Genomic DNA, 40960 nt, shown 5'->3' on the forward strand with positions numbered 1-40960 from the left:
CATGCTATACGAACTCATCCCCACCATGCCGGAGCCTCGCCTGCTGCCACTGGTCCAGAAATTCGCCGATATGCTCGCCGACCTGCCCGTCTTCGCCGAGACTTTCGGGGCAGTGTGAAAATGAGGGGAGTCTTGAGGCTCCGGCCTCGTATCCAACCGCCGCTCCCGGTCCGCCAGCAATTCCTCCGCCCTCGCGACACTGGCCGCGAACGGGGCACAATCCTCCTGCGTCGCCACGCCCGCAATCCTTGCCCGCCGGGTCATTCATCAGCGTCGTCACCCACTCCCCCTAGCCGCCAAAGGCAGATTGCTGCTCTTCTCCATCGCGCGTGCAGCGAACGGCCAGCAAACTCGAAATCCGCAACGGCGCGATAATGTTCCCTTATCGCGCGTCAGAAACCGCTAGCGGCGAGTGCCCGTCTTGAACACCCTGTCCTCGATGGCGGTCCGGATCGCGCCAAGGATCTTGATAAGGAATGATCTCGGGCACGTCCCGCGCGTCCAGCCATTACTGGACCGTGGCGTGGGGACCAGATCATAGCCAGGCCAGACGGTGGTATTCATCTCACTGTAAACCACCCAGCACGGTTCCGGATCGAGTCCCATTGCCGCCTTGTGTTGGTCTGGGACAGACATAGCCAAAGTGTCAGCCATAGGCGGGGTATGGGTGATCGGCACCACTACGATTTCAAGAGCGGAACCGAGAACCGGGTTCCGCGGGGCCGCTACCGCGACCACCATGCACGGGCGGGCTTTGCGGGCCTCGTCGCTGCCGGAATCACGTTCGCCCGCCCATAGATAGTTGAAAGTGACGACAAGCCCTTGCGTTGGCGTTGGGAGTCCCCCTGTCGATGGGCTCATCCGATGTTCAGATGCCGGGGTTTATGGCCCTCGTGGTTTACGTCGGCGTGCCGCTCCGCCTCGGCCTCTTCCTCCATCAGCCTGTTGTGCCCATGAACGAGAGCGTCGAGCAAATGCAGGGGCATCTCCTCAAGGAGGATTGACCGTCGCGATGCTTTTGCCGCCTGAACGATCGCGTAGTCGTCTGCGGACACAAAGACCCCGACCACACGCTCATGATTTTTGACGATGACCGGCTCTTTGACGGACTTCTCGCGATAATCCGCGAAGGAACGGACAAACTTCGTTGCACTGACTTCCATGATCGCCTCATTAGTAATGTGTGTAATTTACATATTTTATGTCGTTTTGTCAATCCCGATTCCGCTCCGATCATCTCAATGCCCGTGGGCTGTTCTTCAACAACGTATAGCTTCCTCTGCCTGGCGGGCCACCCGCTCAAAGGCGATCTCGCTCATGGCTGAGTCTCGTGGGCATGATGCGCGATGTATTCCCGCAGGGCGTTGTTGATGCTTGTTTGATAGCCGTCGCCGATGCGTGTCTTGAACCAAAAGATCAAATCAGCATCGAGCCGCAACGTGATTTGCTGTTTCATCGGCCGAAAAAAAACACCGCGCTGGGCGTCACGCCAATCTCTTTGCTCAGGGACCGCCTGCGTATTGATCTGATCGTCTGGCATAGAGGCCAAAGCCTCAAGTTCGGCTTTCTGTTGCCCGGTCAATTTAGAAATCCCCTTCTTCATAGGCTTTCCTTTCATGAGCCGTCGCCTTCCGGGCGCTGATGATGCGGCCGACCTCTTCCTGTGTGGTAGGATCAGGCTCCGGCCAGGTATGAACCACGAACAGATGCACCGTGCCGACCAGCCCGACAGTTTGCCAACGATCGCCGTCCGGGTGGGGGTCTGGCCGGCTGGCCGCCATCGGGTCGTCAAAAGTCAGTTGCGCCGTCTCAAAACTCAGGCCGTGGTCGCGCTTGTTGACGCGGTTCTTTTCGACGGCCCAAGCCCACTGCACGGCGGCACTTTCTTCGTGGTAGTTACGGATATGTAGCTACAAATGAGGGGCGGTTCAAGCCCTCGAAAGCCAGGGCTGGAGCTGCGCGCGGCGCTTGGCCGTGGCATCGCGCGGAAAACGCCGCATCGACTTTTGTTGCCAATTTTAGCCGATTACGGTCAGCGGGCGGAGCGTTTAGGCGACCGCCGCAAGCTCATAATCAACGTGCAATGCGTCATAGGGGAAGATCACCCCACCGGCCTCGTCCGGCCGCAAAACGCCCGCGAGCAACAATGCCTGAACATCGCCATGGACCGCTTTCACATCGCGCCGGACCAACCGTGCAAGCCCCCTGATCGACATCGCTTCTTTCCCAGCCATCGCTTGCAGAAGTTCCTGCCGGCGTGGCGTAAGGGTCCGCCACATGAGATCAAGGTTCGGAAACGTGATGCGCGGTTCCTGCGCGACGCCGCAAAATGCGGCCGCCAGTCCCCTCCGCGCCTCGTCCAGACTGCCGACGCTGATCGTCACTGTGCGTCTTGCTGCTTCAACCATGCCTCGACATCCTTCCAAAAATCGACCTCTAGCTGGTCAAGTCCACAAAAATTATACGGCGCTTCCACCGGGCCGATATGTTTGTGATCCCCCTTCCCGACTTCATTGTCGTATCGAAGCGCGCAAACGCCGTTCGATACCAAGGCCAACCGGTATTTGAACGGGTGGCTGCTTGCCTGCACCGGTTCGGGCACCCGCCACACAACCATTTCGATGAACGCGGTGTCGGATAATGGCCGCCGGTAGTCGAAGATCGGAACCGCCCTCACCATGTTGGCCACAATACCAACACACATGGGCGTTGTCTAGCTCGCCAACACCACACGCTTGCTCCCCCTGAATAGCGGCGCGCCGCGCCTGGCCGTGGCATCGCGCGGAAACCGCCGCTCGGTCGCAACCGATGGAAAATCAGCCCTGCTTCAAGCTCACGGCACCACGCAATCACGTCTGTCTCGTCATCCTTGGCTGCCGCTGTGCAATAGCCGATCCACGGATCGGCATTGTCTCCTGACCGCTCCGCATTCCCCAGATGGTGCGCGACAGATTGAGATCGCCGGCACGAGCTTTCGCCACCATTCCATGAAAATACCCCCCTGCGCTTCCCCGGAAATACCCCGCCGGCTTGGTGGAAACGATCGCCAAGGCAATCGCCGCCTGTTCCCGGCCCATGGCCACACACGCCTCACCCCAAAGCGGTTTCGAGACCCCAAGATCGTGCCGCAGCCAGTCCGCTGCCTCCACGATTTCAGGCCAGGTCGGCGATCCTTTCGCCAGATAGGGTTTCAACCGCGGGGCCAGCCGGGCCAGCTCGTCCGGCGTAATCCGCATCACCGCGCCACTATCGGTTCTTACCGTCCGCGCGGCTCCCCCTGCTTGCCTTTGTGCCCCTGTAACCGGGCCTTCCTGCCCAATCTCCTCATTTACCTGTCTTGTAAACCATTGATATCGTTCGTGAATAAATCGTTACGGCCTCGCCGGGAGACAATAGGTAGGACATTCCCGGAGCGAATTAGGCCGAATGATGGCGAAGCGAAACGGATTGCTCACGGTTGTTGATGCCTATAAGCGTAAAGAACAAATCATGAATATCTATTTTATCCCCCTACGGGTGGCGAAGGCACTTGTTGCCGCGTAGCTGGTCGCACCGCTACGAGGGATTGGCGGGCGAGCGCGATAAGCGCCCAGACGCACGCGCGGCGGTGTCTGGCGTGCTCCCAAGGACCGCTCCGACTTTTTAGGGGTCGGCAGTCTCACTGCCGCACCTCAGCCATGTCATCGCCTCGACCAGCGCCTCGCGGTCGCGTTCTGTCTCGGCCAATGCCCGAAGCGCCTTGCGCGCGGCAACCCGGCGGGACAGGGGTATCAGCGGGTTTTCCGCATCGGCCCGAAGCGCGGCCAGGGCGGCACCCTGGTCTTGGGTCACGGCGCGCCCTGGAATGGCGTTTCCCGCACAAGCGTATGATCGCCAGGGCAGTTTAGGGGCAGGGGCGGTATTCCGCGCCGCCCGGACTGGCCTCGCTGCCGTCTGGCGCGCCACGCATGACGAAATCGGGGCTTCTGAATGGGATGGCACGGATGCCGCCGCGATCAGGTTCGCTGATCGTAAGCCGGGCGAGGCGGTGCAAGCTCGGGACCGTGAACCGCAAGCCGTCATCCCGGCCACGCGCCTCGACCGGCTGATCCGGGCAGCCGTCAGCAACCAGCATCCGGGCGAGCTTCATCGTCGCGCCGTTGCGCGAGGTCGCGGTGTAGGACTGGCCGGCAAACATCGCCTCGGCAATGTCCATGCCGGGGTTGCCCTCGCCGATGGTCATGACGATCATGTCCGCACGTCCCGCCGCCGATCGGCTGGCAGATGGTCGCCAGGATGACACCGGGCGCAGCGCCATCCCTTCGGCGCGGTCGCCTCGCACCACCATGAGCGGCCGTTGCAGTTCCGGCAATATGCGCCTGGCGTCGGCGCAATGGTGGCATCGGCCCAAGAAACGGGCATCGGGTGTGGCACCGGGGCGTCGGGATTGCCGACACCCTCGGCGATGATCGCGGCCTGTTCAGCGGCGCAATGGGCGGATTCGATTGCGCTTGCCGGATCGGTGCCCTGTTGACAGTGCTGACACTGCGGACAGAACCCGGCGGCGGATCAGCCAGGCGGTAGCGGTCAGACCATCGGGCCATCGGCCGCCGCATGGATGGCCTCGGCCGTATTCAGACCCGGCAGCCGGACCGTGCGTTGCAGGGTTCGCACATGGACCGTGTCGGGCTTCGCCTTCATGATCCAGCGGGCGAGGGTCGCGGCGGCGCGTTCGGCCTTGGTCGCGGCGGCATCACCATAGACCCGCATGGCCATCGGCATGAAGTAATCTGCAACCATGTCGATGGCGGCGGCGAGGGCGTTTTCAGAGATGGATGACGGCGGGGGCTCGTATCCATCTCGCCCGCACCACCACAGATATTCCAGCACGATCGAAAGGCGCAGCGCGATGCCGCGCGCCTTGCCATAGGCGGATCGAAGCAAGCCGCCGGCTTCCTGTTGCGCCGCCTGCATGTCTTGCCCGAACCGTTCCATCATGGTGATGGCAGGTTCCACAAGCGGCACATTGATCGGCTTCATCTCGCCCTTGTCGTCCGGGGCGAGGTCGAGCAACCGGAGCCGGTCCAGCGCCTCGATCGCCCATGCGATGCCGGGCGTGGTGCGGGACAGGCGGAACGGCGGCGGCTCCGGCCAGGACCAGATGAACCGGCCGAGCAAGCCATCATCCGGTCCGGCGAACATTTCGGCGAGCTTTTCGGGCTGGGTGCTGCCCGATACCGCCACGGCGAGGCGCGGCACGATGATCGGCTCCGGGCTTTTCACCCGCTCGACCCGATAGGGACGGCCACCGAAAGCCTCGATCCAAAACGCCCGGCCGGCGTCGTTATAGGCGGTCAGGCCGAGCAACCAGCCGGCGAGTTCATCGCGGGTGATGAGCAAGCCCTTCGGTGCGGCATAGGCGAGCAGCGTGGCAACCCGTTCGACCGTCACGTCATTCTGTCTCAGGCGCGGCGCTTGCGGTTCGGGCCGAACCAGGCAAAATCGTCATTGCCGACATGAGTGCAGAACCCGTTCCGCCCGGCATGCCTCGCGCCGGTGTCGTCTACTGTCACCCAGCCTGCCGTCACCTGACCCTGATGATGCAGCATCAGCACAAAGCGCCGCAGCTCCGGGCCGAAGTGGCCAATCACGCCCGCCGGCAGCGGCGCTACGACCATCTGGCCCTCCGGCGTCACCCACCGTTCTCGCCGATAGCGGATCGTCCGCGCCCGCAGAACCAGATCCTGAACCAGAAAGCTCTCGTAGCCCTTGAAGCGCGATCCAGCTGGCGCATCCGCCGCGATTACCCGCTCCTCGACGCTCACCCGAGGCGTGAATTTGCCGCGCCCTTTACCCCTCCGCCCCTTCGGCGATGTCCCGCGATCCATTCCGCTCGGCCGGCTCGGCGGCTTGATGTCCGGACGGCCCTTCAACCCCTTCAGGTGCGCGATCTCCTCACGCTGCTCCACAACCACGCGCTCGAGCTCCGCGACCTTGCCCAATAGCGTAGCCACAAGCCCTTCAAGCGCCTCACGCGAAAGCTTCGGAACCTCGCCGCCGCCGGCCATGCCACGACCGAATCACAAAATCCCACGTCGGCGGAATCCTAAAAATCAGCACCGCCCCGGATTTTGCCCCGGTTACGAAATCGTCAGTTAACCAATTGAAATTCATGGCCGTCTGACAGAGAGTCGAGTACGGTGGTGGCACCGGATTTCGTGCGGTTCCGGGTAGCCGTTTATCCAGGTGCTGAGCCATCCAAAACGCGGCGGTTCGTCTTGAGCGATCAGAGAATTCCACCGAGCAAGGATGTAGCGGAGGCTGTCCTCGGATACAGAAACCCAAACGCCCCAAACCAAACTCTCGGAACTGGCGGACACGGGTATTTCCAAGCAACCCCGAACATAGCGTTCAGTATCGCCAATGATGCAGATATCATCGGTGAGCTTGGCTCGGGTGGCGCGTTCGGCTTCGGAGAGTCCAAACCAACTACGCGGCGCGACAAACCCGTAGTCCATCGGGAGGGTGTCGAAAGTCCGACCGCAGCAACCGCAAGTCCATGTGTGATTCACGGCGTCCCCTTTAACCTCTCTCTGGGTCGGTTCCTGTCACACGATCATAGGCTGCCGGGTGCGGATCGCCAATCGAACTCTGGCGCTTGCCAAGATGCCGCCGCCCAGAGAGGGCCATAGCGTAGGCATAGTGCTCATCATTGTCGGGCAGGGGCCGCCAGTCCGATCTTACCCGCGGTTTCGTAGGAAGGTCATCCGTCTCCGACCCCGAGGGTAACGGGTGCGGCGGAAAAGCGGGGCGCGTCGGCCAGAAGGCGGCGCGTCTGCGACTGCTGCGGCGCGTCGAGCACCTGATCGACCGGCTCGGATTCGATGACACGCCCGCCATGCATCACCAGCACATGCTGGGCGATGCTGCGCACCAGCGCGAGATTATGGGTGATGAACAGCAACGACAGGCCATGCTCCTGCTGCAACCGGGCGAGCAGCCGGACGATCACCGCCTGCACCGAAACGTCGAGCGCCGAGGTGATCTCGTCGCAGATCAGCAGCTTTGGCCCGGTGATGAGTGCGCGGGCGATGGCGGCGCGCTGTCTCTGGCCGCCCGAGAGCTGATGCGGGTACCGGCTGGCCGCTTCTCGCGGCAGCGCGACCATGTCCAGCGCCTCGGCAACCCGGCGGCGCAGATCGCTCGCGGAAGGCGATTCGAAAGCGCGCACCGCCATGGCGATCGACTCGCCGATGCGCCGGCGCGGATTAAAGGACGAATACGGGTTCTGGAAGATATATTGGATGTGGCAACGCTGCGCGGCGCTTCGTTGCGCGGAACGATGGGCAAGCGGAGCACCGCCCAGCAGAATGTCACCGTCCCAATCATGATGCAGGCCGGCGATGATCTGGCCGAGCGTGGTCTTGCCGGAGCCGGATTCGCCGACCAGGGCCACGCAGGTCTGCGGCGAGACGCTGAACGATGCGCCATGGAGAACGACGGTGGCGCCATGACGGGCGGAGATGTTCCGCACCTCTAGCGCCGGCAACGCGGAGGCGCCCGGCACCGGCGATGACGACGGCGGGGCCGGCGCGGATCGGCCGGATGTCGGACGCAGGCAGGCCACCAGATGGTCGGTGTCGATCGCGGCAAGGGCGGGCGGTTCCGCGCGGCACGCATCGAGCGCAAGGGCGCAGCGCGGGGCGAACGCACAGCCCGCCGGCCGGCGCGCCGGCTCCGGCGCCTGACCGGCGATGCCGGCAACGGCGGTGCGGCGGTCGAGATCCGGCACCGCTTCGATCAGGGCGCGCGTATAGGGGTGGGCGGGCTGATGCAGCACGCGGCCGGTCGGGCCAAGCTCGACGACGCGCCCGGCATACATCACCGCGACACGATGGGCCAGGGTCGCCACCACCGCCAGATCATGGCTGACATAGAGCGCCGCCACCGCATGCCGGGCGCAAAGCTGGCGCACGGTCTGCAGTACATGAGCCTGGGTGGTGACATCGAGCCCGGTGGTCGGCTCGTCCATCACGATCACCGGCGGCCGCTCGGCGAACGCCATGGCGATCGCCACGCGCTGCTGCTGACCGCCGGAGAGCTGGTGCGGATAGGCGCGCAGCAGCGCCGGCGTGGGCGGCAGTTTCACATCCTCAAGCAGGGCGAGAAGATGGTCGTTGCCATTCGCGGGCGGTGTCGCGAAACATTCCGCGAGCTGGGTGCCGATCCGCAGGCCCGGATTGAGGGCGGTGCCCGGATTCTGAGGAACGTAGCGGATCAGCCCGCGGCGGCGCGCGGGGAGCTGGTCGGGCGGAATTCGCAGCAGATCCTGTCCCCGGATCAGCACGCGGCCGCCGGACAGCCGCAGGCCACGCCGATGATGGGCAAGCAAAGCGAGGCCCAGCGTTGTCTTGCCGGAACCGGATTCGCCGACCAGCCCGAGAATTTCGCCCGGCGCCAGGGAGAACGATGTCGGTTCGACCACCGTGATTGTGGTTCCGACGATGGCGACCGAGAGATCGACCGCTTCCAGCACGGCATTGCCGGGCGACGTGCCGGTCATGACCGTTCCGGCTCCGGGATATCCGGCGTCGCGTTTGTCGTGACCGGGCCGGTTTCGATGCCGTGGCCGAGTTCGGTGCGCGCCAGGGTGTCGGTCAGCAGGTTCATCCCGATGGTCAGCACCGCGATCAGCAGCACGGGTGCCAGGACCGGCCAGGGATTGCCCATCAGGCCGATCCGGTTCTCGTTGATCATCAACCCCCAATCGGCGGCGGGCGGCTGCACACCGAAGCCGAGAAAATTGAGGCCGGCGATCAGCGAGATCGAATAGGCGAAGCGCAATCCGCACTCCACCATCAGCGGGGCGACGATGTTGGGGAGTAGCTCGCGCGCCACGATCCGCCGAAACGGTGTGCCGATCGCTTCGGCGAAGCGGACGAAATCCTCCCGCGCCACGCGCAGCGTGGCGGCACGGGCGACGCGGGCAACCTGCGGCGCGTGAACCGCCGCGACCATCACGGTCAGCAGCCACAGCTTGGCGCCGATGATGCTGATGAACAGCAGCACGAGGATGATCTGCGGGAACGCCATCGCAACATCGACCAGCCGCATCACGATCTCGTCGATCAAGCCCCCGACATAGCCGGCGATGACCCCGATCACCGCACCCGTCAGCACGCCAAGCGCCGTCGCGATCCCGGCAAGCCCGAGAATCCGGTAGCCGCCCCACAGCACGCGCGACAGGACGTCCCGCCCCAGCGCATCGGTACCCAGCGGATATGCCGCCGTTGGCGGAGCGAAACTGGCACCGACGAAGCTGGTCGGCGAATGCGGTGCGACGAAGGGTCCGACCAAGGCGATGGCGACGACCAGCAGCACCAGAATGGCTCCGATCGTACCGGTTGCCGTGTTCGGCCACCAGCGCGCCAGCCGGCTCATCCCGCCGTCCTCAGCCGGGGGGTTGCGAGCACCGCGAGCAAATCGGCAACGATGTTGAGGCTCACGTAGAATCCGGCCAGCACCACGACATCGAACTGGATGACCGGAATGTCGCGGGCGAAAATCGCCTCGACCAGACCCTGCCCGATGCCGGGATAGGCGAACACGTATTCGACCAGCACCACGCCGCCCGCGAGATAGGCAAAGGTCAGCGCGATCACCTGGATCACCGGCGCGATCGCGTTCGGCAGAGCGTGCAGCATCACCAGCCGGCGCTGGCCGAGCCCTTTCAGCCGCGCCATTTCAATGTAGTCGCTTTCGAGAATCTCCGCCATGGAACCGCGCATCATTCGAAAGATATAAGGAAAAATGACCAGCATGAGGGTGAGCACCGGCAGCACCAGAATGCGCGGCCTGGCCAGCACCGAGGTTCCCGGTGGCACCAGCGAGACCGGCGGCAGCCAGTGTATCACGGTGGTTGCCAGAAGAATGACCAAAAATATGCCGACCACGAATTCCGGCAGCGCCGCCAGCGCGAGCGCGATTGTGGAGACCGAAGCGTCGAACGCGCCGTCGCGCCTTGTTGCCGCGACGATGCCGGCGAGCAGAGCCAGTGGCACGCCGAACAGCCCGGCCAGGGTCAGCAGGACCGCCGAATTGCGGATTCGCGGCGCCACCTGCGCGAGCACTTTCTCGCCGTTCACCAGGGACCGGCCGGGCCTGCCGCTCAGCACCCCGCCGAGCCACAGTTCGTATTGCACCCAGACCGGGCGATCGAGATGCAGTTTCGTTTCCAGGGACGCGAGCGCCGCCGGTGTCGCATTGCGGCCGAGCACCGCCCTGGCGGCATTGCCAGGGAGGGCTTCGGTCGCCGCAAACACCAGCACCGAGACCAGAAACAGGGTCAACACCCCGAGGGCCAGACGGCGCAGGATGAACCGTCGCAACGGATGGGCACGTACGGGCCGCATTGCCGCTCCTCTCAGCTCATCCAGGCTTCCGCGAACATGAAGTTGCCGAGCGAATAGCCGGTGCGGCTCGGCTTGAAGCCATGCACCGTGCCGCGCATCAGATCGACCTGGTCGTTGAACGACGGAATGATCAGGCCGCCCGTCTCGAAATCGATCTTCTGCATCTCGTGCATGATCTCGTAGCGCTTCGCGGCATCGAGCGTCGCCTGGGCCTGCATGTAGAGCTTGGTATAGGCCGCATCGTTCCAGTGCGTCTCGTTGAAGGGCGAGGTCTTGAGCAATTCCATGGCGACCTGGGCAAGATAGGGCTTGTAGTTCCACCAATCCTGGGAAAAATCCCATTTCAGATAATTGGGCCCGTACATCACATCGGTGGTGACCTTGCGCAGCCTGATATGAACGCCGGCCGCCTTGGCCTGTTCCGCCAGCACCTGTGCGGCGCGCACCGCGCCCTGGGCGATATGGGAGGTGACCAGCTCGATCTTCAAATCCTCCTTGCCGGCCTTGCGCAACAGATGTTTCGCATGCGCGACGTCACGCGCGCGGACCAGGGATTTATCGAAACCCCGGTCCCATGGCGAGAACACGTCGTTGCCGATCATGCCATGGCCGTTGAGCGACACATCAAGCATCTGCGGACGATCGACCAGCAATTTCAGGGCAAGCCGGACATTCGGATCGTTGAAGGGCGGCCTGTCGACCCGCATGGTGAAGGGTACCCACTGGCCCGGCTTCGACAGCATCGCCTTGATCGGGCCGCCTGGCTGGATCTGGCTCAGCAGCGACAGCGGCGCCTGCGAAAACACGTCGATCTCGCCGCCTTGAAGGGCATTGAACGCGGCCGCTTCGGTCGCAAAATCGATCGCCGTCACTTCATCGAGATAGGGCAGGCCGTGCCGCCAGTAATTGTCATTGCGCAGGAACACGCTCTGCTGCCCCGGCGTGAAGCTCTTGTACCGGAACGGGCCGGTCCCCACCGGGTTCTTTGGATCGTAGCCGACCGGAACGATACCAAAATATTCAGGCGCGGACATGCCGCCCGGAAAATCCGCATAGGGAATTTTCATCGGCACGCGCAGGGTCAGATCGTCGAGAACCTTCATGTTCGCAAGATCGATCGGCAGCAAGGCGGTGGCGCCGGGCAGCGGGTTCTTCGGATCGGCGATGTGGCGGAAGGTAAAGGCCACATCGGCGGCCGTGAGTTTCTTGCCGTTATGAAAAACGACGTCCTTCTTCAGCCGGATCGTCCATTCGCGCGCGGTTTTGTCCGGTTCCAGCGATTCGGCGAGAATATTGCCGACCACGCCGTCGCGATCCACCGAAACCAGCGGCTCGAACAGCATCATGATGCGCGGCGTGTCGAGCTGGGTCACGGTGTTGTCAGCCGCGATCGTGTCCGAGCTGCTGCCGCCGGTCATGCCAAGGCGCAGATTGCCGCCGCGCTTCGGCGCCGGCGCGGCATCGGCCACCGGGCTGGCAAGCGCCGTGGCCGCCAGGCCGACCGATCCAACCGCCGCGGTCCGCAGCAGATGTCGCCGGCTGATCTCCGGGCCGGTAGAATTGTTAGCATAAACCGAATTTTCGTTAATCACTCTCTTGGACATTTTCATCTCCCGTTGTTCAGCAGTGAATTCTCCGCAATCCCGCCCTGTTGCCGGACGTTATGGTTCGATCGCAATTCTCCATCGGCATTTTTCAGATGAACCGGCAGGTCCGCCGGTCACCGCACAACTCATGCAACCAACCCGGCCCATCGCCGCCCGCTTCTAACAGTTGATGTTATCGCCACGATCAATTCCCACACCAAACTTGTCTCGGGTTTGAGCAACATGCTATACAAAAAGCGAAAAATTTGATACGAAATCGGCAGTTCTGGCACCCGGTCGCCGAAATCCATGGCGTCCCGGTCATGAGTTCCGGCGTACGGCAGAGGCCGCCTTCCGGTTTTCCGGCCGCCGGAATTGTTAAATTTTTCTAGGATTTCTCTAACAAATTCCTTGGCCATTTCCGTCCCGCATCGCCCGGCAGCAGATGTTCCGAAATTTTCAAAAACTCGGCGGCGTCAGCGCCCAGACGATCACCGCCTCGACATCGCCGGGGTTGCGGTAGCGATGCGGGCTGGTGCTCTGGAATGCGAAACTGTCGCCCGCGTGCAGCACGAACACTCGGCCGTTCACCTCGATTTCCAGCGTGCCGGACAGCAGCAGCCCCGCCTCGTCGCCTTCGTGCGCATAAGGCTCGCCGCCGCTGCTGGCACCCGGCAGCAGCCGGCACATCAGGAGGCCGAGCTTGCCGTCCAGATTCGGCACCAGAAGCTCATCGGTCATCCCGAGATCACGATAGGCGATCTTCCGGCGGTTCGGCGCGCGCACCACGATATCGATTTCGGCGACCTCGTTGCCATCCTCCGACTGGAAGAACCAGCCGATCCGCACGCCGAGCGCGGAAGCGATTCCCTGCAACTGCCTGATCGTCGGAGTGGAAAGCCCCCGCTCCACCTGCGACAGCAGGCCGATCGACAGCCCGACCCGGTCGGCGACCTGGGCGAGCGTGAGCTTCAGGTGCTGCCGGCGGTTGCGAATCAGTGGCCCCAGCGCACGCTCGGCATCGTCGGGATCGGTTATTTCCGCTAACGCATTCATATCCTTGGCTTTCGTCCGTTTTCAGGTACGGCGCACCCGCACATCGCGCAGAATTTCCCGCGCCGCGTTGTGGCCCGGAATCCCCGATACGCCCCCGCCAGGATGCATCGACGAGCCGCAGATATACAGCCCCTTGATCGGCGTCCGGTAGTCGGCATAGCCGGAAACCGGCCGCTGGAAGAACAACTGATCGGCCGCCAGTTCGCCGTGAAAAATATGGCCCTGCGGCAGATTGACGATCCGCTCGATATCCGGCGGCACCAGCGTCTGCTCGGCGATGATGTCCGCGGAAAAGCCGGGCGCGTAATTGTCGATGGTATCGAGGACGGTCTTCTTGAAGTTCTCCTTCTCGGTGGCCCAGTCGCCGCCCTTGAGCGTGTAGGGTGCGTGGCCGCCGAACACGTTCACCACATGCTTTCCAGGCGGTGCCAGCGAATCATCCACGATGGTCGGCGTCACCAGGGTCATGAACGGTTCCTTCGAGTACCAGCCATGCTTGGCATCGTCATAGGCGCGTTCGAGATAATCGATGTCGGGCGCGATATGCGCATAGGTCGGGTAGGAGAAATTCCCGAGGGCGGCGTCGCGGCGCACCTTGTCCAGAATCCGGTACTGCGGCGGCCGTTCGCAGGCGATGTTCATCTTGAACGCGGTGGAGAAGGTCCGGTAGCCACGCACCTCGCGCAGCACGTCCGGCGGCACATCCTCGGCGTTCAGCATGTTGAGATAGAGCGTCTTCGCGCTCGCGTTGCTGACCACGACGCGCGCGCGGTAGGTATCGCCCGATTCGGTGATCACCTCCCGCGCCTGATTGCCGGTCACGCTGATCTGGCGCACCGAAGCGCCGGTGCGGATCTGCACGCCGACCGTGCGGCCGTAGCTCGCCAGCGCCTGGGTGATCGCGCCCATCCCGCCCTTGACGAAACCCCAGCCGCCCGCGCCTTCATGCTCGCCCATGACATGGTGCATGATGACGTAGGCCGAGCCAGGGGATTTCGGCCCGGCGAAGGTGCCGATCGACGCGTAATAGGCGAGCACGGCGATGATGCGGTCGTCCTCGAACCACTCACGCAGATAGTCGTAGGCGCTCATGGTGAGCAGATCGACCAGGCGATAGAGCTTGCGGCCGATGCGCCGGTAGCGCCAGAGCAGGCCAGCCGATTCCCTCAGGCCGCGCCAGCTTTTTCCCACCGGATCGACCGGGGTTTCGAACAGTAGTTTCCTGACGATTTTGGTCGCTTCCTGCAGATAGGCGTCGAAGGCGGGGTAGATTTCGGCGTCATGCGTCGAGAACTTGGCGAAGCTCGCCTGCGTCTTCGCCATGTCATCGGAAAACAGGATGTAGTCGTCGTAGGAGACCGACGAGATCATGTCCGAACATGGCAGGATTTCCAGCCCGTGCCGCTTCAGGTCGAAATCCCGGATGACGCGCGGATGCAGCAGGCTCATCAGATAGGAAAAAATCGAGGCGCGGAACCCCGGCGCGATTTCCTCCGTCACTGCCGCACCGCCGATGACATCCCGGCGTTCGAGCACCATCACCTTCATGCCGCGCCGTGCCAGATAGTTCGCGCAGACGAGCCCGTTATGCCCGGCGCCGATCACAACGGCGTCGAACGTGTTCGCCTGGTCCGCACCACTCATGGCGCGACCCGCAGATGAGCCGCTTCTGGCGTGCCCGCCAGCGCGGCGCGGGCCATATTCTGAAACGCCGCAACGGCATGCTCCCGCTGCGGCGACAGCACGCCGTGCCGGTAGATCCCCGCATTGAGGTTGCGTTGCACGCCCAGCACCATGTCGATGTCCTCGCTGACGATCTGCGCCGACCATTCGGCGCTCTCGCGGTTAGCGTCGGCGCGCTCGGGACTAACATCGGTGAAGAAATACCAGTTGACATGGCGCATCCGCCCGGCCGCCAAGGGTTCGACCGTCGCGATCGAACTACCCCATTCGTAAAGATTGAGCATCAGAAAAGGGAATTTGTAGAAATACAGTCCTTCGGTCAGACCGCCGTCTCGTTTCGGGCCATAGAGATGAAAGAACTGGTCGCTGTCATGCACGTCGATCGTATAACGGTCGATGTCGAGCGAGGCGCACAGGCCGGGATGCAGCGCACGGCAATGGTAACATTCCAGATAATTCTCGCCGTAGACTTTCCAGTCCACCTCGATCTCGCGCTCCTTCATCATGAAGAAATGCTGCTGCTCCAGCGGGTAATGCGCGGCCATCGGTACGATTGCGCCGAGCCAGTCGGCCAGCGCCGGGCCTTCGGCGGCGATGCGCACGAAAACGAGGCCGCGCCACTCCTCGACCGCGATGCCGAACAGGCTCGTCTCGCACGGATCGATCGTTTCGGCGCCTGGTCCGAAGCCGGTGGCCCGGCGCAAGCGGCCGTCGAGCCCGTAGCTCCAGGTATGATAGGGGCAGACCAGTGCACCCTTGAAGCGTCCCGCACCCTCCTTGACCAGCATCGCCGCCCGGTGCCGGCAGACATTGTGAAAGCCGCGCAGTTGCCCGGCGGCATCGCGCAGCACTAGCACGGGGAGCCCCGCTACCGTCGCGGCGACGTAGCTGCCCGGTTCGGCGAGTTGCTCTGCCCAGGTGAACAGCGCCCATTGGCGGGTGAAAATCTGCGCGCGCTCCTGCTCGAACACGGCTTGGCTGCGATAGGCGCTGGCCGGCAGGGTCGCGACCGGCGCCGGCACGGTATCCTGGACGAGAGCTTCCACGACGTTCATTCTGGCCCCCTGAACTTGCGGTTTTGATTTCATTACCATGAAATTTTTCAGGCGGCTTGGCAAGCCTAAAATTTCTTCTTCGTCAATTTTTGTGAAATTTATTGATTTTCATGGCTAATGATTCTGGCAATGCCCCGACTCAAATTTCACGATTGTGAGATTTTACCTCTGACCCTTCTCAGGCATCCCGCCGATCGAGGTCGGATTTTCGGAACGATGTGGCTTTGAACGACCCCGCGTGGCGATCCAGCATAGCCATAACGCCTAATTCAGAATTTTGTTTTTCTTGATCAGCTCATACAAGAACTGCACCTCGTCACCATAAGCGCCGCGGCCGTTGGCATTATAGAGCCGGTAGGTGCTTTGCGGGTCGATCGATTGTCACCCGGTGATGACGGTGACGATCTTGGCCGGAGAATAGGTCGACTTCGTTCCAATTTTGAGCGGAAACAGCGGCGTGTGACGATTCAGGTCCCGCAGCACCTGCTCGGTGGTGCCCACGCGCCGGGCGATGGCATAGAGGCTGTCCCCACGTTCGACGGTGACGGTCTTGACGTCCTTTTTGTCGATCACCGTCTTCTGGCCGAACTCCGCCGCGCGGTAAAGCAGATAGCCAAACCCCTGTGGCGATATTATCTCTGGCGTTGAAATTGGGCGACGCGACGGCGTTGCGCAAATTCGGCGGCACGATCAGGGCCATTCTGTCTCCGTGCCGCATCATGTCGCCCCAGCCAGGGTCGTGAGGGTTGGCTGACTGCATGGGTTGTGTGTTCCATAAATCCTGTCGCGCATACGGCCCGGTCTTAGTCCAGAGCATCGCCTTGATCAGGCGCCAGTCCAGTGAGATATAGCCGGACGCACCCCGCAGTTAGTTATTATAGTCAGATACGATGCTCTGAATGTCGCGGTCATGCACGCTCCACGACAGCGTGCGGGCCGGATCGGGCGCGTTTTGCGCGGCTATCATATCACTCTCGATCTTTCCAACATCCTCGACGGCGAACGAACGAGCAGGCTCGGATTTCGGAAAGGGCGGGATGATCATTTGATCGACTTTTTGTGGCACGTCGGACTCTGCGAAAGGGAATGATGTTATATACATTAACTTAAAGTTGTTGTCAACAGCTCAACAAGTCCCGGTTAGGGACCAAAAAGAGGCTTTCCGTACGGAAACGGTTTCCCCCCGTAGGGCAGGTCGCAATACATTAGGGTCATTGGATCGATGTGGATCGTGTCATCCATGAAACCTCTATAAGGGAACGTTTTGTATTGTTTGTAATTTTCAAAACCAACCACGACCCAATCATAATATAACCAACGTCCAGCTAGCACTTTACCATCATGCCCGGCTTCATCCGCGGGCAGATAATAATACAGCCCGATATAGGGAAACAGGCAGCCTTTGTTCACATGGTCAAGCTTGAACACGATATGATCGTAGTCCTTGAACGGCGTGTGCAGGTCCTTGGCGATGATGGTGTAGGTGGTGCGCCGGCAGGTGAAATGGTCGGCATTCCACGCGATGGTTTTGGTCCGCACGAACAACCCGCCCCAGCAACCCTCGCCCTGGCCGTAGAACACGCCGGTGAAAACCCCTTGGTACGCCCCGGCCCACGCGGCGTTCTGGCAAACCAGCATGGCTGCGACGGACAAGATCATCCACGGGCGCTGAAATTTCATCGGAAAACAATCCGAAACGGTTGGTACTGGCCAGCATAGACGCACAAGACGGCCTATTCAACCTAAAATTGAGTGAATTGCCTCCATCTCTCGCGCCCAAAACGCTCCCGCGCACAATCAGCCGGCGCGGGAGCGGGTGACCATTTCCCGCGTGTTGTCCGACAATCCCTCGGTCGCGAGAATCCGGTCGAGCGCTGCGCGCAGCTTCGCCTGCCGGGCTGCGTCGTAGCGTTTCCAGTCAGCGAACACCTCGATCATGCGCGCGGCGATGCTGCGATTGACCTTGTCCACATCGACGATCATGCGCGTCATGAAGGCATAGCCGGCGCCGCTCGCATCGTGGACCCACAATTGATTGGACCCGAACCCGCCCACCAGCGAGCGGTAGCGATTCGGGTTCTTCAGGTCGAAATCGGGATGTGATGCGAGCGACTCGACGCGGGCGATGGTGTCGGGCGCGGCACTGCGCGCCTGAATCGCGAACCATTTGTCGATCACCAGCGCCTCGCCCTGCCATTTTGCATGAAACTCGGCGAGGCCGGCGTCGCGTTCCGGCGTTGCGGTATCGGCGAGCATGGCGAGCGCCGCCAGCGCCTCGGTCATGGTGCGGCCGGCGCGCAACTGGGCAAGCGCCAACGGCATCGCCGTCTTTTTGTCCGCCGCCATCAGATAGGCGAGGGCGGTATTGCGCAACGCACGGCGACCGATGCTGGCAGGATCGATACCGAAAGTACTGCTATCATCGAGATCGCGATAGAGCATCGCGAAACGCCCGTGCAGATGCGCCCCGATCGCAGTTCGCGCCGCCTCGCGTACCACGTGGATCGACAGCGGATCGACCACCGCCATCCGGTCGGCGAGCACGGCCTTACCGGGCAGCGTCAGAATCTCGGCGGTAAGGGCGGGAGCAGCTTCGGCTTGGGCCAGCGCCGATGCCATCGCATCGAGCAGACCACGATCGGGCGAGAACGCTTCCCCGCGTTGATGCGCCGAGATCGCCTCCAGCAGCATCTGCGTGGCATATTCGTGGCCGGCCTCCCAGCGGTTGAACCCATCGGTATCGTGGGCCGCGAGGGCGGCGAGCTGGGCGCGCGAATAGCCGGAAAGCCTGATCGGCGCCGAGAAGTTTCGGAACAGCGACAGCACCGGCTCGGCGGCGACATCCTCGAAGATGAATTGCTGTTCCGCCGCATCGAGCAGAACAACCCGCGTGCCCTCGCGCGCTGCCGTCTCGCCCGCGAGCGTCGTCGTCATCTCGTCGCCGTTCGGGCCGATCAGCCCCATCGCCACCGGAATCACGAACGGCTCTTTCTGCGCCTGCCCCGGCGTCGCCTTGGTTTCCTGACGCAAGGTCAGCATGTAGCGTTTCGCCCCGCTATCGTAATGGCCTTCGAAATGCACCGAAGGGGTGCCGGCCTGCTTGTACCAGCGCATGAACCGCGCGAAATCGTATCCCGAGGCTTCGTGCATCGCGGCGACAAAATCCTCGATCGTCGCGGCGGAATTGTCGTTGCGTGCGATATAGATATCCATGCCGCGCCGGAACGCCTCGCGCCCGATGATGGTGCGGATCATCCGCACCACTTCGGCACCCTTTTCATACACCGTCGCGGTATAGAAATTGTCGATCTTGCGATAGGCGGGCGGGCGCACCGGATGGGCGAGCGGCCCGGCATCCTCGCGGAACTGAAAGCCGCGCAGCCGTTTCACCTCCTCGATGCGCGACAGGCTGGCATCGGTGGTGTCCGCGCCGTATTCCTGGTCGCGGAACACGGTCAGCCCCTCCTTCAGCGACAGCTGAAACCAGTCGCGGCAGGTGACCCGGTCGCCGGTCCAGTTGTGGAAATATTCATGAGCGATCACCCGGTCGATCCGCAGATAATCGGCATCGGTCGCGGTATCCGGCCGGGCGAGAACCAGGGCGGTGTTGAAGATGTTAAGCCCCTTGTTCTCCATCGCGCCCATGTTGAAATCGCCGACCGCCGCGATGTTGAAAATATCGAGATCGTATTCCAGTCCGAACACCTCCTCGTCCCAGCGCATCGAGCGCTTGAGGCTGGCCATCGCGTGGGCGACCTTGTCCTCGTCGCCACGCCTGACATAGATGCCCAACGCCACCTTGCGCCCCGACGCGGTAATGAACTCGTCATGCACCGACAGAAGATCGCCCGCGACCAGCGCGAACAGATAGGACGGCTTCGGGTGCGGGTCTTGCCATTTCACCCAGTGGCGGCCGTCATCGCGCGTGCCGCGATCGACCGGGTTGCCGTTGGACAGCAGCACGGGATAGCGTTTCTGTTCCGCGATCAACGTCGCCGAAAACCGCGCCATCACGTCCGGCCGGTCGGGAAAGAAGGTGATGCGGCGGAAGCCCTCCGCCTCGCACTGGGTAAAAAAATCCCCACCCGAAACATAAAGTCCCGAAAGCTCGGTGTTGCGCGCGGGCGCGATGGTGACATCGGTATCCAGCGTGAATTCATCCGGCAGATCGGGAATCGTCAGGCCATGCGCGGTAAGGCCATAAGCCTCGGCATCGAGCGCCGCTCCGTCGAGCATCACCGCATTCAGGGTCAGGTCTTCGCCATCGAGCACCAGCGGAGCGGTGGCGTCGCCATGCGCCGGATTGCGGCGGATCGACATTGTCGCGCGCACGCTTGTCGCCTCAGGGTCGAGATCGAAAATCAGATCGACGGTATCGACCAGAAACGCCGGCGGGCGGTAATCGATGAGGCGCTTCTCGGGCGCGGCTTCGGCGATCTGCACAGGATTTTCGGCCATTGTTCTGCTCCTTTGGACAAGCCGTTCTGCCGCGCCGCCGGACCGCGCGCAACTCCATGGAACGGCTGCAACGAAGCACTTGTCATAGCCATCCGACCTTGCCGAAAATTGCGATCAAACCGGCTTTTCGCTATTTTTTCTGTTCATATGGCGCCCCACGCCTTCGCCAACACCGGCGAACTTCCGAATCGAGACGCTAGCCCGCATAATGAGGCGATGGACGCAACCAGGCGCGACCTCACCCTGACAGTGCATCGGAGCATCCACGAGATCGCGGCGGATGCGTGGAACGCGCTGGCCGGCGGCAATCCGTTCGTTCGCCACGAATTCCTCGGCGTGCTTGAAGACAGCGTATCGGTCGGCGGGCGGAGCGGCTGGTATCCGCACCATGTCGTCCTCAACAACGAGGCCGGCGTGCCGGTCGCGGCGGCGCCCGCCTATGCCAAGACCCATTCCTACGGCGAATACGTGTTCGATCATGCCTGGGCGAACGCGCTGGAGCACACCGGCGTGCGGTATTATCCGAAATTGCAGGTCGCGGTGCCGTTCAGCCCGGTGCCCGGCCCACGCCTGCTGACCGCACCATCCCTCGATCCGGCGTCGCTCGCCGAGGCGCTGGTGGCCTCGGCGCGCCGGCTCAAGTGCTCCTCGGTCCATGCGACCTTCTGCACCGAGGCGGAGTGGAACGTGCTGGGCGAGGCCGGATGGCTGCGGCGCCTGGGCGTGCAATATCATTGGCACAATCGGCGCTATGCGGTTTTCGAGGCGTTTCTCGAAGCATTGTCGTCGCGCAAGCGCAAGGCGATCAGGCGCGAGCGGCGCGAAGCATCTGCGGGGCTGGAGATCCGCACGCTGCGCGGCCCCGAGCTGGGCCGGCGCGAGTGGCAGGCCTTTTACGAATTCTATCTCTCCACCGTCGATCGCAAATGGGGCGGCGCCTATCTCACCGAACGGTTCTTTCCGCTGCTCGGCGAGCGGCTCGGCGATCGCGTGGTGGTCATGATGGCGTTTCGTGCCGGCAGGCCGATCGCCGGGGCGCTCAATTTGCTCGGCGATGACGCGCTCTATGGCCGCAACTGGGGTTCGGTCGAGGACGTGCCGTTTCTGCATTTCGAACTCTGTTACTATCAGGCGATCGACTTCGCGATCGCGCATCGCCTGGCCAGGGTCGAGGCCGGGGCGCAAGGCCAGCACAAGATCCAGCGCGGCTATCTGCCCAGCCGAACCTATTCGGCGCACTGGATCGCGCATCCGGGACTGGCCGAGGCGGTGGCCGCGTTTCTCGACGCCGAGCGCCCGGCGATCGCCGAGGAAATGGCGATGCTCGGCGCCGAATCGCCCTACCGCGCCGATCCCGGCTGCCCGTCCCGGCTGGCCGTGCCCGGTTGATGCCGCTCACCCTCGGCGGAAGTCCATAATGTTGTTCGCCTCCGGCGAACTGGCACTGTCCATGATGATGGTCGGCGCCAATGTGGTGATCCTGAAGATCCTCGCGGACCACCTGCCGATCTTTGTCATTCTCACGCTGCGCACCGGATTTGCCGCCCTGCTGCTCGCCCCGTTTGCGCGCCTGCCGCGCGTGCCGCATCGGCGTATTTTCGGCAATCTGCTGCTTCAGGCGGCGTTCGGCACGCTCGCCTATAACGCATTCCTGCTCGCCGGCCTTGCGCGCACCGGGGCGGTGCAGGCGGGGCTGGTACTTGCAACCCTGCCCGCGGTCATCGCGCTGGGTGCGGCGTTTCTGCTCCGCGAGCATCTCGCGCCCCGGCACTGGTTTGCGGTCGGTCTCGCGGCGGTGGGAATGGCGGCGCTGGCGCGCGGTGGCGGCGGATTCAGCCTGCTCGGCGACGCGCTGGTGTTCTGCGCGGTTTGCGGCGAAGCGACCTATGCGCTGCTCGCCCGCCGCGCGGCAGGCGCCTTGCCGGTGTTGCAGGCGACCTTCTGGATGCAGGCGGCGAGCGCCGTGCTATCCGCCCCGTTTGCCGTCGCGCAGATCCAAAATGTGCGACTGACGCCATTCGTGTTCGGCCTACTCGTGATTCACAGCCTGACCGCGAGCGTGTTCGCGGTTCTGCTGTGGTATCACGGCATGAAGCGGGTGCCGGCGGGCCTGGCCGGCGCCTTCACCGCGCTGCTGCCAGCCACCGCCGCGCTGTGCGGCATTCTGATTCTCGGCGAAGTGTTTACCCGCGGCGACTTGCTTGGCTTCGCGGCGCTGCTGGTCTCGATGCTGCTGATCCTGTGGGCGCGCCCGCGATCGGTGCGATCACCGGCGGCGTGAGCCGCCATGGATCAGGAGGGCCAGGGCATAACCGGCGGCGGCGGTGCCAAGCATGGCCAGCACCGGCTGCGCCCTGACGAATTCGTTGAATTTTTCGCTAACTCTCTCGGCGGTGCCGGTCATATCGTCAACGGCCGTTGCGTGACCCAGCGCATCCCGCGCCGTATCAACCGCGGCACCGATGCTATCCTTGGCGGCGCCATAGAATTTTTGCGCCTTACCGGCGATCTGGTCGGCTTTGCCCTCGGCCTGCAGCTCCTCGTCGCCCGCCAGACCGCCCACGGCGTCCTTGATCTTGCCGGCGGCATCCTTGGCGGTCCCTTTGATTTCGTCTTCGTTCATCGCGATCTCCTCGTTGGCAGAGCCGGTTCGGCAATTCGAGACATGGCGTGCCGCATTGCGGAAACAAGCGGAAATGTCAGCGGCGCCGTTTCCCTGCGATCCGTGCCCGTCGCCGGCCCCCGCCGCCCCCGAAGGCCGTGGAAAATGCTTGTATAGGGAACTTAATCACATGCCCGTCATTTAATCTCTTTCCAACCGCATTAAAATTGCATTAGGCTTCCGCCACAAAACCAACAGGGGAGTTTCTAATGGCTGAAGGATCTGGACCCAGACTACGACGCGATGCCGGCATTATCGGGCTGCTGTTCGCGAGCCTCGGCGGCATCATCGGATCGGGCTGGCTGCTCGGCCCGCTCGCCGCCGCGAAAATCGCCGGCCCCTCAGCGATCCTCGCCTGGGGTATCGGCGGCATCGCGGTTCTGCTGCTCTCCTTCGTCTATGCCGAACTCGCCACCGCGTTCCCGCGCGCCGGCGCGGTGATCGCCTTTCCGAAACTCTCGCACGGCAGCCTGCTCGCCGTCATTCTCAGTTTCGTGGTGTTCCTCGGCTATGCCTCGGTGCCGCCGGCCGAAGCCTCGGCGGTGATCACCTACGCGAGCAACTATATCCCCGGCCTTATCAACAAAGCTGGTGTGCTGACCGCCAAGGGCTTCCTGGCCTCGGCGATCCTGCTGGCGATCTTTGCCTTCATCAACACGCTCGCGATCAAGCTGGTTCTGGCGATCAATAGCGGATTGACCTGGTGGAAACTGGCGATCCCGATCCTGACCATCCTGGTTTTCGTCATCGTCGGCTTCCACGCCAGCAATTTCTCCTCCCACGGCTTCGCGCCGGGCGGCACCTCCGGCGTGTTCTCGGCGGTGGCGACCTCGGGGATCGTGTTCTCCTATCTCGGTTTCCGCCAGGCGGTGGAACTCGCGGGCGAATCGAGCAATCCGAAACGCAACCTGCCGATCGCGATCGTCGGCTCGGTGGTAATCGGGTTCATCGTCTATTGCGGTTTGCAGATCGCCATGATCGGCGCGCTTCACCCGTCCGACCTCGCGAACGGCTGGGCCAAGGTGACGTTCGTGGGCGCGTTCGGTCCGTTCGCCGGGCTTGCCTCGCTGATCGGCATGGGCTGGCTCGCGGTGCTGCTCTATATCGACGCCTTCATCTCGCCCTCGGGCACCGGCATCATCTATTTCACCACCACCGCCCGCGTCCTGTTCGCCACCGGCAAGGAAGGGCTGGTCGGCGGCAAGACCTTCGCCCGCCTGTCGGTCGCGGGGGTGCCGATCGTCGGCGTCATCGTCACCTTCTTCGTCGGCCTGCTGTTCCTGGCACCGTTCCCCTCCTGGCAGGGCATCGTCACCTTCATCTCCTCAGCCACCGTGCTGTCCTACGGCACCGGCCCGGTCGTGCTGCTGACCCTGCGCAAGACCATGCCGGTCGAGCGCTACAAGCGGCCCTATCTGCTCGCCGGTGGCACGGCCATCTCCTACATCGCCTTCATCATCTCGAACTTCATCATCTTCTGGAGCGGCGCTTCGACCGACAATTTCCTGTTCGAACTGATCCTCGGCTTCTCGATCATCTATATCGGGTATGAAGCGATCGCCGGGGTCGGGCTGAGGAACCTGCACTGGCGCGGCGCGTGGTGGCTGGCGCCGTATTTCTTCGGCATGTGGCTGATCACCTATCTCGGGCCGAAAGCGCTGACCGGCGGCACCGACACCCTCAACCAGATCACCGCCTCGATCATCCTGATCGTGTTCAGCGTGGTGATCCTGCTCATCGCGATGAACTCCGGCATTCCCGATCCCGAGGAAGCCAAGGCGACCATCCTCGCCGGCGAACCGGAACTCTACGGCATCGCTGAATAACCGCCGCACAGAACGAACAACGGGCAGGGGTATCGCCCCTGCCTGTTGTTCGAATTACCGGCTGAGGCCGGCCGCTTCGATTGCTTTCAGATAGGCCGCCCAGCGATACTCGCGTTCGCGGCCGAGCCGGTGCAGATAGTCCCAGGAATAGATGCCGGTCGAATGCCCGTCGTCGAAGACGATGCGGATCGCGTAATGCCCGGTCGGCTCCAGCGCGGTGATTCCGACACCGCTTTTGCCGGCGACCAGTTGACGTTGCTCCGGGCTGTGGCCCTGCACCTCGGCGCTGGGGCTTTCGATCCGCAGATATTCCGCCGGAAGGACAAACCGGGATCCGTCGGCAAAGTCGATCTCCAGAACGCGCTCGGCGCGTTTCAGGCGGATTTCGGTGGGTTCCACCGGAGCGGTCATGTCTCGATCGTGCGGGCTTCGTCGATCAGCATGATCGGGATACCGTCGCGAATCGGAAACGCCAGTCCAGCCTTCTCGCTGATCAGTTCGCCGGCCGCACGGTCGTAGATCAGCGGTCCTTTGGTGAGCGGGCAGACCAGCACTTCCAGCAATTTCGGATCGACCGGAGCCGGATCGGCCATGGCGCGCATCCTTCGCGACGTGTGGGACCGTGGCGCGCCCGAAGAGACTCGAACTCCTAACCCCCAGATTCGTAGTCTGGTGCTCTATCCAATTGAGCTACGGGCGCGCTGTGGGCGGGGAATTAGCGGATGAACGCCGATCCCGCAAGTCCGGGAAATTCACACGTCGAGGTTGGCGACCTTGAGCGCGTTGCCCACGATGAATTCGCGGCGCGGCTCGACCACATCGCCCATCAGGGTCGAGAAAATCTGGTCGCTCTCCTCGGCGTCGTCGATACGCACCTGAAGCAGGCGGCGGGTGCTGGGATCGAGCGTGGTCTGCCAGAGCTGGTCCGGGTTCATCTCGCCCAGACCCTTGAAGCGCTGGATCGAGAGCCCTTTGCGGCCGATCGCGAACAGCGACTCGATCAGGCTCGCCGGCCCCTGCATCGGTCGTTCGGCCTCGCCCTGGCGCAGCATCGGCGGAGTACCGAACCGTGCAGCGAGCCGGTCCGCCCGTTCCGCGAGCCAGCGCGCCTCGGCGGACCGAAGGGCCGCGAGACCAAGCACGAAACGCTCGGCAACGCCGCGCACCGTGCGTCCGATGGTGATGCCGTGCGCATCGACGGCGACCATCCAGCCGCGCTCGGTCGGCGCCGAAATCGCGTCGAGCCGGGCGGCAAGTGTGGGCGCCCGATCGGCCGTGCGTTCCGGCTCGGTACCCAGCAGCCCGGCGATCGCCGCCTGTTCGACATAAGCGACAGGCATGTCCCGTGCCATATCAGCGATCCGATGCGCCGCCTCGCGCAGGAACGGCAGTTCGGCGGCGAGGTCCATGCCGTCGATCCGCGCCTCGGCGAGCGCGCGGTCGAGCAGATAGGCCTCCATCGCCTCGTCGTCCTTGAGGTAGCGCTCCTCGTTGCCGCGCTTGGCACGATACAGCGGCGGCTGGGCGATGTAGAGATGCCCGCGCTCGATCAGGTCGCGCATCTGGCGGAAGAAGAAGGTGAGCAGCAGCGTGCGGATATGCGACCCGTCGACATCGGCGTCGGTCATGATGACGATGCGATGATAGCGCAGCTTGCCGATGTCGAACCCGCCCTGGTCGGGATCGGTGGGGCCGATACCGGTGCCGAGGGCGGTGATCAGCGTGCCGATTTCGGCACTGCCCAGCATCCGGTCGAACCGCGCTCGCTCGACGTTTAGAATCTTACCCTTCAGCGGCAAAATCGCCTGGGTCTTGCGGTCGCGGCCCTGTTTCGCCGAACCGCCCGCCGAATCGCCCTCGACGATGAAAATCTCGCTCTTCGCCGGGTCGCGCTCCTGGCAATCGGCGAGCTTGCCGGGCAGGGTCGAGACATCGAGCACACCCTTGCGGCGGGTCAGTTCGCGCGCCTTGCGCGCCGCCTCGCGCGCCGAAGCCGCATCCATCACCTTCTGGACGATCAGCTTGCCTTCCTTGGGATGCGTCTCGAACCAGTGCTCCAGCGCGTCCGCCACGGCGGCCTGCACGATCGGCTGAACCTCGGAGGACACCAGCTTGTCCTTGGTCTGCGAGGAAAATTTCGGGTCGGGCACCTTGACCGACAAAACCGCGGTCAGACCCTCGCGCATATCCTCGCCGCTGAGCGACAGATTGTCCTTCTTAGTGGTCGTCTCGGCATATTTCGACACCACCCTGGTCAGGGCGGAACGGAAACCGGCGAGATGCGTGCCGCCGTCGCGCTGCACGATGTTGTTGGTGAAGCACAGCATCGTCTCGTGATAAGTCTCGTTCCAGGCAAGCGCGAACTCGACCCGGATGCCGCCGGCCGCATCGGTCTTGTAGTCGGTGATCGGCGGATTGAAGATCGGCGTTTTCGCGCGATCCAGCCAGTTGGCGAATTCCACCAGTCCGCCCTTGTAGCAGAAATTCGCCTCCTGCACCGGGGTATGGCGCTCGTCGCGCAGGCTGATCGCCAGCCCGGAATTGAGAAACGCCAATTCCCGGAGTCGGCGCTCGAACACGCCGAAATCGAACTCGGTGCGGGTGAAGGTCTCCGCCGAGGGCTTGAACATCACCTCGGTGCCGGTCGGGTGATCGACCTCGCCAGCCACGCGCAGCGGCGCGACCGCCTCGCCATTCTGAAAGCGAATGAAATGCTCGCGTCCCTCGCGCCAGATCCGCACCTCCATCCATTCGGACAGCGCATTCACCACCGCCGCCCCCACGCCGTGCAGACCGCCGGAAACCTTGTAGGAATTCTGGTTGAATTTTCCGCCCGCGTGTAGCTTGGTGAGCACGACTTCGGCGGCGGAGACGCCTTCCTCGGCATGGATGTCCGTCGGAATGCCGCGTCCATTGTCGGTCACGGTCATCGAACCATCGCCGTTCAGCACAACATCGACCCGGTCGGCGAAGCCCGCTTGCGCTTCATCGACCGCATTGTCGATGATCTCGAACCCCATGTGATGCAGGCCGGACCCGTCATCGGTATCGCCGATATACATGCCGGGCCGCTTGCGCACCGCATCGAGCCCGCGCAGCACGCTGATCGAGGCGGCATCGTAAGCGGAATCCGGCTCGGACGGTGCGGCATCCTCGATTTTGGGCAGGGCGGACGAGGCAGTGTTTTGGGTCATGCCGGATAAGCGCTCCAAAGATGGGGAAACGCCTTTCTTATAGCCGAAAACCGGGAAAATTCCTAATCGTAGGGGTGGGTTTCGCCAGCCAGGGCGGCACGCAAGGCGGCAATGTCGAGCAGGCGCTGGGTGGCCGCCCCGACGGCGGTGAGCTGCGCCTGCCGCCAGGTGATCTCGGCGCCCAGAACCGTGTTGTAATCGGCAGCACCCAGGCGGAATTGCTGGCGCGCGAGCCGATAGGCCGAGTCGGCGGTGGCCGCCGCCGCCCGGCTTTCGCGCACCGAGGCGCGGTCGTCCTCGACATGGCGCAACCCGTCGGCAACCTGCCGGAACGCGGTCAGCACCGTACCGCGATAGGTCGCGAGCGCATTGGCAAGCGCCGCCTGCGCCGCGCGCTCGTGGGCGTGCAGCACCCCGCCGTCGAACACCGGCGCGAGCAGCGATCCGGCCAGGGTCCACAGGGTCGAGCCGGGCTGGAACAGCGTGTTGAACGTCTCGGCGCCATAGCCGCCCTGCGCCGACAAAGTGAGGTTGGGATAGAGCGCCGCCACTGCCTGACCCACCGCCGCGTGATCGGCCGAAACCAGCGCCCGCGCCGCCACGATGTCCGGCCGCCCGGCGACCAGAACCGACGGCACCGCGACCGGCGGATCGGGCGGCAGCGCGAAATCGGCGAGCCGGAACCGCCCGCCGGAAAATTCCGCCGGCGGCGTTCCGGTCAGCACCGCCAGCGCATGACGCTCCGCGCTCGCCTGACCCAGCAGCGCCGGCAGCGCCGCCAGGGTCGCCTGATACTGGGCGCGCTGCTGCAATACCGGCAGACGCGCGATCGCCCCGGCCGTATACTCGCCGGACAGCAATTTCAGCAGCCGCTTCTCGCTCGCCGCAATCGCCTCGTCGGTGCGGATCTGCGCGTCCAACCCCGCCTCGGTGATCGCCGCGATCACGATATTGTCGGCCAAGGTCAGCCGCGCCGCCGCCGCCGTCGCGCGCTGATACGCGGTCAGCGCCGCGCCGTTGCGAAATGCGTAATGCCGCGCGCCGAACAAGCCGGGATTGTAGGTGATGGTGCCGGTCAACTGATAAATCGTGAAAGCCGGAAAACCGAACGGCACCGAGGAATATTTCTGGCGCGTCGCCGTCGGGTTCAGCCCCGCCTGCGGCAGAAACGCCCCGTTCGCCGCCGCCGCATTGGCGCGCGCTTCGGCCACCAGCGCATTCGCCGCCGCGATCGTCGGGCTGCACCGCTCACCCTCGGCAACCAGCCGGTCCAGCGCCGGATCGCCGAACCCACGCCACCACGCCGCCGTCAGCACCATACCCGCCGGAACCTCGCCCCGCACATATCCCGCCGGCGCCGCACCCGTCACCACCGGCTTGATCGGCACCGCACAGCCGGCGAGTGCCGCGCCGCAGCCGACAACCACGCCAAGCCGACCCAAAAGTCGCGGGGTTTCACCCCGCACCCCATCAAGGGGCTTTGCCCCCTGAACCCCCACTAAGGGCTTAGCCCTTAGAACCGATTTGCGTCGACTTATGGCAGGCGGGGCCAATGCGCATTCCGAGCAACCGCCAGCCCCGCCTGCCATAAGTCGATATAAGGGATTCCAAAGGCTCAGCCTTTGGCGGAGTCCAGAGGCAGCGCCTCTGGCGGGGTCTGGGGTGGAGCCCCAGGGCTTGCGATCGGTTGTCATGGATTGCCGGCAGTGGCGGGCGCTGTGCGTCCGTGCAGGAGGCAATACATGGCGGGGACGGCGAACAGCGACAGGACGAAGCCTGATGCCATGCCGGTGGCGAGGATGGCGCCGATATCGTAGCGGATGACCGCCTGGGGTCCGTTGGCGAGCATCAGCGGGACAGCGCCGCCGACCAAAGCTAGGGTGATCATCAGGATGGGGCGGAAGCGCAGGCGCGCGGCCTCCCAGGCGGCTTCGGCGATGGTGTGGCCGCCGCGCGCGCGTTCGTGGGCGACCTGGACGAACAATATGCCCTGCCGCGCGATCAGCCCCCAGACCGCGAGCAGCGCGATTTCGGTGACGATATTGAGGGTCGCGCCGCCGACGGCGACCAGCGCGAGCGGCCCGAGGCTTGCGAGCGGCACGGTGGTGATCACCACGAAGGGGTCACGCAGGGAGCGAAACTGGCCGGCGAGCAGAAAGAACAGGCCGGCGAAGCCCATCAGGAACAGCAGATTGTTCTCGCGTTGCGACCGGCGGAAGGTGGCGGACGGCCCGGCATAGCCGAAGGACAGGCCGAGCGGGTGCTGGCTGACAAAGGCGCCGTGCAGGGTGGCGAGCGCATCGGACAGCGACACGCCGAGCTTCGGTTCGCCCTGGATGGTCACGGTGGGCAGACCCTGCCACGAGCCGATCGCATTGGGCCGCTGGCGCAGGCCGATGCGCGTGACATCGGCGAGCGGGATCAGGGTGCCCTTGGCGTTGCGCACGGCATAGGTGCCGATGCCGGCGGCCGACAGGGTGCGCGGTCCGGTCGGGATCACATCGAGCGTGGTGTGGCCGAGGCTGACATGGCCGACGGTCGCGCCCGACAGCGAATCGGCGAGGGCGCCGCCAATCGAGGCGGCCGGGATACCGATCGCGGCGGCGAGACGCCGGCGAATCGAGATCGCGTATTGCGGCTGGCTGGCTCCGGGCGAGGCTTGCAGGAAGTCGAATTTTCCGCTCGCATAGCCCGCGTCGATCACTTTCTGCGCCAGGCCGAGCAGATGCCCGTAGCTTTTCTGGCCGGAAATCAGCACGTCGATCGGCAAGCCGTTCAGTCCCGGCAGGCCGTTATTTTCGGTGACATAGGCTTTCACGCCGGGCAGCTTGCCGAGTGCTGCGCCGAGAATTCTGGTCGCGCGCAGCGCCTGGTCCGGCGTGTCGAACGTATAGCCGCCGAACAGCCCGTGATAATTCTCGTCGGCGACCATCCAGTCGGGCTCGCCCGGTTCCAGCCGGTCCAGCACCGCCTGGATCGCGCGGTATTGTCCCTCGAGATAGGTGATCGACGAGCCGTAGGGGCCGGGGGCGAAAATATTGACCGAGAGTCCGTCGGCCGCCGGGGTGAGGTTGCGCGGCGCGCGGGCGTAGAGAAATCCGCTGAAGCCGGCGAGGATTGCGGCGATGGCGACGATCAGGGCCGGATGGGCGAGGGTGGGCTTGAGCAGCCGGACATAAATGTCGCGCAGTCGGTCGATCGGACCAGTATGGCCTTCGCGGGTCGAGTGCCGGCCGGCCCAGAGCGCGATCAGCGGCACCACGGTCAGCGCGATCGCGAGCGAGAACAGGAAGGCGGTGATCAGCACGGTGGCGAACGGGCGGAACAGCGCGGCGGTGAGCCCCCGCAGAAACACCAGCGGCAGGAACGCGACCACCAGTGTCGAGGAAATCGCCGCCAGAACCGGGGCCAGCCGCGTCACGCTCGCCGATGCGGCATCAAGCGGCGTTTCGCCCTCGTTGATCCGGCGGAAAATGTCCTCCACCACGACGATCGCGTCGTCCACCACCAGCCCCACCGCGAGCACCAGCGCGATGATGGTGAACAGATTGAGGCTCTGATCGAGCAGGTGCATCACGATCGCGGTGCCGAGCAGCGACAGGATGATCGCCAGGAACGGCGCGGCGGCGGCGCGCATGGTGCCCAGCGACAGCCGCACGATCAGCGCGACAAGCGCGATGGTGATCAGCAGGGTGAAGCCGAGATCGCGCAGGCTGCGCAGGATGCTGATCGACTGGTCGTAGATCAGCGACAGTTTCAGCCCCGGCGGCGTGGTGGTGCGGATCTGGGTCAGCACCCGGCGGAAATCGCGCGATACCTGGATGATGTTGCCGCCGGGCGCCACGCCCGCCGCGAGATAGACCGATTTGCGCCCGGCCCACCAGTTCTCGAACGTGTCGGATGGCGGGCCGAGCGCCACAACCGCGACCGCCGAGAGCGGAATGGTCACGCCCGAGCGGGTGACGATCGGAATCCGCCGGAAATCGCCGATCGTGGCGAGGCCCGGCCGCGCCTCGACCGGGATGACGCCGGCCGCGTTGCGCAGACTGCCCGCCGCCGAGAGGCTCGCGTTGCTCGCGAGGGCGGCGGCGATTTCGCCCGGCGTGATCCCCAAGGCCGTCATCCGCGCCGGATTCATCGAAACCCGGATCGCCGGGGAGGGTGCGAACACATGCACCGGGCCGATATCGGGCACGGTTTCCAGGCGCGGGATCACGTCGGTTTTCAGATAGCGGGTAACGGCGGTCTCCGAGATCCCCGGCGCGAACAGGGCGGCGACGTTGAGTTCCTGATTGGCGCTGGACCGCCCGATCAGCGCGACCTGCGGCAGCCGCGCGGCGCTCGGCAGATCGTTGCGCGCGGCGTTCACCGCCGAAAGCACTTCGGCAAACACCGTGTTGGGATCGACGCCGCCGCCGAGGAAGGCCCGGATTTTGGAAACCCCTTCGCGCGAGGTGCCGGTGACGTAGGCCACGCCGTTCACCGAAGCGACGCTCGCCTCGGTGGGAATCGTCACGAAACGGTTGACCACGGCGGCGGACGCGCCGGGATAGCGGGTTTCGATCTTGATCCGATTGGCCGGAATCGGCGGACTCGGCCGGATCGGCAGGGTCAGCAGCGAAATCGCGCCGAACAGCATCAGGGCCGCGACGCCCAGCCCGACCAGGATCGGGTGGCGCAGCAGTTTCGCCCAGGGGCTCGAACGCTCCTCGGGCGCGGTCATGATTGGCCGCCCGGCTCCGCCGCACGTCCCGGTTTCGCCGCGCGGCTGGCCTGAACCGGCGCCGCCGGTCCGATCGGCGTGATCGTTTCGCCGTCGTGCAGTTTGAACCCGCCGATCGCCACCACGGCGCCGAGCGCCGGCAGCCCCTTCGCCGCGACCGTCGCGACCGCGCCCTGGGTCGAAAGCACATGAACATAGACGGCGTGAACCACCGACGCCTTGCCCTTGCGATCGACCGCATAGACGAAGCTGCCGAGCGGGCCGTAATCGATCGATGTCGCGGGCAGCCTGAGCGCCGCCACCGGCGTGCCGGTCGCGATGCTCACCACGCCGAAGGCGCCGGGCAGCAGCGCGTCCGAGGTGTTGGCGATCCGCCCCTCGACCATGCGCGCGCGGGTCTTGCCGTTCAGCGCGGGGCTGAGGGCGGTGATCCGCCCGTCATGGTCGAGTCCGCCGCCGACCGGCATGGCGAACCGGAATCCATCGCCGGGCGCGATCCCGTCCAACTCGGTTTCCGGCACGGCGAACAGCACGCGCAGCGGACGGATCTGGGTGATGGTGGTGATCGTCGCGCCCAGCGCCACGTAATCGCCGGAAGAAACCCGCCTGATCCCGAGCACACCGGCGAAGGGCGCGCGGATCGTGCGGCGGTCGGCGCGTGCGGTGTCCAGCGCAAGCTGCGCCCGCGCCTCGGCAAGCGCTGCCCGATCGGTTTCGAGTTGCGCTTCGGAGACGCCGGCAATCGCGCGCAGTTTGCGGTCGCGCGCCAGCGTGCGGCCGGCCTCGTCGCGCTTGGCGCGGTCGAGCGCGACCTGCGCCTGTTCCACCGCATCGTCCATGCGGAGCAGAACGGCGTCCTTGACGACGTGCTCGCCCGAATGAAACAGCACCGCGCGCACCACACCGGCGCGCTGTGCGGCGAGCGTTGCCGATTTCATCGCCGCGATCTGCCCGGAAACCTCGATGGTCGTGCGATATTGCGTGGCTCGCGGCACAGCGACCGGCATACGCGGCACCGCCTGCGCATAGGCGCAAGAAACCACCGCCGGCATCAGGACGATGAGCAGAATGCGGATGCGCGATCGGACCGGAATACGGCCCAACATGAAATCCCCCCTTTGGTGCCCTGCCCTGAAGATCGTTGCTTGAACTTCAGGAATAAGCAGGCCACCGAACAATGAACGACCGTCCCGTCCAGGCGATGCCGCACCGCAAATCGCAGGCACGGTCGCCGAACCGTGTCGTGTCGCGCAAAAACAAGGTTTTGGCAAAACCGCCGATGCAATGGAACGAAATTGTGCATGGAAGATTTCGTATGGAATGACACAAATTCTTACCCGGCATTAAATAGCGTTTTATTGCGCAGGCAAATTTATCGATCATCGGATCGATTCGGCTTAGTATAGCCGAAGCAGGAGTTTTCATGGCGCACGACCACGACCATCATCATCACGACCATGGCCACGATCACGGCCATAGCCATGCGCCGGCGCGCTTCGGCCGCGCCTTCGCCGTCGGCACCACCCTGAACGCCGGTTTCGTGATCGCCGAGGTGATTGCCGGGATCGCCGCTCATTCGATGGCGCTGATCGCCGATGCCGGCCATAATCTGGGCGACGTGCTCGGCCTGCTGATGGCCTGGGCCGCCGCCGCGTTGGCCCGCCGCGCGCCGTCGGCGCGGTATTCCTACGGACTCGGCCGCGGCACGATTCTGGCAGCACTGGTCAATGCGGTGATCCTGCTCGTCTCGGTGGGAGCGATCGCGGTCGAGGCGGTCCGCCGGCTGGTCGCGCCGGAGCCGGTCGGCACGCTCATCGTCATGATCGTCGCCGCCGCCGGCATCGTCATCAACGGATCGACCGCTCTGCTGTTCGCCTCGGGCCGCAAGGGCGATCTCAACATCCGCGCCGCGTTCCAGCATATGGCCTATGACGCGCTGGTCTCGCTCGGCGTGGTGATCGCGGGTGCGGCGATTCTCCTCACTGGCTGGGAACGGCTCGACCCGCTTGCAAGCCTCGCCATCGCGGGGGTGATCGTGGCCGGCACCTGGGGATTGCTGCGGGAATCGGCTGGGCTCGCGATGGATGCAGTGCCGCGCGGCATCACCCCGGAGGCGGTGCGGGATTACGTGCTGGCGCTGCCCGAAGTCGAAGCGGTGCACGATCTGCATATCTGGCCGATGAGCACCACGGAAACCGCGCTCACCCTGCATCTGGTCACGCCCGCCGGCCATCCGGGCGATGGATTCGTCGCGCGCCTCGCCGAGGCGCTGCATGATCGGTTCGGCATCGATCATACGACGGTCCAGATCGAACTCGATGCGGCGGTCTGTAATCTGGCGTGCGATCACGCGTAGACGGCGATGGTTCTGCTCTCGAAAAACAAGTGCCAGACGGTCTGTAAGCCGGGTTCTGTCCACATCCGAGGATGCTGGACGGCCATTCCTCTGGGACGCGCATCGCTGCGCGCCTCGCGCGACCAACCCGGATGACGGGGCGGAAACGCCCTCGCGGCCATGATGCTCACGCCGCCGGTCATCCCTATTCGGTCTTGCTCCCGGTGGGGTTTACCCTGCCGCCCCCGTTACCGGAGGCGCGGTGCGCTCTTACCGCACCGTTTCACCCTTGCCCGCGGGCCGAAGCGCGCGGGCGGTTTGTTTTCTGTGGCACTGTCCCTGGGGTCGCCCCCGCCGGCCGTTAGCCGGCACCGTGTTTCCGTGGAGCCCGGACTTTCCTCTGCCCCGGTTGCCCGGAACAGCGGCCGTCCAACCGTCTGGCTCAGTCTTCTTCGACGATCGAATAGGGCGGGTCAATGGGTACGTCGAATACCCCGGCCGCCTCGCTCACCCCAGACCTCGCTTACCGCCCAAGGTGCTTATCGATCCAGGCTGATCCTGATCGGCTCGGATTTGCCGGTAACGGTGATGGTGTGATCCTCGGTCGCTTCCCGGCTGACCACCTGAGCCAGAGCCAGCGCCTTACGGATCACCGCCGCATTGGTCTTGACCCCGAACGTGCCGCGCAACTCCAAGATGGCATTGGCGGTCCGTTCATCGACATCGAAACTGGTAACCGCCATGGCACTCTCCTTCGTCCAGAATCTATATAGTTTTTATATAAAAACACAAGCCGCTTCCACCAATTCCCGGATCGCCGCCGCCCGGCCGGCGGTTTCGGCGTCGGCGATGCCATCGACCCGCGCGGGCCGGAAACGCCGTTGAAATGCCGCAACCACGACAGCAGGGTCGAGCGACATATCATAGCCGATCGCCGCCAGATCGGCCATGAGATCGCCCGGCGCGGCAACCTCGCCGGTCCAGAACCCCACCCCCTGCTCCGCCAGCCAGGACCACGGGAAAAGCTCGCCGGGGTCCTGCTTACGGTCGGGTGCGATGTCGGAATGCGCCACCACATTGCGCGGCGGGATCGGGTTGCGCGCGAGAATCGCGCGGCACAGCGATGCGACCGCCGCCATCTGCGCGGCAGGAAACCGCCGATAGCCGAATTCATGGCCGGGATTGACGATCTCGATGCCGACCGAGCGGTCGTTCAGCGCCCGCGCGCCGCGCCAGAAACTCACCCCGGCGTGCCAGGCGCGGCGGTTTTCGGGGACCAGCGCATGGATCGTGCCGTCCTCCGCCACCACGTAATGCGCCGAAACTTTCGCGGCGGGATCGCACAGCCGGGCAATCGCCGCTTCGGCGCTTTGCATCCCGGTATAATGCAGCACGAGATGGTCGATCGGCGCGTTGCCGGGTCGCGCATCCTGATTGGGCGACGTCATAAACCCCGCTCGCGCTTGATCCGGTCATAGGCGGCGTTGATCCGTGCCACACGCTCGGTCGCCCGTGCCGCGAATTCCGGCGGCACGCCCCGCGCGGCGAGCTGGTCCGGGTGATTTTCCCGCATGAGCTGCTTCCAATGGGCGCGAATTGCCGCGTTCGGCGCGTTCGCCGCGATACCGAGCACGGCGTACGGATCTTCCTCGACCTGCGCATGGCCCGACGGGTTGGCGGCGCGGGCGCGCGCGGCGGCGTCGAGCCCGAAGATCGCGCCGATCCGGGTCAGCATATCGGTCTCGCGGGGATTGATCGACGCATCGGCGCGGGCGATGGCGAACAGCGCGCCGAGCACCTGTTCGAGTATCACCAGATTATCGGCGAAACTCTCGGCCAACTGCCTTGCATAGGGCTCGAATCCGGCAGCGTCGTCGCGCGCCTGATCGAACAACCTGCCGATCATCGGCACCGCCGCGTCCTCGATGCGGAACTGGCGCTTGAATGCATCGATCTCGGCGCGGTTCACCGCCCCGTCGCATTTGGCGAGCTTGGCGGCGAGCACCGTCACGCCGATCGCGAACACCTGCTCGCGCCGGCCGAGCAAAGCGGCGATGCGCGCGGAATCGAGCGGCAGGGCCCGGCCGATGCGCGCGCCGAACGCGCCGAGATCGCCGCTATCGGCGGCATGGCCGAGTGCGGCGCCCGCGATCGCGCCGACCGGCCCGCCAAACGCGAAGCCGGCAACGCCGCCGATGATCTTGCCCCAAACCGCCATTCGGCGAATATCGTGCCGGGGCGTCGCCCGGTCAAAGGGACGGTCTGCCCCGCCCCTCAGTAGCGGCGCATCAAAGCGACCAGCCGCCCCTGCACCTTGACCCGTTCGGCCGGGAAAATCCGCGTTTCGTGGCGCGTATTGGCGGGTTCGAGGGCGATGGAATTGCCGCGCCGGCGCAGCCGCTTCAGGGTCACTTCGTTGTCATCGACCAGTGCCACCACGATCTGCCCGTTCTCGGCGGTCTCGCCCTTGCGGATGATCGCGGTATCCCCCTCCAGAATGCCGGCGTCGATCATCGAATCGCCGACTACTTCGAGCGCATAGTGATCGCCGGAGCCGATGAAGGCGATCGGCACTTCGATTTCGGCGTTGGTCTCGCGCAGCGCCTCGATCGGCTGGCCGGCGGCAATCCGGCCATAGAGCGGCAAAGACACGGCGGCCGCCTCGCCTGCCGCGCGGGCACCCTGAAACCGCGCCGAGAAATCGCCCCGGATCACGTTGGGGGTGAAACGGGTTTCCTCCGGCCGCTCGGCGGCGGGCAGCAGGTCGGCCGGCAGGCGAACCACCTCCAGCGCGCGCGCGCGATGCTTGTGCCGGCGCAGGAAGCCGCGCTCCTCGAGTGCGCCGATCAGCCGGTGGATACCGGATTTCGACTTGAGGTCGAGCCCCTCCTTCATCTCCTCGAAGCTCGGCGAACAGCCGGTCCGGCGCAAATGCTGGTCGATGAAGATCAGCAATTCGTGTTGCTTGCGAGTCAGCATCCGGTCTCTCCACCTGCCGGCGCTCGCGCGCCGGAATGTCGCGCTTTGGAACAAAGCGCTAACATCGCGTTCTAGAGAGTGTTTCCGCGCCGCGTCAAGAGGCTTTCTGGCGTCCTCAAGCGCGAGGTGGACGCAAACGCCCACCTTGCCAGCCAGGCCCGCGCCGCGCCATCTGACCCGATGGCGATTCTTTCGATCCAATCCCAGGTGCTCACCGGCGCGGTCGGCAATTCGGCCGCCGGCTTCATCCTCGCGCGGCTCGGCCACGAGGTCTGGCCGTTGCCCACCGTGCTGCTGTCCCATCATCCGGGCCATGGCGGCGCGGAAGGCGGCCCGGTGAAACCGGCCCGGCTCGCGGCACTGATCGAGGGATTGGCCAGGCGCGGCGCATTCGCGCGCTGCGAAGCGGTGATGTCCGGCTATCTCGGCGCCGAGGCCGCGGTGCCGGTGGTGCTCGATGCGGTCGCCCGCGCCCGCGCCGCGAATCCCACGGCGCTCTATGCCTGCGATCCGGTGATCGGCGATGCCGGCCGCGCCTATGTGCCTGAGCCGTTGATCGCGGCGTTCCGCCACCGGCTCATCCCGCAGGCGGGTCTCGCCTTTCCCAACCCGTTCGAACTTGAAGTGCTGACCGGCACCGCACCGCGCAGCCGTTCGGCGGCATTCGAGGCGATGGACGCGCTCGGCCCGCCGGTCGTGGTGCTGACCGGCTTCGCCGGCGCGGAGACCCCGCCCGGCGCGCTCGACATCCTGCTCCGTGCCGGCGGCATCCGGCGATGCGCGACGGTGCCGCACCTGGAGCGGCATTTTCCGGGCGCCGGCGACGCCTTCGCGGCGCTGTTCATCGCGCGTTTCCTCGTGGACCGAAACCCGCGCGCGGCATTGGAATCGGCGGTCGCCGCGCAACGCGCCCTGCTTGAAGCGACCATGCGGTCGAACTCGGACGAACTCGCCATTATCGCCGCGCAGGAGCTATGGGTCGCGGCAGCTTGTGAAACGGAACCGCAAAAACCCGACCGTGATGCGCAATTTCGTTGATTTCTTTCGCGCCGGGCCCATAATTTCATAAAACCGCATATCGCGCCGGCTTTGGCCGCATCCGCTCTCGGAGACGACGATGACCACCATGGCTGCACTGCTGAAACGCAAACCGGCGGCTTTGATTTCCGTGCCGCCGGACTCGAAAATCCGCGAGGTCGTCGCGGTGCTTGCGGAAAGGCGGATCGGCGCAGTCGTCGTCCAGTCCGCCGACAACGATCTGCTCGGTATCCTGTCCGAACGCGACGTGGTGCGCAGCCTCGCCGCCAACGGCACGGCGACGCTTGACATGGCCACCAGCCAGTTGATGACGCGCGCGCCGACCACGGCCACCTTGGCCACCACGATCTTCGAGGCCGAAACGCTGATGACCGATGGACGGTTCCGCCATCTGCCGGTCGTCGAAGACGGCAAGCTGATGGGCGTGGTCAGCATTGGCGACGTAGTGAAAAGCCTGATCGAGGAGCAGACCCAGCAAGTCCGCAGCCTGCGCGACTACGTGACCGGCGCGCCGGCCTGACCCTGAAATCCGTTACTGGCTGGCCGAACCGCTCGACGGCATGTTGACCTTGGGCGGTGGACCCAGATTGACCTGCTGCGGCGTCGTTTGCGATCCGGCGACCGCACCGCCCACCGCGCCGATTCCGGCACCGGCCAGCGCGCCGATCGGACCGCCGACCGCACCGACCGCGGCACCCGCGGCCGCGCCCCCGGCAGCTCCGCCCTGAGCGCGCTCCGGCTGTTTGGTTCCGCAGGCGGCGAGCGCCAACGCAAGGCCGACAGCGAGGGAAGCAACGATCGTCGCCTGTCTGAATTTCATAGTCGGCTCCTTCCTGAATGACAGCCTGTCGCCGGCTCGGTGCGACAGAACCATTGATGGAACGAGATGGTGGTCATCGCGTCCGGCCGGATCAAGCCGCCGCGGTCTCAACATGGATGAAGTTTATGGCGCCGATCATGCGACGGCGTCGCCGTCGCTCAGCTCGACGGCGACGCCGCAGGCGGCGCCAAAGGCTGTGCCTGGACGCCTTGCTGCCCATAACCCGTCTGGCCTTGGCCGGCGGCGGGCGTGAGCGGCTGCGGCTGGCCGTAGCCCGATTGGGCCGGATAACCGGATGAGGACGCGGAACCGGCCTGGGACTGCCGCGTTTGATATTGTTTGATCTGGCTGCGCAGCCCGTTCTGGTTCGATGGCGTGCTGCCGTTTGGAGCGGTTGCCGGATTGCCGCCGGACGCCCAGGGCGGATTGCCGAGATCGATCTGTTTCGGCGTGGTGTTCGCCGCCGTCAGCGCGCCGATGCCGCCGCCGACCGCCCCGCCGATCAGAACCCCGATCGGACCGCCGATCAGCCCGAACGAAGCGCCTGTGGCAGCACCCCCGGCAGTGCCGCCGCCCATGCGGTTCGGCGCGTCGCTACCGCATCCGGCGAGCAGAACGCCCGTTGCCAGCAGCAGACAAGCCGATCGCCCATAGCCCGTCCATCCCTGTCGCATCATGGTTGCCTCCTCGGCGAGGTATGCCCCCCTTATAGGGCCAAATTGTGGTAACACAAAGTTTTTCAGCCGATTATCGCATTATCTCGATATCTTGTGTTAACCGTGATTTATGCGCGTGCACCGCGACATCGACAGAAGAGCCGTCTTCTTCGGAATACTGGGCGGCATGCTGGCCACAATGCCGGCAGCCCGCGCGGCACCGATGCCGCCGCCGCTGGTGATGATCGATCCCGGTCATGGCGGCAAAGACCCCGGCTGCACCGGCCCGGATGGCGTTCACGAAAAGACGATCACCTTGCTGGTCGGCCTCGACTTGCGACAGGCTTTGCTCGCGAGCAGAAAATTCCGCGTCGCCATGACTCGGATGCGCGACGTGTTCGTTTCACTCGCCGACCGGGTCGCCATGGCCGAGCGTGCCCAGGCCGACGCTTTCGTCTCGCTGCATTGCAACCACCTGCCGGACCCGGCCCTGCGCGG

General features: G+C 64.5%; 43 protein-coding genes, 1 tRNA gene, 1 other RNA gene and 1 pseudogene. 8 read left to right on the forward strand and 38 right to left on the reverse strand.

Features of this window, described 5'->3' with window-relative positions; genetic code table 11:
• Positions 1-857 precede the first annotated feature (857 nt).
• The 23 genes and pseudogenes from AiwAL_RS14395 to pepN all read right to left on the reverse strand — a co-directional run bounded on the left by AiwAL_RS14395 (position 858) and on the right by pepN (position 20229).
• Complete coding sequence (locus AiwAL_RS14395) at positions 858-1163, reverse strand: hypothetical protein (RefSeq protein WP_235705615.1); 306 nt, start codon at positions 1161-1163, stop codon at positions 858-860.
• Positions 1164-1315: 152 nt separating this feature from the next.
• Positions 1316-1603 carry a BrnA antitoxin family protein gene (locus tag AiwAL_RS14400; protein ID WP_235705616.1) on the reverse strand — a complete coding sequence of 96 codons (288 nt, stop codon included), beginning with the start codon at positions 1601-1603 and terminating at the stop codon, positions 1316-1318.
• On the reverse strand, positions 1584-1874 hold the full coding sequence (locus AiwAL_RS14405) for a BrnT family toxin (protein WP_235705617.1): 291 nt from the start codon (positions 1872-1874) through the stop codon (positions 1584-1586). Before AiwAL_RS14405 ends, AiwAL_RS14400 begins: the two co-directional genes overlap by 20 nt.
• 174 nt (positions 1875-2048) lie before the next feature.
• Positions 2049-2408 carry a transcriptional regulator gene (locus tag AiwAL_RS14410; RefSeq protein ID WP_235705618.1) on the reverse strand — a complete coding sequence of 120 codons (360 nt, stop codon included), beginning with the start codon at positions 2406-2408 and terminating at the stop codon, positions 2049-2051.
• Positions 2381-2704 carry a DUF6516 family protein gene (locus AiwAL_RS14415; RefSeq protein ID WP_262312904.1) on the reverse strand — a complete coding sequence of 108 codons (324 nt, stop codon included), beginning with the start codon at positions 2702-2704 and terminating at the stop codon, positions 2381-2383. Before AiwAL_RS14415 ends, AiwAL_RS14410 begins: the two co-directional genes overlap by 28 nt.
• A 145-nt stretch (positions 2705-2849) precedes the next feature.
• Positions 2850-3296: pseudogene (gene repC, locus AiwAL_RS14420) on the reverse strand (replication initiation protein RepC); the annotation flags it as partial.
• 346 nt (positions 3297-3642) lie between these two features.
• Positions 3643-3831, reverse strand: a complete 189-nt coding sequence (locus tag AiwAL_RS14425; protein ID WP_235705620.1) for a hypothetical protein — start codon at positions 3829-3831, stop codon at positions 3643-3645.
• Between the two features lie 52 nt (positions 3832-3883).
• Positions 3884-4327, reverse strand: a complete 444-nt coding sequence (locus AiwAL_RS14430) for a hypothetical protein (protein ID WP_262312905.1) — start codon at positions 4325-4327, stop codon at positions 3884-3886.
• Between the two features lie 239 nt (positions 4328-4566).
• Positions 4567-5430, reverse strand: a complete 864-nt coding sequence (locus AiwAL_RS14435; RefSeq protein ID WP_235705622.1) for a DUF3987 domain-containing protein — start codon at positions 5428-5430, stop codon at positions 4567-4569.
• 11 nt (positions 5431-5441) lie between these two features.
• Entirely contained in the window at positions 5442-6047 is a 606-nt protein-coding gene (locus AiwAL_RS14440; protein ID WP_262312906.1) for a hypothetical protein, read from the reverse strand.
• 102 nt (positions 6048-6149) lie between these two features.
• The gene (locus tag AiwAL_RS20425; protein WP_407932568.1) at positions 6150-6551 is read right to left on the reverse strand and encodes a DUF2199 domain-containing protein; all 402 of its coding nucleotides are present in this window, start codon (positions 6549-6551) and stop codon (positions 6150-6152) included.
• Between the two features lie 191 nt (positions 6552-6742).
• Positions 6743-8542, reverse strand: a complete 1800-nt coding sequence (locus tag AiwAL_RS14445) for an ABC transporter ATP-binding protein (protein ID WP_262312907.1) — start codon at positions 8540-8542, stop codon at positions 6743-6745.
• A complete protein-coding gene (locus tag AiwAL_RS14450; RefSeq protein WP_235705625.1) occupies positions 8539-9420 on the reverse strand; it encodes an ABC transporter permease in 882 nt (293 codons plus the stop codon). The genes AiwAL_RS14445 and AiwAL_RS14450 overlap by 4 nt, the downstream gene beginning before the upstream one ends.
• Positions 9417-10391 (reverse strand): ABC transporter permease, encoded by a 975-nt coding sequence (locus tag AiwAL_RS14455; RefSeq protein ID WP_235705626.1) that lies wholly within the window; start codon positions 10389-10391, stop codon positions 9417-9419. Before AiwAL_RS14455 ends, AiwAL_RS14450 begins: the two co-directional genes overlap by 4 nt.
• Before the next feature lie 11 nt (positions 10392-10402).
• Positions 10403-11995: an ABC transporter substrate-binding protein gene (locus AiwAL_RS14460; protein ID WP_235705627.1), complete on the reverse strand. Its 1593-nt coding sequence runs from the start codon at positions 11993-11995 to the stop codon at positions 10403-10405.
• Positions 11996-12123: 128 nt separating this feature from the next.
• Positions 12124-12396, reverse strand: a complete 273-nt coding sequence (locus tag AiwAL_RS14465; RefSeq protein ID WP_235705628.1) for a hypothetical protein — start codon at positions 12394-12396, stop codon at positions 12124-12126.
• Positions 12397-12436: 40 nt separating this feature from the next.
• Positions 12437-13033: a cupin domain-containing protein gene (locus tag AiwAL_RS14470; protein ID WP_235705629.1), complete on the reverse strand. Its 597-nt coding sequence runs from the start codon at positions 13031-13033 to the stop codon at positions 12437-12439.
• 21 nt (positions 13034-13054) lie between these two features.
• The gene (locus AiwAL_RS14475; protein ID WP_235705630.1) at positions 13055-14677 is read right to left on the reverse strand and encodes an NAD(P)/FAD-dependent oxidoreductase; all 1623 of its coding nucleotides are present in this window, start codon (positions 14675-14677) and stop codon (positions 13055-13057) included.
• Positions 14674-15771, reverse strand: a complete 1098-nt coding sequence (locus tag AiwAL_RS14480) for an aromatic ring-hydroxylating dioxygenase subunit alpha (protein ID WP_235705631.1) — start codon at positions 15769-15771, stop codon at positions 14674-14676. The genes AiwAL_RS14475 and AiwAL_RS14480 overlap by 4 nt, the downstream gene beginning before the upstream one ends.
• Positions 15772-16152: 381 nt before the next feature.
• The gene (locus tag AiwAL_RS14485; protein ID WP_235705632.1) at positions 16153-16344 is read right to left on the reverse strand and encodes a LysM domain-containing protein; all 192 of its coding nucleotides are present in this window, start codon (positions 16342-16344) and stop codon (positions 16153-16155) included.
• A gap of 295 nt (positions 16345-16639) precedes the next feature.
• Entirely contained in the window at positions 16640-16837 is a 198-nt protein-coding gene (locus AiwAL_RS14490; RefSeq protein WP_262312908.1) for a hypothetical protein, read from the reverse strand.
• A 74-nt stretch (positions 16838-16911) separates the two neighbouring features.
• Positions 16912-17451, reverse strand: a complete 540-nt coding sequence (locus AiwAL_RS14495; protein WP_235705634.1) for a hypothetical protein — start codon at positions 17449-17451, stop codon at positions 16912-16914.
• Positions 17452-17568: 117 nt separating this feature from the next.
• Positions 17569-20229: an aminopeptidase N gene (gene pepN, locus AiwAL_RS14500; RefSeq protein ID WP_262312909.1), complete on the reverse strand. Its 2661-nt coding sequence runs from the start codon at positions 20227-20229 to the stop codon at positions 17569-17571.
• A gap of 216 nt (positions 20230-20445) precedes the next feature.
• Here pepN and AiwAL_RS14505 point away from each other — a divergent pair, with 216 nt between their 5' ends.
• Positions 20446-21618, forward strand: coding sequence for a GNAT family N-acetyltransferase (locus AiwAL_RS14505; RefSeq protein ID WP_262312910.1), 1173 nt, complete (start codon positions 20446-20448; stop codon positions 21616-21618).
• Between the two features lie 28 nt (positions 21619-21646).
• Positions 21647-22510 carry a DMT family transporter gene (locus AiwAL_RS14510; protein ID WP_262312911.1) on the forward strand — a complete coding sequence of 288 codons (864 nt, stop codon included), beginning with the start codon at positions 21647-21649 and terminating at the stop codon, positions 22508-22510.
• Here AiwAL_RS14510 and AiwAL_RS14515 read toward each other — a convergent pair.
• Entirely contained in the window at positions 22496-22852 is a 357-nt protein-coding gene (locus tag AiwAL_RS14515; protein ID WP_262312912.1) for a CsbD family protein, read from the reverse strand. The two genes, AiwAL_RS14510 and AiwAL_RS14515, sit on opposite strands and share 15 nt — an antisense overlap.
• 248 nt (positions 22853-23100) lie before the next feature.
• Here AiwAL_RS14515 and AiwAL_RS14520 point away from each other — a divergent pair, with 248 nt between their 5' ends.
• Positions 23101-24717, forward strand: coding sequence for an APC family permease (locus AiwAL_RS14520; RefSeq protein WP_262312913.1), 1617 nt, complete (start codon positions 23101-23103; stop codon positions 24715-24717).
• Positions 24718-24771: 54 nt separating this feature from the next.
• On the opposite strand, the gene AiwAL_RS14525 is transcribed toward AiwAL_RS14520, so the two are convergent.
• The 7 genes from AiwAL_RS14525 to AiwAL_RS14555 all read right to left on the reverse strand — a co-directional run bounded on the left by AiwAL_RS14525 (position 24772) and on the right by AiwAL_RS14555 (position 33740).
• Positions 24772-25128 carry a gamma-butyrobetaine hydroxylase-like domain-containing protein gene (locus tag AiwAL_RS14525; RefSeq protein WP_235705802.1) on the reverse strand — a complete coding sequence of 119 codons (357 nt, stop codon included), beginning with the start codon at positions 25126-25128 and terminating at the stop codon, positions 24772-24774.
• Positions 25125-25310, reverse strand: a complete 186-nt coding sequence (locus AiwAL_RS14530; protein WP_235705801.1) for a Trm112 family protein — start codon at positions 25308-25310, stop codon at positions 25125-25127. The genes AiwAL_RS14525 and AiwAL_RS14530 overlap by 4 nt, the downstream gene beginning before the upstream one ends.
• A 30-nt stretch (positions 25311-25340) precedes the next feature.
• Positions 25341-25417, reverse strand: a tRNA-Arg gene (locus AiwAL_RS14535).
• A 52-nt stretch (positions 25418-25469) separates the two neighbouring features.
• On the reverse strand, positions 25470-27911 hold the full coding sequence (gyrB, locus tag AiwAL_RS14540) for a DNA topoisomerase (ATP-hydrolyzing) subunit B (protein WP_235705800.1): 2442 nt from the start codon (positions 27909-27911) through the stop codon (positions 25470-25472).
• Between the two features lie 62 nt (positions 27912-27973).
• Positions 27974-29338 (reverse strand): efflux transporter outer membrane subunit, encoded by a 1365-nt coding sequence (locus AiwAL_RS14545; protein ID WP_262312914.1) that lies wholly within the window; start codon positions 29336-29338, stop codon positions 27974-27976.
• Between the two features lie 263 nt (positions 29339-29601).
• Positions 29602-32634, reverse strand: a complete 3033-nt coding sequence (locus AiwAL_RS14550) for an efflux RND transporter permease subunit (RefSeq protein ID WP_235705798.1) — start codon at positions 32632-32634, stop codon at positions 29602-29604.
• Entirely contained in the window at positions 32631-33740 is a 1110-nt protein-coding gene (locus AiwAL_RS14555; RefSeq protein WP_262312915.1) for an efflux RND transporter periplasmic adaptor subunit, read from the reverse strand. The genes AiwAL_RS14550 and AiwAL_RS14555 overlap by 4 nt, the downstream gene beginning before the upstream one ends.
• A gap of 71 nt (positions 33741-33811) precedes the next feature.
• Here AiwAL_RS14555 and AiwAL_RS14560 point away from each other — a divergent pair, with 71 nt between their 5' ends.
• Positions 33812-33958: a hypothetical protein gene (locus tag AiwAL_RS14560; protein WP_235705796.1), complete on the forward strand. Its 147-nt coding sequence runs from the start codon at positions 33812-33814 to the stop codon at positions 33956-33958.
• 99 nt (positions 33959-34057) lie between these two features.
• Entirely contained in the window at positions 34058-34990 is a 933-nt protein-coding gene (locus tag AiwAL_RS14565; protein WP_235705795.1) for a cation diffusion facilitator family transporter, read from the forward strand.
• A 28-nt stretch (positions 34991-35018) separates the two neighbouring features.
• Here AiwAL_RS14565 and rnpB read toward each other — a convergent pair.
• The 5 genes from rnpB to lexA form a co-directional block, all read right to left on the reverse strand.
• Positions 35019-35410, reverse strand: an RNA gene (gene rnpB, locus AiwAL_RS14570) — RNase P RNA component class A.
• Between the two features lie 98 nt (positions 35411-35508).
• Entirely contained in the window at positions 35509-35712 is a 204-nt protein-coding gene (locus AiwAL_RS14575; RefSeq protein WP_235705794.1) for a hypothetical protein, read from the reverse strand.
• Positions 35713-35745: 33 nt separating this feature from the next.
• Complete coding sequence (locus AiwAL_RS14580; protein ID WP_262312916.1) at positions 35746-36417, reverse strand: N-acetylmuramoyl-L-alanine amidase; 672 nt, start codon at positions 36415-36417, stop codon at positions 35746-35748.
• Positions 36414-37187 (reverse strand): TerB family tellurite resistance protein, encoded by a 774-nt coding sequence (locus AiwAL_RS14585; protein WP_235705792.1) that lies wholly within the window; start codon positions 37185-37187, stop codon positions 36414-36416. The genes AiwAL_RS14580 and AiwAL_RS14585 overlap by 4 nt, the downstream gene beginning before the upstream one ends.
• 56 nt (positions 37188-37243) lie before the next feature.
• Complete coding sequence (gene lexA / locus AiwAL_RS14590) at positions 37244-37948, reverse strand: transcriptional repressor LexA (protein ID WP_235705791.1); 705 nt, start codon at positions 37946-37948, stop codon at positions 37244-37246.
• Between the two features lie 126 nt (positions 37949-38074).
• Here lexA and pdxY point away from each other — a divergent pair, with 126 nt between their 5' ends.
• Together pdxY and AiwAL_RS14600 are read left to right on the forward strand one after the other, a co-directional pair.
• Complete coding sequence (gene pdxY / locus AiwAL_RS14595) at positions 38075-38986, forward strand: pyridoxal kinase (RefSeq protein ID WP_235705790.1); 912 nt, start codon at positions 38075-38077, stop codon at positions 38984-38986.
• 79 nt (positions 38987-39065) lie between these two features.
• Positions 39066-39506 carry a CBS domain-containing protein gene (locus AiwAL_RS14600; protein ID WP_235705789.1) on the forward strand — a complete coding sequence of 147 codons (441 nt, stop codon included), beginning with the start codon at positions 39066-39068 and terminating at the stop codon, positions 39504-39506.
• Between the two features lie 12 nt (positions 39507-39518).
• On the opposite strand, the gene AiwAL_RS14605 is transcribed toward AiwAL_RS14600, so the two are convergent.
• Together AiwAL_RS14605 and AiwAL_RS14610 are read right to left on the reverse strand one after the other, a co-directional pair.
• Complete coding sequence (locus tag AiwAL_RS14605; protein WP_235705788.1) at positions 39519-39806, reverse strand: hypothetical protein; 288 nt, start codon at positions 39804-39806, stop codon at positions 39519-39521.
• A 158-nt stretch (positions 39807-39964) separates the two neighbouring features.
• Positions 39965-40483 (reverse strand): hypothetical protein, encoded by a 519-nt coding sequence (locus AiwAL_RS14610; RefSeq protein WP_262312917.1) that lies wholly within the window; start codon positions 40481-40483, stop codon positions 39965-39967.
• Between the two features lie 166 nt (positions 40484-40649).
• Between AiwAL_RS14610 and AiwAL_RS14615 the strand changes: the two genes are divergently transcribed.
• Positions 40650-40960, forward strand: a 311-nt coding sequence (locus AiwAL_RS14615) for an N-acetylmuramoyl-L-alanine amidase (RefSeq protein ID WP_262312918.1), incomplete at its 3' end; no start/stop codon positions are given.

This window comes from Acidiphilium sp. AL (assembly GCF_025499445.1).
GTDB classification, from domain to species: domain Bacteria; phylum Pseudomonadota; class Alphaproteobacteria; order Acetobacterales; family Acetobacteraceae; genus Acidiphilium; species Acidiphilium iwatense.

Excerpts from the sequence above, each read along its gene's own strand:
- AiwAL_RS14395 (WP_235705615.1), bottom strand. The coding sequence starts at position 1,163 with ATGGAAGTCAGTGCAACGAAGTTTGTCCGTTCCTTCGCGGATTATCGC.
- AiwAL_RS14400 (WP_235705616.1), bottom strand. The coding sequence starts at position 1,603 with ATGAAGAAGGGGATTTCTAAATTGACCGGGCAACAGAAAGCCGAACTT.
- AiwAL_RS14410 (WP_235705618.1), bottom strand. The coding sequence starts at position 2,408 with ATGGTTGAAGCAGCAAGACGCACAGTGACGATCAGCGTCGGCAGTCTG.
- AiwAL_RS14415 (WP_262312904.1), bottom strand. The coding sequence starts at position 2,704 with ATGTGTGTTGGTATTGTGGCCAACATGGTGAGGGCGGTTCCGATCTTC.
- AiwAL_RS14430 (WP_262312905.1), bottom strand. The coding sequence starts at position 4,327 with ATGGTGGTGCGAGGCGACCGCGCCGAAGGGATGGCGCTGCGCCCGGTG.
- AiwAL_RS14440 (WP_262312906.1), bottom strand. The coding sequence starts at position 6,047 with ATGGCCGGCGGCGGCGAGGTTCCGAAGCTTTCGCGTGAGGCGCTTGAA.
- AiwAL_RS14445 (WP_262312907.1), bottom strand. The coding sequence starts at position 8,542 with ATGACCGGCACGTCGCCCGGCAATGCCGTGCTGGAAGCGGTCGATCTC.
- AiwAL_RS14450 (WP_235705625.1), bottom strand. The coding sequence starts at position 9,420 with ATGAGCCGGCTGGCGCGCTGGTGGCCGAACACGGCAACCGGTACGATC.
- AiwAL_RS14455 (WP_235705626.1), bottom strand. The coding sequence starts at position 10,391 with ATGCGGCCCGTACGTGCCCATCCGTTGCGACGGTTCATCCTGCGCCGT.
- AiwAL_RS14460 (WP_235705627.1), bottom strand. The coding sequence starts at position 11,995 with ATGTCCAAGAGAGTGATTAACGAAAATTCGGTTTATGCTAACAATTCT.
- AiwAL_RS14465 (WP_235705628.1), bottom strand. The coding sequence starts at position 12,396 with ATGGCCAAGGAATTTGTTAGAGAAATCCTAGAAAAATTTAACAATTCC.
- AiwAL_RS14470 (WP_235705629.1), bottom strand. The coding sequence starts at position 13,033 with ATGAATGCGTTAGCGGAAATAACCGATCCCGACGATGCCGAGCGTGCG.
- AiwAL_RS14475 (WP_235705630.1), bottom strand. The coding sequence starts at position 14,677 with ATGAGTGGTGCGGACCAGGCGAACACGTTCGACGCCGTTGTGATCGGC.
- AiwAL_RS14480 (WP_235705631.1), bottom strand. The coding sequence starts at position 15,771 with ATGAACGTCGTGGAAGCTCTCGTCCAGGATACCGTGCCGGCGCCGGTC.
- AiwAL_RS14495 (WP_235705634.1), bottom strand. The coding sequence starts at position 17,451 with ATGAAATTTCAGCGCCCGTGGATGATCTTGTCCGTCGCAGCCATGCTG.
- pepN (WP_262312909.1), bottom strand. The coding sequence starts at position 20,229 with ATGGCCGAAAATCCTGTGCAGATCGCCGAAGCCGCGCCCGAGAAGCGC.
- AiwAL_RS14505 (WP_262312910.1), top strand. The coding sequence starts at position 20,446 with ATGGACGCAACCAGGCGCGACCTCACCCTGACAGTGCATCGGAGCATC.
- AiwAL_RS14510 (WP_262312911.1), top strand. The coding sequence starts at position 21,647 with ATGTTGTTCGCCTCCGGCGAACTGGCACTGTCCATGATGATGGTCGGC.
- AiwAL_RS14515 (WP_262312912.1), bottom strand. The coding sequence starts at position 22,852 with ATGAACGAAGACGAAATCAAAGGGACCGCCAAGGATGCCGCCGGCAAG.
- AiwAL_RS14520 (WP_262312913.1), top strand. The coding sequence starts at position 23,101 with ATGGCTGAAGGATCTGGACCCAGACTACGACGCGATGCCGGCATTATC.
- AiwAL_RS14525 (WP_235705802.1), bottom strand. The coding sequence starts at position 25,128 with ATGACCGCTCCGGTGGAACCCACCGAAATCCGCCTGAAACGCGCCGAG.
- AiwAL_RS14530 (WP_235705801.1), bottom strand. The coding sequence starts at position 25,310 with ATGGCCGATCCGGCTCCGGTCGATCCGAAATTGCTGGAAGTGCTGGTC.
- gyrB (WP_235705800.1), bottom strand. The coding sequence starts at position 27,911 with ATGACCCAAAACACTGCCTCGTCCGCCCTGCCCAAAATCGAGGATGCC.
- AiwAL_RS14550 (WP_235705798.1), bottom strand. The coding sequence starts at position 32,634 with ATGACCGCGCCCGAGGAGCGTTCGAGCCCCTGGGCGAAACTGCTGCGC.
- AiwAL_RS14555 (WP_262312915.1), bottom strand. The coding sequence starts at position 33,740 with ATGTTGGGCCGTATTCCGGTCCGATCGCGCATCCGCATTCTGCTCATC.
- AiwAL_RS14560 (WP_235705796.1), top strand. The coding sequence starts at position 33,812 with ATGAACGACCGTCCCGTCCAGGCGATGCCGCACCGCAAATCGCAGGCA.
- AiwAL_RS14565 (WP_235705795.1), top strand. The coding sequence starts at position 34,058 with ATGGCGCACGACCACGACCATCATCATCACGACCATGGCCACGATCAC.
- AiwAL_RS14575 (WP_235705794.1), bottom strand. The coding sequence starts at position 35,712 with ATGGCGGTTACCAGTTTCGATGTCGATGAACGGACCGCCAATGCCATC.
- AiwAL_RS14580 (WP_262312916.1), bottom strand. The coding sequence starts at position 36,417 with ATGACGTCGCCCAATCAGGATGCGCGACCCGGCAACGCGCCGATCGAC.
- AiwAL_RS14585 (WP_235705792.1), bottom strand. The coding sequence starts at position 37,187 with ATGGCGGTTTGGGGCAAGATCATCGGCGGCGTTGCCGGCTTCGCGTTT.
- lexA (WP_235705791.1), bottom strand. The coding sequence starts at position 37,948 with ATGCTGACTCGCAAGCAACACGAATTGCTGATCTTCATCGACCAGCAT.
- AiwAL_RS14600 (WP_235705789.1), top strand. The coding sequence starts at position 39,066 with ATGACCACCATGGCTGCACTGCTGAAACGCAAACCGGCGGCTTTGATT.
- AiwAL_RS14605 (WP_235705788.1), bottom strand. The coding sequence starts at position 39,806 with ATGAAATTCAGACAGGCGACGATCGTTGCTTCCCTCGCTGTCGGCCTT.
- AiwAL_RS14610 (WP_262312917.1), bottom strand. The coding sequence starts at position 40,483 with ATGATGCGACAGGGATGGACGGGCTATGGGCGATCGGCTTGTCTGCTG.